The following is a 56,258-nucleotide window of genomic DNA, read 5'->3' on the forward strand; positions in this document are numbered from 1 at the left end:
GAGCCAGGCGGCGGCCCGCTGTGGGCTCCCGTAAGGCGAGCAGAAGTGGGCTGGCCGGCTGCGGCGAGGCGCGTCGGCGGTGACCTGCCGGGCTGCGGCGAGGCGCGCAGGAACTGGCTGCGGTCGGCCTGCCACCGGCCAGCCGGGCACCCGTCACGGCCGGCCGACACCCGGCGTACGGGAACTGGCCGTGACCGGGAGGCCGCGCGGGCGAGCGGAGCTTGCCGAGATACGTCGATCGAGAGACGGACGGAAGTCCGCCGCGGCCGGACGAGAGCGGCACCGGGGGAGATCGCCGTCGTCAGGGGAGATTCCCGTGGCCGGTCACCACCAGGCGGGCGGAGGCGAGCGCCGCGCCGGGGTCGGGCCACGTCGTGAGACGGGTGCGGCCCTCGCCGGCAAGTGAGCGTGACCGCCGGTCCGGCGGGGCCGAGTGGCGGCGTTCCGCTCGAGCCCCGGGCGTCACGGCGCCGCTCTGGCGTTGCGCACTCCCGAAGGGGGGTGGAACGCTGGAGAACGGCACCCCGCGGAAGGCAGCCGGGCCGGCCCGTCCGGCGCATCCCGCAGCCGGCCGGTGCCCCGTGCCACGGTGGTCCACCGCCGACCACGCGGTGAGGACGGGCCCGTCACCCCCTGGAGGTACCCGTGAACAGCGCCGACGGATGGGGAGACGACGTCTACCAGCCCGATGCCTCCGAGATCCAGGACGACGCCGGACTGCTCGACGCGGAGGACACCCTGGAGAACGACGGCGTCGACGAGCCCATGGACCGGGGCTGGTCGCCTCCCGAGCGGCCCTGGGCGGTGGAGCACTCCGGTGTGACGGCCGCGGAGCGCCGACAGGGCGAGACCCTGGACCAGCGGCTCGCGGAAGAACTGCCGGACCTCGTCGCACCGGACGGTGACGGCCTCGGCGACTGCGACGGCACCGACGGGGAACTCCTCGACAACGAGGTCGGCGCCGCGCGCTCAGGCCGGCTCGTCGCGCCGGACGAGGGAGCCCACGAGGACGAGGAGAGTGCCCTGGTCGCCACCGACGTCGGCATCGACGGCGCCGCCGCCTCCGCGGAGGAGGCCGCGATGCACATCGTCGACGAGGACGCTCTGCCCGGCTGAGCCGGCCGGGACGTCCTGTCCGGCCGTCACGGCCCGCGCCGGCCCGTCGGCCTCGCCCCCACACCCGAGGAGCACGTATGCAGCAGGACAAGCACCCCGACTACCACTCGGTCGTCTTCCGTGACCGTGCCGCCGGCTACGCCTTCCTGACGCGGTCCACCGCGAGCAGCGACCAGACGATCGAATGGGACGACGGGGAGACCTACCCGGTCGTGGACGTCGAGATCTCCTCGGAGAGCCACCCGTTCTACACCGGCAAGGCCCGCACCGTGGACACGGAAGGCCGTATCGCCGCCTTCGAGCGGCGTTACGGCGAAGGCACCCCCACCTGACCCGATCCCGCGGCCGACACGGCTCAGATGTAGTTGAGGGCGGCCGCGCCGCCCACCCCTCCGAGCAGCATGAAAACAGGCATCAGCACCTTCAGCTCGACCCAGCTGCCGGCCCGGAACCGCATCACCTTGGGCGGACCGATCGGGTACCACCGCTTGCGCCCGATCGGGATGGGCCACAGGACCGGGCAGCCGGACACGGTCAGCGCGTCCCCGATGTCGTGGACCAGGGCGCCCAGCACGACCGGAAGTCCCAGCCACAGGTACTCCTGGCCGGGATCCGTGAAGAGCCAGTCCGCGCCGTTGCCCGGTTTGTCCAGCACGCCGGCGAGGATCCAGGCGCTGGTCGCCGCCAGCAGCCACACCAGCACATCGCTGCTGGACCCCCGCGTCGCCCGCCACAGCAGTCCCTCGATCGCCAGGACCATGTGGACGAAGAGAAGCGTCAGCACCGCCCAGCGGCCACCGGTGATCGCCAGCGCCGAGGCACCCGCGCCGATCATGACCGCCCAGAGCCAGGTGTGTGTCAATGTGCGGTGCCCGCCGGAGCGGCGCGGGTCGCCCTGCTTGCGGGTGCTCTTGTAGACGGCGTACGAGAGCTTGTCCACGATCTCGCACAGCCAGCGCGAGACGGGTCCGAAGGCCCGGGAGATGGTCGCCGCCTTGTGATCGAGGTCCGGAGCCAGTGCCGCGCCGGCACAGACCAGCGCACCGGCGAGCAGCACCGGCCACGGCATCGAGTGACCGGCCGCGGCTGCCGCCGCGCCGACGCCGAGCCAGGCGGCGGCGCCCGACAGTGAGTGTGCTGGTCCCATCATGGCCGTTGCCCGCCCCATTCCTCATGTGCCGCTGTCCAGTTGACCGGGTGCGACGACGCTCCGTCGGCGACACAGCGTAGCCGCCATGATCGTCGGTCTCGCAGCCGATTCCCGCCTCGGGCACCGGGGCAGGCAAGATGGGGGCGTGACCCTCATCGATCAGTTGCCGCCGACCGCAGATCCCGACGCCCTGTACGAAGCCTTCGAGTCCTGGGCCCAGGAACGCGGTCTCACGCTCTACTCCCATCAGGAGGAGGCGTTGATCGAGGCGGTCTCCGGGGCGAACGTGATCGTGTCGACGCCGACCGGATCCGGCAAGAGCATGATCGCGGCGGGCGCGCACTTCGCGGCTCTCGCCCGCGACGAGGTCACCTTCTACACCGCTCCGATCAAGGCGCTCGTGTCGGAGAAGTTCTTCGAACTGTGCAAGATCTTCGGCACGGAGAACGTCGGCATGCTCACCGGTGACGCGTCCGTCAACGCCGACGCCCCGGTCATCTGCTGCACCGCCGAGGTACTCGCCTCGATCGCGCTGCGCGACGGCAGGCACGCGGACGTCGGCCAGGTCGTCATGGACGAGTTCCACTTCTACGCGGAGGGCGACCGCGGCTGGGCCTGGCAGATCCCGATCCTGGAACTGCCGCAGGCGCAGTTCATCCTCATGTCCGCCACGCTCGGTGACGTGTCCTTCTTCGAGAAGGACCTCGCCCGGCGCACCGGCCGGCCCACCGCGGTGGTCCGCTCGGCGACCCGGCCCGTACCCCTGTCCTACGAGTACCGCTTCACGCCGCTCACCGAGACACTCACCGAGCTGCTGGAGACGAAGCAGGCTCCCGTGTACATCGTGCACTTCACGCAGGCGCAGGCGGTGGAGCGCGCGCAGGCGTTGATGAGCATCAACATGTGCTCGCGCGAGGAGAAGGAGCGCATCGCCGAGTTGATCGGCAATTTCCGTTTCACCACCAAGTTCGGCCGCAACCTGTCGCGTTACGTACGGCACGGCATCGGCGTGCACCACGCCGGCATGCTGCCCAAGTACCGGCGACTGGTGGAGAAGCTCGCCCAGGCCGGTCTGCTGAAGGTGATCTGCGGGACGGACACGCTCGGCGTCGGCGTCAATGTGCCGATCCGGACGGTGCTGTTCACGGCGCTGACGAAGTACGACGGCAGCCGCGTGCGCACACTGCGGGCTCGTGAGTTCCACCAGATCGCGGGCCGGGCCGGCCGGGCCGGCTTCGACACGGCGGGCTTGGTGGTCGCGCAGGCGCCCGAGCACGTGGTCGAGAACGAGAAGGCGCTCGCGAAGGCGGGCGACGACCCGAAGAAGCGTCGCAAGGTGGTCCGCAAGAAGGCGCCCGAAGGCTTCGTCGGCTGGACCGAGAACACCTTCGAGAAGCTCATCGGCTCCGAGCCGGAGCCGCTGGCGTCCCGCTTCCGCGTCACGCACACGATGCTGCTGTCCGTGATCGCCCGCCCGGGCAACGCCTTCCAGGCGATGCGGCACCTGCTGGAGGACAACCACGAGCCACGCAAGCAGCAGTTGCGGCACATCCGGCGCGCGATCGCGATCTACCGTTCGCTCCTGGACGGCGGGGTCGTGGAGAAGCTCGACGAACCGGACGCCACGGGTCGCGTCGTCCGCCTCACGGTGGATCTTCAGCAGGACTTCGCGCTGAACCAGCCGCTGTCCACGTTCGCACTGGCCGCGTTCGAGCTGCTGGACCCGGAGTCGCCGTCGTACGCACTCGACATGGTCTCCGTCGTGGAGTCCACCCTGGACGACCCGCGGCAGATCCTCGCGGCCCAGCAGAACAAGGCGCGTGGCGAGGCGGTCGCCGCGATGAAGTCGGACGGCGTGGAGTACGAGGAGCGCATGGAGCGTCTCCAGGACATCACCTATCCGAAGCCGCTGGAGGAACTGCTCTTCCACGCGTACGACACGTACCGCAAGAGTCACCCGTGGGTGGGTGACCATCCGCTGTCGCCGAAGTCGGTGATCCGCGACATGTACGAGCGGGCGATGTCGTTCACCGAGCTGGTGTCGCACTACGAGCTGGCCCGTACCGAGGGCATCGTGCTGCGCTACCTGGCGAGCGCCTACAAGGCCCTCGATCACACGGTTCCGGACGACCTGAAGTCCGAGGACCTGCAAGATCTGATCGAGTGGCTGGGTGAGATGGTGCGCCAGGTCGACTCCAGTCTGCTGGACGAATGGGAGCAGCTTGCGAACCCGGAGGAGATGACCGCCGAGGAGGCCCAGGAGAAGGCCGACGAGGTCAAGCCCGTCACCGCCAACTCGCGTGCCTTCCGCGTCCTCGTCCGCAACGCGATGTTCCGCCGCGTCGAACTCGCCGCTCTCGATCACGTGGACGAGCTGGGCGAGATGGACGGCGACTCCGGCTGGGACGCCGACGCGTGGGGCGAGGCGATGGACAAGTACTGGGACGAGTACGACGACCTCGGTACCGGCCCGGACGCCCGCGGTCCCAAGCTCCTCGTCATCAAGGAGGAGCCGCAGCACGGGCTGTGGCGGGTCCGCCAGATCTTCGACGACCCGAACGACGATCACGACTGGGGCATCAGCGCGGAGGTGGACCTGGCGGCGTCGGACGCCGAGGGTCGCGCGGTGGTCCGCGTCACCGACGTCGGCCAGCTGTGAGCGCCGGACCAGGCAGACAAGGCACAGGAGAAGCACACACATGACGAATCCGGCCGAGAGGCTCGTCGATCTGCTGGACCTCGAGCAGATCGAGGTCAACATCTTCCGTGGCCGCAGCCCGCAGGAGTCGCTACAGCGGGTCTTCGGTGGACAGGTGGCCGGCCAGGCGCTGGTGGCGGCCGGACGGACGACGGAGGGCGACCGGCCCGTGCACTCGCTGCACGCGTACTTCCTGCGGCCGGGCCGGCCGGGTGTGCCGATCGTGTACCAGGTGGAACGGGTGCGGGACGGGCGGACGTTCACGACCCGCCGGGTCACCGCGGTGCAGCAGGGGCGCACCATCTTCAATCTCACCGCCTCCTTTCACCAGCCTGAGGAAGGTCCTTTCGAGCACCAGCTGCCGCCGGCCCGCGAGGTGCCGGACCCGGAGTCGCTGCCGACGGTCGTGGAGGAGGTCCGGACCCATCTGGGCGCGCTGCCCGAGCAGTTGGAGCGGATGGCGCGTCGCCAGCCCTTTGACATCCGTTACGCGGACCGGTTGCGCTGGAGTCCCGAGGAGATCAAGGACGCCGAACCGCGCAGCGCGGTCTGGATGCGCGCCGTCGGGCCGCTGGGAGACGACCCGCTGGTGCACACCTGCGCGCTGACGTACGCCAGCGACATGACCCTCCTGGACGCCGTCCGTCTCCCGGTCGAACCCTTGTTTGGACCGCGGAACTTCGACATGGCGTCCCTGGATCACGCCATGTGGTTCCACCGGCCGTTCCGCGCGGACGAGTGGTTCCTCTACGACCAGGAGTCGCCCATCGCGACCGGGGGCCGCGGTCTGGCCCGCGGGCGGATCTACGACCTTCAGGGGCGTCTGCTGGTGTCCGTCGTCCAGGAGGGGCTCTTCCGGAAGTTGTAGGGCCGGTGCCTCAGACGCTTCTGCGGCGCAGCCGGCCCAGAAGTCCGGTCCTCAGCCGCTCGTTCCTGGGCCGCTCGGTGCTCGGAGTCTGCCCAGGTTCCCCCGTCGGCCGTGGCGGGGCAGGCTTCGGGGCGGGACGTGGCGCCGACTGGTGGACTCGAGCCTCTTCCAGGGTGTGGGCCAGGTCGGAGCGCAGCCAGGCGATCTCGTCCGGTTCGGCCGCCGTCATGATCCTCTCGACGAGACGCGCGGCCGGTGAACCCGGGGCGTTGTGCGCCGGCGGTCCGGGCCGGAAGCGGTTCAGGTGGGATCGTTCGTAAGGGTCGCTGGCGACTTCGGCGACCTGCACCGGGTCCAGGAACGCGGCCAGGGCTCCTGCCCGTTGCCAGGGTCCTTCGGCCTGGCGGAGCAGGAGTCCGAGGTGCCGCCCGCGCCAGTTCCGGGCCCGTAGGTCCAGGCCGGCGGCCAACTGGTCGCGCATCCCCTCGGGCGCCCGTCCGGTCAGCAGGGGGGTGTGGTCCTTGTCGGCGGCGAACTGCCGTAGCTCGTCGGCGAGATACAGCCATACGACGGCCCGGTAGCGGTTCAGATAGAAGGTCACGGGTACCACGAGCCCCAGCCTCGCCAGGCGGGTGAAACGGCTCGGGGGCACCCGCACGACAGCCGCCGCTTCGGTGGTGCCGACGGCCTCCACGCTCCTGGCCAGGGCGTCGGGGAAGCCGGCCGCCGCGCGAAGGCGGTCGATCTCGGTGCGGGCCACCCGTCGTCCCCCGCCTCCTTCGTCGGGCACGGTCCTGATCCGTCCGAGGTGCACGGCTAGATCGAACTGACCGCGCCTGAGGCCCAGTTCCCGTGCCGCGCGGCTGTAGGTGCAGGAGAGGGCGTGCGGTGGTGCGAATGTGTTGCCTGACATGGCCGGTCTCCCCCGTGGAGTGAAGTGCCCCGCTCCGTCCGCGGTGGCCTCGGGAAAGACCGTATCCGGACTCACGCATCTCGTGGCAGGCCTGTGGATAACTCCACGGGAGAGACAATGACCAGGTCAGAGGCGTGGGTCCGGGCCGCTCTCGGGTCGGCGCGCGTCCACGGTGAGGTGTTCTCCGACGCGGTTGACGAGCAGGGCCATCTCGTAGGCGATCTGCCCCATGTCGGCCTCCGCCGCACTGAGCACGCAGAGACAGCTTCCGGTGCCGGCCGCGGTGACGAACAGCACCGCGTCGTCGAACTCGACCATCGTCTGGCGCACCTGGCCGGCGCCGAAGTGGCGGCCGGAGCCCTTGGCCAGGCTGTGCAGTCCGGATGAGACGGCGGCAAGGTGCTCGGCGTCCTCCCGGCGCAGTCCCGTGCTCGCGCCCGCGACCAGCCCGTCGTTGGACAGGACCAGCGCGTGGTGCACTTGTTCGACGCGCTCGGTCAGGTCGTCCAACAGCCACCCCAGGCTTTGCTTCTGCGCCATGATCCGTCTCCCCGTGACGTTTCCCCGTGTGATGCTCCCGTCCGGCCGACGGGTCCGTCCGCCACCCTTCCCCACCACCGGCCGCCGGGCAAGGAGGATGGGGGCATGGCACAGAAGATGACCGACGAGGAATGGCGGGCGTTCGTCTCGCAGGGCACCCGCACCGCAAAGCTGTCGACGGTACGGGCCGACGGAAGCCCGCATGTGGCACCCGTCTGGTTCCTGCTCGACGGGGACGACGTGGTGTTCAACACCGGGAAGGAAACGGTGAAGGGACGCAATCTGGCGAGGGACGGCCGGGCCGCCCTGTGCGTGGACGACGACCGGCCGCCGTTCGATTTCGCGGTACTTCAGGGGCGCGCCCGGATCTCGGAGGACCTCGATCAGGTGCGACTCTGGGCGACGCGTATCGCGGCGCGTTACATGGGCGAGGACCGCGCCGAGGCGTTCGGCGCCCGCAACGGCGTCCCGGGGGAGCTGCTCGTCCGCGTCGGGATCGAGAAGGTCCTGGCACAGAGGGCCGTGGCGGACTGACGCGGAGGGCGGCTTCCCTCAGCTCACGGAGTCGAGCAGCCGGGCGGTGTGCATCCGCCCGGCGTACTCGACGAGCCTGATCAGCACCTCCTTCCCCGAGTCGCGGTCGCGGGCGTCGCACAGGACGACCGGGGTTCCCCGGTCGAGGTCGAGGGCGCGCGAGACCTCCGGGGCGCCGTAGGAGCGGGCGCCGGTGAAGCAGTTGACGGCCACCACGAAGGGGATGTGGCGATGCTCGAAGTAGTCGACCGCGGGGAAGCTGTCCTCCAGCCGCCGGGTGTCGGCGAGCACCACGGCGCCCAGCGCTCCCTGGGAGAGTTCGTCCCACAGGAACCAGAAGCGGTCCTGGCCCGGGGTGCCGAACAGGTAGAGGGAGAGGCCGGAGCGAATGGTGATCCGGCCGAAGTCCATGGCGACGGTCGTCGTGACCTTATGGTCGACACCGTCGGTGTCGTCGACCAGCCGGCCCGCCTCGCTCAGCAGTTCCTCGGTGCGTAGCGGTTTGATCTCGCTGACCGCGCCCACCAGGGTGGTCTTGCCCACGCCGAACCCGCCGGCGACCAGTACCTTCAACGCCAGCGGGGCACTTTCGCCACCCGCGGTGTCGGAGTGCTCGGAGACCATGGATCACTTCTCTCGGGAGGGTCGGCAACGGTCGGCGTCGGGACGGGGTCGCGCTCCCGCTAGGCGGGCGCGCGGCTGCGGCGTAGGTGCGGCGTAGGGCCGCGAAGGCAGCATCATGACAACGGGAGGCCGTGACGACGGCGCCCAGACCTGCCGTCATGACGATTTTCCGGGCGGTCGGACCGTTGTCTCCACGATGCGACCGCCTCGCACCGGTTCGCTGTTCGAAGAGGCGCGCGTTTCGGTTCGGAGCGGGTCCGCATGCTTCCGGGTCGGTCCGACCAGGCTTCTACAGTGCCTTCAGTCCCTCGATGACCTCCCGCAGGATCCGTTCGTCGGGCAGTTGCGCGGGCGGGACCGGACGGCTGACGGTGACGCAGCCGAGTTCCAGCAGGTCGCCGAGGAGAACGCGGACCACGCCCACGGGCAGGTCCGAGCCCGCCGCGAGTTCCGCGACGGACTGGGTCTCCGTGCGGCACAGGTCGAGGAGGGTGCGGTGTTCGGGGCCGAGTCCCGTGCCGTCGGCACCCGGAGCGGCGGGGTCGGGGGTGACCAGGGCGATGAGGTCGAAGCGCACCCCGGTGGGACCGGGTCTCGTGCGTCCGCCCGTCATGGCGTAGGGGCGGACCAGGGGCCCTGCCTCGTTGTCGTACCACTGACTGCCCTCTGCGTGCGGGGCGCCGGTCGTCATGTGCTCGCTCATCCGGGCTGGTCACCTCTCGCCTCATCCGGCGGTGGGCGGTCGCGCGGCGAGGCGCGGCGGCGTGTGGAGATGCTCTCCGACCCTCTTGACCAGCCGTGCCATCTCGTAGCCCACCAGACCGATGTCGGCGGTCACGGCGGTGAGGACGGCGAGGCAGGAGCCGTCGCCGGCGGCGGCGACGAACAGGAAGCCGTCGTCCATCTCCACCATGGTCTGGCGTACTCCGCCGGCGCCGAAGTGCCGTCCGGCGCCCTTGGCGAGGCTGTGGAAGCCGGAGGCGACGGCGGCGAGGTGTTCGGCGTCCTCACGGCTGAGGCCGGCGGAGGAGCCGACGGCGAGGCCGTCGTTGGACAGCACCACGGCGTGCCGCACCTCGCTCACGCGCGTCACCAGGTCGTCCAGCAGCCAGTCGAGTTCACCGGACCTCTGGGCCGACCTCATGCTCGGGTCCTGGATCATGCGGGGTCTCCTTCGCTGCTTTCGCGGCCCGGTGCGGAACCGCGGCCGGGTTGCCTGCCGCCGCCCCGCGCCCAGCCGTCGCGGTAGGCGGCCATGCGGTCCCGTACCAGTTCGGGGGTATGCCGTTCGTCGTTCCGTGGACCGGCGGCCTGCGCCGCTTCCTCGGGGGCAGACCGGCGCAGCTGGGGGGCGAGGCTGGCTTGCCGGACCCGGCGCGGAAGATCATCCGGCCCATCCCGTCCGTCCGGTCCGTCTGGTCCGTCCCGTCCATCCGGTCCGTCCGATCCGTCTGGTCCGTTCGGCCCGTCCCGTCCGTCCCGTCCGTCTCGTCCGTCTCGTCCATCCGGTCCGTCCGATCCGTCGGGCCCGTCCCGTCCATCCCGTCCATCCCGTCCGTCCCGTCCGTCCCGTCCGTCCCGTCCGTCCGGCCCATCTGACCTGTCCGGCCGCTCCCATCCGTCACAGCCGTCCGACTGCGGGCGGTGCAGGCGCAAGGCGGTGACTCCAGGGGGCGGGGTGTCGGCGGCCGTCGGTTCCGCCGCGGCCCGGACGGGGGCCACCGGCGCCGGTCGCCGGCCGGTCGCTGGCACCCCCTCCGGTGGGCGGCGGTCGGCGGCGGACACCCGCGCGTATCCGCGTTCCCGGGGCTGGTCCTCCCGCGCCACCTCGCGGGCGGAACGCTCCGGCGTGCCGCTGTGCAGGAGGGCGGTGGGCAACAGGACGACCGCGGTGGTGCCGCCGTAGGGCGAGGTGCGCAGGTGCACCTTGACGCCGTGGCGGGCCGCGAGCCTGCTGACCACGAACAGGCCGAGCCGGTCGCTGTCGAACAGGTCGAGGGCCTCGGACTTGGCGATGCGCCGGTTGGCCTCCGCCAGGGTCGCCCTGCCCATGCCCAAGCCACGGTCCTCGACCTCGACGGCGTAGCCGTTGCCGACGGGTTCGCCGGTGACGCGCACCCGCGTGTGCGGCGGTGAGAACTGGGCGGCGTTCTCGACGAGTTCGGCGAGCAGGTGGGTGAGGTCGGCGACGGCGGTTCCCTTGACGGACGCCTCGGGCAGTTGTCGCACCTCCACGCGCGCGTAGTCCTCGACCTCGGAGACGGCGGCGCGCACCACGTCGGTCAGGGAGACCGGCGTGCGCCAGGCCCGTCCGGGAGCGGCTCCGGAGAGGATGATCAGGCTCTCCGCGTGGCGCCGCATGCGCGTGGTGAGGTGGTCGAGTCGGAAGAGGTCGCTCAGCTCGTTCGGGTCGTCGGAGCGGCGTTCCATGCTGTCCAGCAGGCTGAGCTGGCGGTGGACGAGAACCTGGCTGCGACGGGCGAGGTTGACGAAGACCCCGGAGATGCCGCTGGCGAGTTCGGCGCGCTCCACGGCGGCCCGGAGCGCGGCGCGGTGCACGGTGCCCAGGGCCTCGGCGACCTGGCCGGTCTCGTCCTCGGCCCGTGGTCCGGACGGGGCCTCGGCCCGAATGTCGATCTCCTCGCCCGCGCGTAGTCTTCGCATGGCCTCGGGGAGTTTGCGCCGGGCGATCCCCAGCGCGACGTTGCGCAGGCTGACGAGTTCGACGACGAGTCCGCGCCCGATGCGCACGGAGATGACGAGCGAGGCCGCGACGGCGGCGAGGCCGAACAGGACCGCGGCGCCGGCCGGGGTGAGCAGTCCACGGGTGAACGGGTCGGCGCGCTCGGCGACGTCCCGGGCGGCGTCCGCCTCGATGGTCCGCATTCCGTCCTGCACGCGTGCGTGGGCCTTACCCCAGCTCGCCTCCGGTGCGGCGGCGAGGCCCTTCGTGCCCGGCCCGCTGTCGAGCACCCCGGCCTCCAGGGAGTCCACGGCGGCGTAGGAGCTGCCGGCGGCCAGACTCCGCCAGGCGGTGCGCTGGGGACCGCGGAGGTCCTCGACGGCAGACTCCGTGAGCAAGCGGCGCGCTTCGACGGCACCGGTGAACAACCGCATGCGCTCACCGTCGAGACGGCCGGCGAGGCGGGCACTGCCGAGTACGACGTCCTCCTGGGCCAGCGCCTCGCCCGCACGGGAGAACTCGACCAGCACGCGCGCGTCGGAACCGAGTTCGGCGTCCTGGATGCCGGAGAGGGCCCCACCGACGGAGAACGCGGCCGCGATCGTGCGGGTGTAGCGGCCGTAGGTCTGCTCCCAGCCCGCGCTGCCGTCGAGCACCGCGGTCCGCAGCGGGCGCAGTTCCTCTGCGTCGGAGATGAACGTCTTCAGCCGCCGGGCGACTTCCGCGGGCAGGTCCTGGCCGTCGGCGACCGTGCCGTCGTCTCCGAGTCGGAGGTCGGCCACCGCTCGGTCGGTCGCTCCGCCGAGCTTCGTGAGGTCGCCCCGCCCTGCGGCCGGGTCGGTGGCGTGTCGGACGGCGGCCGCCCGTTCGGTCTGCAACGCGGCGACGGCGGCCGCCACGGGGGTACGGACCTGGGAGTCCACCCGCTGCAACTGACGCAGCCGGGTGATGTCCTGGGCGGTCGTGACGGTGGCGTACGCCCACAGGGCCAGCAGGGACACCACCGGCACCATCAGAAGGCAGACGATCTTGGCGCGCACGGTGCGCGGCCGGATCCGCCAGTGTCCCGTGCGCGGGAGCGGCGCGTCCGCCGCCGTGGCCGTCTGTTCGTCCGGCCCCTCGTCTGCGGGTGGTCCGGCGTGGGCGCGACGCCCGCGCGCGGGAGCCGGCGTCTCGGCGCCGTCCGTGGGGGTCCTACGGGGTGTACGCATGGCCTCCTCGCTCGTCAGTGGTCCGCAGGACGCGTGTCCGGTCCCGTCACGCGGTCCGGGCCTGCTGACGGCCGGCGGCGCCGTCCGTCTGCTGGGCGGAGGCGGACGCCTCGCGTTCCCCCGTGCTGGGCGACAGTGCGACGAAGGCCGAGGTCAGGAAGAGGTAGGAGCCGAGGCCGACGGCGAGGGGGAAGATGAACTGCATCGCGGTGGCCCCGGGCAGGGTCTCGCCCGAGGGCGTGACCTGGACACGGACCGCGAACATTCCGGTGTAGTGCATGCTGCTCACCGCCGCGCCCATCACGAGGGAGGCGAGGGTGACCGCGACCGGCGACCTGATGTCGAGTGCCGCCCAGAGCGCCGCGGTCGCCGCGACCACGGCGATGGCGACGGAGAGCGCCACCAGCATCGGATCGTAGGTGACGTCACCGTGCAGTCGCACCGCCGCCATGCCCAGGTAGTGCATGCTCGCCACACCGAGTCCAGTGGTGAGCCCGCCGATCAGCAACGCGCGCATGCGGTCGCGGCTGTAACCGACGGCGAACACACCCGCGCAGACGACGACCATGGCGACCAGGAGGCTCAGCACGGTCAGGGGAACGTCGTAGCGGATGTCGGTGCCGGTGACGCCGAAGCCGAGCATGGCCACGAAGTGCATCGTCCAGATGCCGGTGCCGATCGCCGAGGCCGCCGTGACGAGCCAGTTGCGGCGCGAGCGCCCGGTCGCGCCCAGCGCACGGACGGTGCAGCGCAGCCCGAGGGCGGCGCCGATGCAGGCCATCGCGTACGACAGCACGGGTGTCAGCCAGCCGAAGGTGGCGTGGTCCAGGTGTCCCATGGCTCCGGGACGCTAGCCGGGGCACGGGGGCACAAAGGGGGCGCATTTCGAAAGCTGCCGCAATATGACGCAGAACTGCGCCGGAGCGATCGCCTCCCGCCCGAACATGTGCGCCGGGACGTCCTCCGTGCCGGTGAGGGATCATGCGCAACATGAGCGACGACCACACACATGTCCAGGAGTTCTTCACTTCGCGCGCGGCGGGCTGGGACAGCAGGTTCCCCGACGACAACCCCGCTTACGCCGCCGCGGTCGCGGAACTCCGTCTGCGCCAGGGCGACCGCGTGCTCGACGCGGGCTGCGGCACCGGGAGGGCCCTGCCACCGCTGCGCGGTGCCGTGGGACCCTCCGGGGTGGTCCTCGGGGCGGACCTGACCCCGGCGATGCTGGAGGCCGCCGTTCGGGCGGGACGCGACCGGGACGGGCGGCTGCTGCTCGCCGACGTGGCGGCGCTCCCCCTGCGCTCAGGTTCGCTCGACGCCGTGTTCGCCGCCGGGCTCGTCAGCCATCTGCCCGACCCCGCGCGCAACCTGCGTGAACTGGCACGGGTCGTCCGCCCCGGTGGCGCGCTGGCACTCTTCCATCCGGTCGGCAGGGCGGCTCTTGCGGCACGCCAGGGCCGCGGCACCACCCCGGACGACCTGCGCGCCGAGCCGAACCTGCGCCCGTTGCTGGCCGGTTCGGGGTGGCGCCTGACGTCGTACGTCGACGAGGACGCCCGGTTCCTGGCGCTGGCCGTGCGCGAGGACTGAGGCTCACGCGGCTCCGGCGACGGCCCGCACGAAGGCATCGGGGTTGTCGAACATGACGTTGTGACCGGCGTCCGGCACGGTCACGACCCGCACGCCTGCCGCCTCCAGGGTGTCGGCTCCGTCGAGCGGGCCGCTCAACTCGCCTTGCAGGTAGACGCGCTCCACCTTGTCGAGCCCCATGAGGATGTCGCGCATGACCGGCCGGGATCCGCGTCGCAGTCCGACGGCGGTGCGGTACAGGGCGCGCGGGTCGGCCAGCCGCATGGTCGCCGACCACAGGGGCCCGACCTCGTCCAGCACACGCGCGTGGCCGCCGTCGACGAACTCCTTCTCCGTATAGGCGGCGATGCCGCTGCTGCCCGCGGTCACGGGCGGGAAGGCGTCGAGGTTGGCCTCGGTGACGACCAGCCGTGAGACCAGGCCGGGCCGACGGTCGGCGAGGACGATGGCCACGGAACCGCCCATGCTGTGAGCGACCAGCTCGGCGCCCGTGACGCCCGCCGCGTCCAGCGCCGCGGCCAGCGCGTCGGCGTGCTCCTCGAGGGTGTAACCGAAGTCCTGTGGACGGTCGCTGACGCCGTGTCCGGGGAGGTCCACGAACAGGCTGCGCCGGCCGGCGAGTTCCGGGCGGGCCGCCACATGCGCGTGGTAGACGGCCGAGGCGGCTCCCAGCCCGTGCACGTACACGCGCGCGGGCTCCTCGCCCGGCGTCTCCGTCCAACGGATCCTGCTCCCGCCCTTTCCGAAACAGGCCTGCCGCATCGCTGCCTCCCTGACGCGCCACTGTCGACTCGCATCGAGAATACATCGTCAACGAGGTATTACCGAAGTGCGATATTGCCCATCCTCCATATCACCGCTGCGATGTACTGCGCCGGTGCGGCAGAATGCGGGCATGATCGAGCTGGCCATCCTCGGCTTTCTGCACGACGCCCCGCTCCACGGCTACGAACTGCGCAAGCGCCTCTCGGCACTGACCGGTCACGTACGGCCCGTGGGCGAGAGCACCTTGTATCCGGCGATCAAACGCCTGGAGAAGGCGGGGTTCCTGGTGCGGGCCACCGAGCCCGGCGCCGTGGCCGCCCCACGGCATGTCCTGAGCCTCACCGACGAGGGACGGCTCGAACTGCGCCGCCGGCTCGCCGAGCCCGACGACCGGGACATCACCGACGAGAACCGCTGGTTCACGGTCCTCGCCTTCCTGCGCCACCTGGACGACGCTCCGGCCCAGGCAGCCGTGCTGCGACGCCGGCTGGCCTTCCTCGAGCAGCCGGCCAGCTTCTTCTACGACAACGACCGGGCGCTGCGCGCCGAGGAATTGGACGACCCGTTCCGGCGGGGTGTGCTGACCATCGCGCGGGCGACGTCACAGGCCGAACTCACCTGGTTGCGCGAGACGTTGAAGTCACTGGGCGGCTGAGCCGTCGCCCTGCCGTACGGGGCAGCCTCGCAGGCCGGGCACCGGACGGGTGCCCAACTGATCCAGGCGGTAGCCCTCCGGATAGCTCTTGATCTCCCAGTTCTGGCGCGCGTGGTGCGGGACGCGACGCGGCGGCAGCAGGCGGACCGCACGTCCGCGCGCGCGAACCGCCCGGCGGACCAGCGCGCGCGTGGCGGGCGCCGGCGGGGGGTACCGGAAGGCTCGCAGAAGCGGTTCGTCGAGCAGGGCGAGGGTGGCGGTGCGCAGCACGGGGGCGAATGGCCGCGGGTACCAGGAGGCCATCAGATCGAGCGTGGCGTCCGAGACCGCCCGCGCGCCCTCGTCCCAGCCGAAGTGCGCCTCCTCATAGGCGTCGAGGCAGGCCTCGAACTCCTCGTACGACGCAGGGATGTCCCTGATACCCATCCGGTGCCCGAGAGTGCGGTAGTGGACGGTGGAGGCGACGATCTCGTGGCGTGAGAGCCTGCGCCATCCATACGCGTCGATCCAGCGCTTGGGCATGACGACGAACGTACACAGCACGTAGCGCATGTCGTCGTCGCCGATGTCGTAGCTGCGGTGCATCCGGTTGATGCGGCGGACTGCCGTTCGTCCCTCCTCGCTGTCGAATCCGTGCTCGACGACGGCGTCGAGGAGCAGCGAGGTGTCGTCGTAGCGTTTCTGCGACCGGTGCGTGAGTTCCGCCGTGTGGGCGAGCAGCCTGCCGATGCTCGGCACCGCGTAGGTGCGGTAGAGGGCGAGTTCAAGGGCACGGGTGAAGTCCCAGGGGAACTCGTACGCGACCGTCAGCCGGTAGATCTCGGAGGCCTCCGCCACCGGATCCATGCGCCGGATCCGTCCGAGCCGCTCGTAGCGCTTCACCGCGCCGTCCCCCTTCTGCCTGTGGAGCTTCGACTCTACGTTGAGCTACAGGCGATGAACGCTCGGTTGGCACAACCACGCGGGGAAGGCGGTCGGCGGTGTTCGACTCGGTCGGCGGGCTCTGGGGGCGATTTCTCGATGCCACGCGGAGGTGGCGAGGTGCGGGCGGGGAGCGGTCCGCGGGTGGTCCGCGGGGGTCTGACGCGAAGCGTGCGCACAACCTGTTCGAGGCGGCCGCCGCATACGTCTCGGCATGTGTGGAGGACGATCAGGACACGATCTACGAGGCGGCGGGCTGGGTGTCCCCCGAGGCGCTGTCGTTCGGGGTCAACGAACTGGCGTGCCGGGCGGTGGTGGCTCTCGCGCGTGAGCGCGACGAGTCGCCGCGCGTGGTGGCGCGGGCGCTTCTGGGGCTGCCGTCGGCGTGACACTGTCGGCGGCCGACGGGCGATTCGCCCCCGTCCGGTGGGAAAACTGCAGCTCCGGGCATGTCGGGGAGTCGTGACAAGGCGCTTCTCGCCGCACTAGGGTGCGCGCCGATGGACGAACCGATGGGGAGGCTGGGATGGCCGGGACGGAAGAGGGCGCCGTCGCCGCCGCGGACGAGGCACTCTACGTGCTCACGGCGGTGTTGCTGACGCCGGCGAAGTTCCCGAGCGTGCTGGGCGACGACTATCCGGAGGCCTGCGCCGCGCTCGGCCTCGCGCCGCTCGCCGACGGCTATGGCCTGGTGCTGGGCCAGGACGGCGAGGGCGCTCGGTGGACGGTCGCCATCGACGACGTGTCGCTGGTGGCCGTCGCCATCGCGTCGTGGGACTGCGGCATGGAGTACGACCTGTCGCCCGACGAGCGGACGGTGGTCGCCGCGCTGCCCGGCTGGCCCTTGGCGGTCGCCGTCGCGGCGCCCGGCGTACCGGCCCCGCACGACCCCGACCCGGAGACGGCGGACGGCCCCGTCCTGTGCCCGCCGGACACGACCACCTGGGGCCCCGCGCAGCGACGGCTGGGAGCCGACGAGATCGCGCTCCAGTGGGCCGTGTGGCGCGAGCAGATCGACGACGCCGAGTTCGCGCCCGCGCCGGACGGGTCGGAGGCTGCCGAGTCACCGGAGGGTGCGGGAGAGGTCCGGAAGAACACCACGGCGGGGCGCGGCGGCGTCCGACGTGTCCTCGCGGAGGTCCGTGCCTACGTGGAGACACCGCCGCCACTGGGGCGCGTACGCTCGTCGTTCGCGCCGGGTGACGCGCGCACTCTGCGCGCGGACGGCCCCGGCTGGTCGCTGGTGGCGAGGACCGACGACATCGCTTTCGTCCTGCTGGACGACGAGCCCGGAGAGGTGCTGCCGATCGGTCGGGGGCCCGAGCTGCCCGGACTGCTCGAGGCGCTCGACAAGATGGCCGTACGACCGAGCTGAGCCGGGGCATGCCGGACGGCGGGGCCGCAGGGCGGCCCCCCCGTCTCACCGACCGAGTTCCTTGCGTGTGACACGACGCAGTCTGCGTCGCTGCGAGGGATCCAGCGTGAGGTACGCCACGGCCGGAACACCCAGCACGATCAGCAGAGCCGCCCACCAGGGCAGCCAGATCAGCAGCAGGAGCCCTACGGCCACCCCTCCTGCGGCGATCTTCGCGTTCTTCGACATGTGCGTCGCCTCCTCCGCGGCCACTGCCGCTCTCTGTCTGAGAACGGCTCTGCGCGGCGCGCGGTTCCAGCATCACCCCTGAGGCGTCCCTGACGTCGACCCCGAGCCGCCCCTGAGAACGCCTCAGCCGCCCGTCGTCGCAGGGCCTTTTCGGCGGTGGCGCGCGTTCGGTGGCGGAGTGTTGTACTCTCGGCGGCCGACGTCAGTAGTCAAATTTGAGGAGTAGGCATCTCCGTGCAGTGGGCTTCCGCGGAAACACCGTCCGAGATCGTCGAACTGGCACGTTGGCCGGCCGTGTTCGTGCCCGGGACCCCCGCGCGCACGGGCCGCGTCGCCTTCTGGCGGCCCGACGGCGACGTGCCGCCCGTCGTGACGGCGGGGACGGTGGAGGACCTGTCGGTGGTCCGGCCCACCCGGACGGGTGTGGAACTGGTCCGCGCCCCGGCCCTGCTGCTTCCGGTGCGCGAGGCCCTGGCCGTCCTCACCCGCACGCGTGCCGTCCCCGAGGCGCACCGGGCGGTCGCGTTCTGGGGCGCGGCGGCTCTGACCGCCCTGGAGTTCACCGCGCGCGGACTGCTGCTGCCCGGTCTGTCCCCGGACGAACACGACGCCTGGCGCGCGGGGCCCTTGGGGCCGGACGACGTCGAGCGGGTGCGCCGGCTGGCCGCCGCGATGCCTCCCGAGGCGCACGCCGTCCCGCTGGACGATGTACCTCCCCTGCGACTGCCCGATCAGGAGCGGCTGCTGCGGGCCTTCCTGGACGCGGTCGCGGACATCCTGCCCCGCTCCCCCGCCGCACCGCTTCTGACGGGCGGTCCGGCCTATGCGGCGCTACAGCCCCTGCATGTGCCGCAGCTGCGGTCCTGGGCCGCCGACGTGGCGGCCGGCCACGACGCGGGCGTCCGGGTCTCGCTGCGGATCGAGGTCTCGGGACTCTCCGCCTCGACCCCCGAGGGGGCGGGGCCGACCTTCCGTGCCGTGCCACAGGTGCACAGCGTGAGCGATCCCGCGCTCGTCGCGGACGCCTCCGAGATCTGGCGGGAATCCGGTGCAGGCCACCGGGCGTTCGGCCCGCGCGCGCGGATGGACGCCCTTCTCGCCCTGCGCCGTGCCGCCCGCGCGTGGCCCGTACTCATGCCCCTGCTGTCGGCGGCCGTCCCGGACACCGTCGATCTGCTCGACGAGGAGGTCTCGGAACTCCTCGGGGAGGGATCGCGCGTGCTCGCGGCCGCGGGAGTCGAGGTGCACTGGCCCAGGGAACTGGCTCGCACACTCACCGCCCGCGCGGTGGTGGGCCCGCCGGACGACGTGCGCGGACCGGACCGGACCGGCTCGGACACACCGTCGTTCCTGTCCGCGGACGCGCTCCTCACCTTCAGCTGGTGCTACGCGCTCGGCGACCAGCGCCTCACGCGCGAGGAACTGGACCGCCTGGCCGAGGCGAACCGGCCGCTCGTCCGGCTGCGCGACCAGTGGGTGCTGATCGACCCCCGGGAGCTGCGTCGCGCCCGGGCGCAGCAGGACCGCCGGGTGACACCGATCGACGCGCTCGGCGCCGCTCTGACGGGTTCCACGGAGGTCGACGGCCGGCGGGTCGAGGTGCGGCCCGGCGGATGGCTGGCGGCCCTGCGGGAGCGGCTGACGCGCCCCGCGGACCAGGAGCCGGTGGATCAACCGGCGGCGCTGGACGCGACGCTGCGTGACTACCAGCGGCGTGGCCTCGGCTGGCTGGCCAGGAACACGGCCCTGGGGCTCGGCTGCTGCCTGGCCGACGACATGGGCCTCGGGAAGACCGTCACGCTGATCGCCCTCCATCTGCACCGCCGGACGGACCCGTCGGCCGCCGGTCCCACCCTGGTGGTCTGCCCGACGTCCCTCATGGGCAACTGGCAACGGGAGATCGAGAAATTCGCCCCCGGCACGCCCGTGCGCCGCTTCCACGGGCCGCGACGCGATCTGGAGGACCTGACCGACGGCGAGTTCGTTCTCACCACCTACGGCACGCTGCGGCTGGACGCGGGTCGGCTGAGGGAGGTGTCCTGGGGGCTGGCGGTGGCGGACGAGGCGCAGCACGTGAAAAACCCGTCCTCGGAGACAGCGCGGGCGCTGCGCACCATCGGGGCACGCGCGCGCGTGGCGCTCACGGGCACGCCGGTCGAGAACAACCTGTCGGAGCTGTGGGCGATCCTGGACTGGACGACCCCTGGACTGCTGGGACGGCTCGGCACGTTCCGCACCCGGTACGCCCGAGCCGTCGAGGAAGGCGGGGACCCGGCCGCGGCCGAGCGACTCGCGCGGCTCGTGAGCCCGTTCCTGCTGCGCCGCCGCAAGTCGGACCCCGGCATCGCGCCAGAGCTGCCGCCGAAGACCGAGACCGATCGCCCCGTGTCCCTCACCAGGGAACAGGCGGCTCTGTACGAGGCCGTGGTGCGCGAGACGCTCGCAGCGATCGCCGAGGCCGACGACATGGCACGGCGCGGGCTGGTCGTGAAGCTCCTGACCGGCCTCAAGCAGATCTGCAACCACCCCGCGCAGTACCTCAAGGAGGAGCGGCCGAGGACCGCCGGTCGCTCCGGAAAGCTGGAACTGCTGGACGAGCTGCTCGACACGATCCTCGCCGAGAGGGCCGGCGTCCTGGTGTTCACGCAGTACGTGCGCATGGCACGGATCCTCGAACGTCATCTGGCCGCACGAGGGGTGCCGAACCAGTTCCTGCACGGCGGCACGCCGGTAGCCGAGCGCGACGCGATGGTGGCGCGCTTCCAGGCAGGCGAGGTCCCCGTGTTCCTGCTGTCGCTCAAGGCGGCCGGGACCGGCCTCAACCTCACACGCGCGGAGCACGTCGTGCACTACGACCGTTGGTGGAACCCGGCCGTCGAGGCGCAGGCCACCGACCGGGCCTACCGCATCGGGCAGACCCGCCCGGTGCAGGTGCACCGGCTGATCGCGGAGGGCACGATCGAGGACCGCATCGCCGACATGCTGCGCCGCAAGCGGAGACTCGCGGACGCCGTGCTCGGTTCCGGCGAGGCCGGGTTCACGGAGCTGTCGGACGCCGAGCTGGCCGAACTGGTGGAACTGCGAGGGGGCGCGCGATGAACTCGTACGACAGCGAGCGGGAACATACTTTCGCGACTCTGCCTCCCGCACAGGGGCGGGGGTTCGCGCAGTCCTGGTGGGGACGGGCGTGGCTGGCGGCCCTGGAGGACGGGGCGCTGGACGCGGAGCAGGTGCGGACGGGTCGCAGGCTCGCGCGCGCGGGAGCCGTGGGCGCGGTGTCGGTGCGGCCGGGGCGGATCACGGCCGTCGTCCAGGACCGTGACGGCACGGGGTACCGGGCGGACGTGTTGCTGGACGTCCTGACGGACGCCCAGTGGGACCGGTTCCTGGACCTGACCGTGGAACGGGCCGGACACGTCGCCGCACTGCTCGACCGCGAGATGCCGCCGCATCTGGTCGAGGACGCGGAGACGGCGGGCATCGACCTGTTGCCGGGGCTGGGCGACCTGGAGGCCGAGTGCGGCTGCGGCGCCTGGGACCACTGCGGTCATACGACGGCCCTGTGTTACCAGGTGGCGCGGCTGCTCGACCAGGACCCGTTCGTTCTGCTGCTCCTGCGCGGGCGCGCCGAACAGGTCCTCCTCGCCGACCTCCAGGCCCGCAGCACCGCTACGCCGGCCGAGATCGCGCCCGGCCCGCTGGAGGGCGTCGACGCGGTGGAGGCGTACCTCGCCGGGCATGTCCTGCCTCCGTTGCCGGCCGGTCCCGAGCTGCCCGAACTGCCCGGTGTGCCGCCCTCGTTGGACACCGAGGTTCCGCCTACCGGCGACGTGGAACCGGCGGCCCTGGAGATCCTGGCCGCCCGCACGGCCGCGCAGGCCCGCGCCCTGCTCGCGGAGGCGCTGCGCAATGGATCCGAACGGCGGTCGATGGAAAGGCAGCTGACGGTTCGTGAGGACGCGGTGCGACTGGCGGCGGGCCGTTCTGGAACCGCCGACACCGCGCACCTCGCGTGGGGCCGGCTCGCCGCCGGCTCGGGGCGTAGCCGGGAGCAGCTGGAACTGGCCGTCCTGGCCTGGCGCACCGGGGGCCCGGCCGCCCTGGCGGTGCTCGAGGAGGAGTGGACCGTCGAGGGCGCGGCTCTCGCACGCGCGCGCGCCGCCCTGGCCGCGGCGTGGGAGGAGGACGAGCGGCCGGTGCTACGGGCGCGGGCCAACCGATGGACCGTGGCCGGGTCGGCCGGTCAGCTTCGCCTGGGCCGGGACGGCCGCTGGTGGCCGTATCGCAAGGAACGCGGACGCTGGGTGCCGGCCGGGGACGCGGCCCAGGATCCGGCGACGGCCCTGGCCGCCGTCCGGTCCGGGGAGGATGCGCTTTCCTGAGGGGAGAGCCGCTCCCACGGAGACAAGCGGGCAGGACGGCGGCCTGTCGACACCGTGCCGTGCGGCACACGCGTGTGCGGCACGCGTTCACCACGTGCGTGTGCCGCACAGCGGCGCGGTCACGGCAGCAGTTCCTCCAGCGACGGCAGGAGCGACTCGAGTTCGCTCGGCAGCTCGCTCGGGAACTGGGACGGCAGCTCGCTGGGGATTCCGCTGGGCAGCTCGCTCGGCAGGCTGAGCGAGGGGCGGGGCGGAGGGCCCGTCCCCGCCGGTGGGTCGTCGTCGGACGAGTCGTCGTTCCCGGAGGCCGTGAGCACCACGGCGATGACGGCTGCGGCGGCGACCAGCAACGCGAGGACGGCGAAGAGGATGTTCCCGCGCCTGCTGGGGCCGTGGGGAGGGCCGGGTGGCGCAGGGGGCGGCTGGGACGGCGGCTGGTCGCCGCCTCCCGAGTCGTGACCGGGGCCGAAGTCGGGGTGAGGCGGTCCGAAGCCGTCCGGGGGCGGCGTGTCACCCGGCGGGCCGGGCGGCTTGGGTGGTGGTACGGGCGGCATGGCCATGGCGTCCAGCCTCGCGCGGGACGCGCCGGAACGCGACCCCCGCACGGAAGTTGGTGCCGGCTCATGCGTCGGACGGGATGTCTCAGCACCGGGCACCCAGCCGTACTCCGGGCCGAGGCCACCGACACCGTGTGCTCGGCGGCACACGCGTGTGCGTGGCGGGCGGCGCGCGTGAGGGCACGGACACACGGACAGTGCCGGGTGCACCCACGCGCGCGTGCCGTCAGCCGCGGGCGCCGAGCAGGTGGTCCATGGCGAGCTGGTCGAGGTGCTCAAAGGCCATGCCGCGGGCGGCGGCCGCCTCGGCGTCGAAGTCCTCGAAGGCGCCACGGTCGGCGAGCAGTGCCTGAAGGCCGTCGGCGGCGGTCGGCTGAGCCAGCTCGTCCAGGCGGGAGGCACGCAGGGCCTGCTGGACCTCCGGGTCGTTGCGGAAGGCCGTCGCACGGTCCTTGAGGATCAGGTAGTTGCGCATGCAGCCGGCGGCCGACGCCCACACGCCGTCCAGGTCCTCGGTGCGCGGCGGCTTGAAGTCGAAGTGACGCGGGCCGCTGTAGCCGGCGGTCTCCAGCAGGTCCACCAGCCAGAACGCGGAGCGCAGGTCGCCGGCGCCGAAGCGCAGGTCCTGGTCGTACTTGATGCCGGACTGGCCGTTGAGGTCGATGTGGAAGAGCTTGCCCGCCCACAGCGCCTGAGCGATGCCGTGCGGGAAGTTCAGGCCCGCCATCTGCTCGTGGCCGACCTCGGGGTTGACGCCGTACATCTCCGGGCGCTCCAGGCGCTCGATGAACGCCAGCGCGTGGCCCACGGTGGGCAGCAGGATGTCGCCACGCGGCTCGTTCGGCTTGGGCTCGATGGCGAAGCGCAGGTCGTAGCCCTGCTCGACGACGTACTCACCGAGAAGGTCGAAGGCCTCCTTCATGCGGTCGAGGGCCACGCGCACGTCCTTGGCGGCGCCGGACTCGGCGCCTTCCCGCCCGCCCCAGGCGACGTAGGTCTTCGCACCCAGCTCGGCGGCCAGGTCGATGTTGCGGATCGTCTTGCGCAGGGCGTAACGCCGCACGTCACGGTCGTTCGCGGTGAACGCGCCGTCCTTGAAGACGGGGTGTGTGAAGAGGTTGGTGGTGGCCATCGGCACCGTCATGCCGGTGGTGTCCAGGGCCTGGCGGAAGCGCTTGACGTGCTCCTCGCGCTCGCTGTCGGAGGACCCGAAGGGGATCAGGTCGTCGTCGTGGAAGGTCACGCCGTACGCGCCCAGCTCGGCCAGGCGCTGCACCGTCTCCACCGGGTCCAGGGCGCGGCGCGTGGCGTCACCGAACGGGTCGCGTCCCTGCCAGCCGACGGTCCACAGACCGAAGGTGAACCTGTCCTCGGGGGTGGGCTGGTAGCTCATTGCCGCGGCTCCTTGCTTGCAGACTATTTCGTCATGGCCGTTTACAAATTAGTATGCGAAGGCATCTCTGGGAAGCCAGATCCCGCAGAGCCGCGGAAAAACTTAGGGAGATCCCGATGTCAGCAGCCGAGGGTCCGCTCGTCGTCGGCGTGGACACGTCCACCCAGTCCACCAAGGTGCTGGTCGTCGACGCGGCCACCGGCCGGGTCGTGGCGAGCGGCCAGGCACCGCACACGGTGTCCTCCGGGGCCGGCCGGGAGAGCGACCCCCGCCAGTGGTGGGACGCCCTGCACGAAGCCCTGCGCCAGTGCGGTGACGCGGCCCGCGAAGCGGCGGCCGTGTCCATCGGCGGACAGCAGCACGGGCTCGTGACGCTGGACGAGCGTGGCGAGCCGGTGCGCCCGGCGCTGCTGTGGAACGACGTGCGCTCGGCACCGCAGGCCCGCCGGCTGACGGAGGAACTGGGCGGTGCGAAGTTCTGGGCGGAACGCACCGGCCTGGTGCCGGCCGCCTCCTTCACGGTCACGAAGTGGGCCTGGCTCGCCGAGCACGAGCCGCAGGCCCTGCGCGCGACGAAGGCCGTGCGCCTTCCCCACGACTACCTCACCGAACGCCTCACGGGAGAGGGCACGACCGACCGCGGCGACGTCTCCGGCACCGGCTGGTGGGCGTCCGGGACCGAGGCGTACGACGAGGAGATCCTGGCTCACGTGGGTCTCGACCCGGCACTGCTGCCGCGGGTGGTGCGGCCCGGCGAGGTGGCGGGCACCGTGCGGGACAGCCACGACCTGCCGTTCTCCAAGGGCACCCTGGTCGCCGCGGGCACCGGCGACAACGCGGCGGCCGCGCTCGGCCTCGGGCTGCGCCCCGGCACTCCGGTGCTGAGCCTCGGCACCTCCGGCACGGTGTACGCCGTGTCGAAGCGGCGCCCCACCGACCCGACGGGCACGGTGGCCGGTTTCGCCGACGCGCACGGCGACTGGCTGCCGCTGGCGTGCACGCTGAACTGCACTCTCGCCGTCGACCGCGTCGCCACGCTGCTCGGCCTCGACCGCGAGGCCGTAGAGCCCACCGCCGACCTCACGTTCCTGCCCTATCTGGACGGCGAACGCACCCCGAACCTGCCGAACGCTTCCGGTCTCCTGCACGGCCTGCGCCACGACACCACCGCCGGCCAGCTGCTCCAGGCCGCCTACGACGGTGCCGTGCACTCCCTGCTCGGCGCGCTGGACCTCGTCCTCGACGAGGACGCGGACCGCTCGGCCCCGCTGTTGCTGATCGGCGGCGGCGCCCGCGGCACGGCCTGGCAGCAGACCGTACGCCGGCTCTCCGGGCGGCCCGTGCAGATCCCGGACGCCAGGGAGCTCGTCGCGCTGGGAGCCGCGGCACAGGCGGCGGGCCTGCTGACCGGGGAGGACCCGGCCGCCGTCGCCCGGCGCTGGAACACCGCGCGCGGTCCCGTGCTCGATGCCGTCGAGCGGGACGAGGCTGCCCTGTCCAGGATCGCCGGGGTACTCTCCGACGCGTCCCCGCTGCTGGAGCGGGGCACGGACACCCACTGAGGATCGACGCAGGCATGAGCGCACCGCCGCACGAGGCCCGCCCGACCGGCCCCGGGCGTGCGCTGCCCGACACCCAGCAGGGCATGCGCCGCCGCAACCTGGCCCGGGTGATGCACGCCGTCAGCGCCGAGGGACCGCTGTCACGGGCGGCGGTCGCCTCTCACATCGGCCTGACCCGTGCGGCGGTCTCGACGCTCGTCGACGAACTCATACGCACCGGCCTGATCGAGGAGCTGGGCCCCGAGCGGCCCGGCAGGGTGGGCCGGCCCGGGTCGGCACTCGCGGTCAGCGGGCGTGGCCCGGCGGGAATCGGCGCGGAGGTCGGCGTCGACCACCTCGCGGTCTGCGCCGTCGACCTGCGCGGCGAGGTGCGGGCGCGCGCCGTACGGCACGGCACGAACCGAGGCCGTGCCCCCGAACCGGTACTCCGGGAACTGAATGCGCTCGTACGCCGGGTCGTGGCCGAGGGAGAGCGCGAGGGGCTGTGGCCGGCGGGGCTCGCGGTGGCCGTCCCCGGCCTGGTGGGCCGGGACGCCCGCACCGTCGTCCGCGCCCCGAATCTCGGCTGGCACGACGTCGATCTCGGCGCCCTGCTGCCCGGCGAGTTCCCTCTGACCGTGGACAACGAGGCCAACTTCGGCGGCCTCGCCGAACTGTGGCTCGGCGCGGACACCCCGCGGGACTTCCTGCACGTCTCGGCCGAGATCGGCATCGGCGCCGCCCTCGTCGTCGACGGCAGCCTGCTGCGCGGCACCCGCGGCTTCGCCGGCGAGCTGGGGCACGTACCGGTCCATCCCGACGGGCCGGATTGCGTGTGCGGCGGCCGGGGCTGCCTGGAGCAGTACGCCGGCGAGGAGGCGGTGCTGCGCGCGGCCGGCCTGGAACTGGGCGAGGACCGCGTCGGACTGCTGGCCCGACGCGCGGCGGACGGCGACGAGGAAGTGCGGCGAGCACTGCGCGAGGCGGGGACGGCGCTCGGCGTCGCCCTCACCGGAGCGCTCAACCTGTTGGACCCCGAGGCCGTCGTGCTGGGCGGTGCCCTCTCCGGACTCGCGCCCTGGCTGCTGCCGTCCCTGGAGTCAGAACTCGCCCGCCGCACGGCCGGTCCGCCCTGCCCGGTGTCCGTCTCCCGGCTGGGCCCCGAGGGCCCCCTGCTCGGCGCGGCACACGCCGTGGTGCGGGCGGTGCTGGACGACCCGGCGGGCGTGGCGGCACGGGACTGCGGTCGGGGAGCGAGGGGACCTGGGACAGGAGGGTGACCACTGCGACCGCCGACCGTCGTGTCGACCGCCGACGGGTGTGCGGGCTCGCTCGGGTTGAACCCACTGTCCTCGAACGCCGCTTCCCCCCCGGCCGTTCGCCGGCCGCGACCGGTCCGAAGGCGTGGCAGCTCTGTCGAAAAGGGTTGTTCCTTTTTTCGGTCCGGGATGGACGTCCACGGAGTGGAGCCAGGATTGTCGGCTCCACTCCGTGGTGCGAACGGGTCACTGGAACTGTGCGAGGAACCTCCAGATCTCTGCCTTGGTCCAGGTGGTGACGCCGCTTTCGGCGGGGGAGCCCTCGACCGGACCGGGTAGGTGGCCTCCGTCGAACGCGGCCCATTGGACCGGGTATCCGGCACGGCACTCCGAATAGGTGGTGGTGATGTGCGTTCGGCTGCCCGGCGCGGGCTCGCGCGGGCTCTGCGGGGCGCAGCCGTTGTTGCCGACGAATCTGTCGCGCAGGGACCGTCCCTGCGCGATGTTGAGGACGGAGTCGCTGATGCCGTGGATTCCGAAGTAGGCGATGGGCTGGGTGCCGCCGCTGCACCCGCTGATCTGGGCGCCGGACATGACCGCGACGGCCCTGAAGACGTTCGCCCGGCTGCATGCGAGTGCGTAGCTCATGCCGCCGCCCCAGCTGAAACCCGTGGCGAAACGCTGTGCCGGGTTGACACAGAGGCCGCCCTCGATTCGCCGGATCATGTCGTCGACGAAGGTGATGTCCTCACCGCCCGCATTGGCCCAGCCGTTGCCGAGGCCCTGGGGAGCGACCAGGATCGCGCCGTTGTTCGACTGTTCCTGTTGGCCGTAGTAGGACCAGGCGTTCCCGCTCGTGCCGCCCGAGGCGACGTCCGCGGCCGTTCCGCCCCGCCAGTGGAACGCGAAGATCAGCCGGTAGGGGTGGCTGTGGTCGTAGTTGGCGGGAACCCTGAGGATGAAGCTGCGGCTCTTGCCGCCGCTCTGGATCGTGTGCGTGCCGCTCGCCAGAGTCGGGGCGCTGCCGCATCCGCCGCCGCCACCGGACGACAGCTTGATCATCTGCCATTGCTGGTTGGCGCCGCCCCAGTCGGCGTACTGGACGACGTTGCCGCCGTCGGCGGTGGAGGCGCCCTGCACCTCCACCGCCCTGCCGCTGGTGCGGTTGATCAGCCGGACGTGGCCCGCGTCGGAGTCGGCCAGGCGGAACTGCTGGTTGGCCCCGTTGTGGTCGGCCCACTGCTGGATGGCTGCACCGTCCGCGGTCGAGGAGCCGGCCACGTCGAGGACCTTGCCCGAGTGCCGGGCCTTGAGGCGGTAGAAGCCGTCGCCGGAGGCCACGAACTGCCACTGCTGATGGGCTCCGCCGTGGCGCGTCCACTGACTGACGCGCGCGCCGTCGGCGGTGGACGCGCCGGAGACGTCCAGCGCCTTGCCGCTGTTGCGATTGACCAGGACGTACCAGGCATTGGTCTCCACGGTCGCCGCCTCGGCGGGCGCCGGACTCACCGCGGTGAGCATGCCGATCGCGAGGGTAGCCGCCACCACGGCGGCGACCCTGGACCACCAGCGATGCCATCGTGGAGGGGCGAGGAAAGCCGCACCGTCGGTCTTCATCGATTCACCCTTTCGGCTGTGACAGGTCACATCAGGTGCGGGTCCAGCGTTGGTTGCTGCCGTTCGAGCAGGAGTAGAGCTGGATCAGGGTGCCGTTGGCGGTGCCGCCCGCGACGGCGTCGAGGCAGAGACCGGACTGGACGCCGACGATGGATCCGTCGGAGTCGAGGCGCCACTTCTGGTTGTCGCCGCCCCAGCAGCTGTAGATCTGGACTTTGGTTCCGTTGCCGGTGCCGGCGGCGTCCAGGCACTTGTCGCCGTAGACCCTGAGCTCGCCCGCGGCGGTGTACGTCCACTGCTGGTTTGTGCCGTTGTGGCAGTCCCACAGGTGGAGTTGGGTGCCGTCGGTGGTACTGGTGCCGGGCACGTCCAGGCAGCGGCCCGAACCGACGCCCTTGATCGGTCCGGAACCGGCAGGGGGCGTGGTGGAGCCGCCGTTGAGTGCGTTGAGGACGGCGGTGTAGGCGGACTTCTTGCTGCCGTCGCCGTTGAACAGCAGCGGCGTGTGCTCCGGCCGCCAGGAGTCGGTGTCGCGCACACCCCAGACGGTGATGCCGAGGCAGCGTGGGACGGCCAGGCAGTCGTTGGTCACGTTGGCATAGGTCGTGGCCGGGGCGCCCTGGATGTCGAGTTCGGTGACGGCCACGTCGACGCCGAGGGCGGCGAAGTTCCGCAGGGTGGTGCGGAAGTTGCTGTTGTAGGGGCTGCCGCTGTTGAAGTGCGACTGGAAGCCGACACAGTCGATCGGCACGCCGCGCTGCTTGAAGTCTCGGACCATGGCGTACATGGCCTGGGTTTTTGCCCAGGTCCAGTCCTCGACGTTGTAGTCGTTGTAGCAGAGTTTGGCGGCCGGGTCGGCGGCGCGCGCGGTGCGGAAGGCGACCTCGATCCAGTCGTTGCCGGTGCGTTGCAGGTTGGAGTCGCGCCGGGCTCCCGAACTGCCGTCGGCGAAGGCCTCGTTCACGACGTCCCACTGGGCGATCTTGCCCTTGTAGTGGGCCATCACGCCGTTGATGTGGTTGATCATCGCCTGGCGCAGCGTGCTGCCGCTGAGGCTCTGCATCCAGCCGGGCTGCTGGGAGTGCCAGGCCAGGGTGTGGCCGCGCACCTGCTTGCCGTTCTGCACGGCCCAGTTGTAGACGCGGTCACCGGCGGTGAAGTTGAACTGGCCCCGCTGCGGTTCGGTGGCGTCGATCTTCATCTCGTTCTCGGCCGTCACCGAGTTGAACTCACGGCCCGCGATCGCCGTGTACGTCGAGTCGCCCAGCCTGCCCGAGGCGATGGCGGTGCCGAAGTAGCGGCCGCTCTGCGCCGCGGCGGCGCCGAGCGTGTTCTCGGCGGCGTGTGCCGTCGGTGGAGCGACCAGTGCGGCCGTACCGAGGACGCCGACGACCAGCGCCGGCAGCAGGCCGCGGATCGTGCGGCGGACAAGGGGTCTGGGAAGGGCGTACGAGCCCATGGCTGTGCCTCCAAGGGAGAAATCACGGAAGGACCGAGGCGCAGGGGATGCGTCGTCCCCTCGCACTCGGCGGACGGAAGGGCGGGCCGGCCGGGCAGCACGGAATGACCGGACGCCGCGGTCATGGGACCGGGACGATCTCCACCGGCACGGACGGGACCCGGTCCGCCGACGGGCGACGTACGGCAGGCGGCAGGCGGTGTCTCAACACGGGCATGGGCACTCCAACGCGGCTCAGCCGGGGGCCGCCACGGCGTCGCGTACCTCTCCACCTGCGCGAAGAGCCGGGATGCGGTGGTGCGGACCTCACCGGAACGGAACGGGGTGGCGCAGGTGCTTCTGCGGATCTGTCATGCACCTGTGCGTGCATCTGCCGTGCGGCACAGAGTGCTCAGAGTCGACTCGGTTCGACATTTCGAACTAGGGCCGGTGCCTCAGACACGGATGATTGAGGTATTGACGGTGGATCGTCAATACTCCCGGCAGAAGAAGTTTCGATTCGGTGAGCGAAACTTTCCGGGAGCCCGACGGGCCGGAGGGGCGAACCCCGGCGCAGCCGTCGACACGTGCCGCCGGGCCGGGCAGGCACGGGCGCCGACGCCGCTCGCTCGACCTCCCTCCTGCACGGAGGCGCCTTGCATGGACGAACGACATCCACACTGATAAGTGGTCGCGGTCGGCGCGACGGCTTGTCAAGCGCGGAGGGAAGGCGCTCTTTGTGGACAGATCGGCTTCAGGCCTTGACCGGCGGGCTCCACATTCCTAGCTTGTGGCGTCGAAGCATCCGGGAATTCTTCGAAACTTTCGAGATGCCTCTCGCCCCGGCACGTCCGCCCCGGGGTTCATCGGGGTCACCTCACCCCCGCCCTCCCAAGGAGGCCCTCTGATGTGGTTACGCCATCCTTCCCCGGTCCGTCTGAGACGCTTACTTGCCGTTCTGACGCCCTTGCTGATCGTGGCCGCCTTCCTCGGCGCGCAGCCCGCCGACGCGGCGACCGTGGACCCCAACGCCTCGTACGTGCTGGTCAACCGCAACAGCGGAAAGGCCCTCGACGTCTACAACATGGCGACCGACGACGGCGCCCGCATCACCCAGTGGACCAGGAACGATCAGAACCAGCAGCAGTGGCAGTTCGTCGATTCCGGGGGCGGCTACTACCGCATCAAGTCCCGCCACTCGGGCAAGGTGCTGGACGTCCACAACTGGTCCACCGCGAACGGCGGCCCGATCGTCCAGTGGACCGACCTGAACGCCACCAACCAGCAGTGGCGGCTGGCCGACAGCTCGGACGGCCACGTGAGGTTCATCTCGCGCCACAGCAACAAGGCCCTCGAGGTGCAAGGCGCCTCCACCGCCGACAACGCCAGCATCGTCCAGTACGACGACTGGGGCGGCACCAACCAGCAGTGGCAGCTCGTCAAGGTCGGCGGCGACAATCCCGGCCCGTGCGACCTGCCGTCGACCTACCGCTGGACATCGACGGGCGCGCTGGCGCAGCCCAAGCCGGGGTGGGTCTCGCTCAAGGACTTCACCGTCGTCCCCTACAACGGCAGGCAACTCGTCTACGCGACGACGCACGACACGGGGACGAGTTGGGGTTCGATGAACTTCGGCCTGTTCACCAATTGGTCGGAGATGGCCTCGGCCGGCCAGAACACGATGTCCGCTTCCACCGTCGCGCCCACGCTCTTCTACTTCGCGCCGAAGAACATCTGGGTGCTGGCCTACCAGTGGGGCGGGACCGCCTTCTCCTACCGGACGTCGAGCGACCCCACCAACCCGAACGGCTGGTCACCCCAGCAGGTGCTCTTCTCCGGAAGCATCTCCGGCTCCGGCACCGGACCCATCGACCAGACGCTCATCGGTGACGGGACGAACATGTACCTGTTCTTCGCCGGTGACAACGGCAAGATCTACCGGGCCAGTATGCCGATCGGGAACTTCCCCGGCAGCTTCGGCACGACCTCGACAGTGATCATGAGCGATACGACGAACAACCTGTTCGAAGCCCCGCAGGTCTACAAGCTACAGGGCCAGAACCGCTACCTCATGATCGTCGAGGCGATCGGCTCGCAGGGCCGCTACTTCCGCTCGTTCACGGCCACCAGCCTGAACGGCTCGTGGACACCCCAGGCCGCGACCGAGAGCAATCCCTTCGCCGGCAAGGCCAACAGTGGCGCCACCTGGACCAACGACATCAGCCATGGCGAACTGATCCGCACCAGCCCCGATCAGACCATGACCGTCGATCCCTGCAACCTTCAGTTGCTCTACCAGGGGCGCAGCCCCAACTCCGGTGGCGACTACGGCCTCCTGCCCTACCGTCCGGGCCTGCTGACACGGCAGCGCTGACGGTGTGACTCGAGTCCGGCTCCGGCAGGGAGCCGGCGTGGCGGGCTCGGCGCAAGGCCGAGCCCGCCCGGGTCACGCGACGACGTCAGCGCTCGTACGGCGACGGAGCACGGGCCGGGCGGCGGCCACCGGCCCGATGGCCGTCCCGTGACGCCGTGCCTCCGCCGGTGGCGCTTGCCACCGAGGCTTTCGGGCGTGGCGGGTGGGGTCATGGCCAGGCCGGTGACAGTGGCGCGGCCGTCGATCAGGTGTGGCTGGAGCCGCTTCCCGCGCACCTTCCGGCCGAGCACACGGTCGAGGTGGCTGCGGGCCGGTGGATGAGACGGGCGGGGACCGAGGTCCCGCGGCGGGATCGGAAAGTCCCGTCCGCCCGTCGGGCGGACGGCGCTGCTCTCGGACGGCGCTGGTTTCGAGAACCGCCCTCGGTCGCGGCGTTCGCGCGCCCTCACCGTCGTGCGATCCCTTGACGCTGAACCGTTTCATTGGTTCCCTCGGAAGGGCTGCCCATGGGAGCGCTCCCACCCCTCACGCGAAAGGGATCCCCATGCAGACCACCCCCCGCCCAGCCCCCGCACGCCGCGCCAGACTCATGGCGGCGTGCCTTCTCACCGCCGCACTCGCCGCCTGCCTGCTGTCCTGGGCCGGCGGCTCACCGGCGAAGGCCGCGACGCCGGGCGACGGCTCCGTGTCCGATCCTCGAGCAGCGGCTCCGGGCCAACCCGGCGACCCCAACATCAAGTTCGTCGGCCGGTGGGACACGCAGAGCTCGGCCACCGCCTATACCCCCTACTGGGCGGGCGCGTACTACCGGACCGGCTTCACCGGACGGACCGTCAAGCTCAAGCAACGGGGCACGATCGACCTCTGGGCGAGGATCGACAACGGGCCGGTGAAGTTCTACGACGACGTCAAGGGGACGGTGAACCTCACGCCATCGCCCCTGGCCGCCGGCAATCACACACTCCAGGTCAACTATCAGGTGGTCGCGGGCTCCTACCGCGGTGACGCCGTCTTCCAGGGGCTGGTTCTCGACAGCGGCGCGACGACGTTCGCGCCCTCGGCGCCGGGCAAGCTGATCGAGTTCGTCGGCGACTCGATCACTGTGGGGACGACGACCTCGCAGAATGCCCGTACCGCGTACGGCTGGCTCATCGGGGAACGGCTCGGCGCCGAGCACACCCAGATCGCCCAGGGCGGGGCGTGCCTGGTCGCGGCGGCCGACGGATGCGTAGGACTGGAGCAGCAGTTCGGCAGGCTCAACCCGAACGCGTCCACACCCGGCTGGAACTTCTCCCGCTATCAGGCGGACGCGGTCGTGATCAATCTCGGCACCAACGACGTCGGCCACGGGGTCGGCACGACACAGTTCCAGTCGGCGTACAGCAGCCTGCTGCGCAAGGTCCGGGCCGCGTATCCGCGGGCCTGGATCTTCGCGTTGGAGACCTTCCGCGGCCGGTACGTCCCGCAGACCGAGGCGGCCGTCCGTGCTGCCGTCGGCGGCGGCGACTCCCGGGTGTCCTTCGTCGACACCACCGGCTGGCTGGGGTCGGGCGACCTCTCGGACGCGGTCCACCCCAACGACCGGGGCCACCGCGTCATCGCCGACCGCCTCGCACCGATCATCTCCGCGAGGATCGGCAGTTGAGGGACCGGCGAAGAACGCCCTCTCGTGGGCACGAGGCAACAGCGAGCGACGTGGCCCGCGACGCACTGCCCCACGGAGTGACACCCGTCCGCCCTCCGGGGCCCTGCCCGCAGCCGTACGAAGCATGAGACCGAGCCGGTGTGGCCGCTCCTCCGAGAGTTCCGTGCGGAGGAGCGGCCACGGTCGGCGGCGCGGGTCAGTGCCGGGCGAACTGGACCCGCGTCGGCTGCACGGCTTCCGGCCTCAAGGCGATCCCGTCGATGGTGAGACGTTCGCCGTAGATGTCGGTGATCCTGATCGCGCCGCCGCACCCGCTGCCGTCGGGAGAGAGGAAGTAGTTGTATTCGGTGCGGGTCAGTCGGCGCCAGCCGCCGTCGGCACGCACCTCCAGCCGAGCGAGCGGGTTGCGGTGGCCGATCGCCTGGATGCCGCACCAGTACGGGTTGGATCCGTTCTTGTAGCGGATCGAGATCGGGCCCGACGTGTCGGGGCTCGACAGGCTCCATGTGATCGCGATCCGGCCGGTCGAGACGGGAGCGAGTTCGGCGAAGGCCTGTTCACTGAGGTCGAGTTGCCCCGGCGCGCAGGGCAGTGGACATTCGTTGGTGATCCGGACCGTGACGGAGGCGCCGCTCGCCGCGCGGACGAGCACGTACGCCCCGCAGGCCTTGGAGGTCTCGTAGTCGGTGGTGTTCATCGCCGCGATCATCATGTCGCCGCTCGGGCCGTACGAGCAGGCGCCGTCCCCGACCCCGGCCCGGTAGACGGTGGCGGCCCCCTGGTAGGTGGCCTTGGGGCGGATCCGTCCAGCCAGGGACGACGTGGCGGGAGCCTTCCGCGAGAAGGCCGGTGACGGCCACGCCGACGGGGATGCGGAGGCCTTCGGGGTCTTGGCGCCGGCCGACGGGGACGCGGCGGCGGACGGGGAGGGTGCTGAGGACTTCTTCCCTGGCGCTGTCGGCCGGGGAGTGTCCCGGGAGTTGGCCACGGCGGTGCCCGTGGCCCGTCCGGCTTCCTCCCCACGGTCCGGCTGCACCGTCATGACCAGGCACACGAGCAGACCTGTGCCGGCCAGCCCCGCTGCGGTGCCCACCATCAGCCGGCGTCGTCGCCTGCGCTGCCGCGCGGCCTGGCGTGTCTCTTGCATGTTCGTCCGATCGGAGGAGCGTGTCGGTGTTCCACTGCTCAGTGGCCGCCGGTGGCGTGGAGGTTGCCGCCGATCTCTCGGCCGGGCCGGGTCCCGCGCCCCGGACAGCCGGACGAAGGTGTGGAGCACGGTCTCCTCGACGCCCCTCCCTCGGCCGGCGGCGCGTGGCAGGTGGGTTCGACGCCGGTGACGGGGCCCAGCCACCGACGCAACCCCGGCCAGATGTTCCCGCGCTCCCCGCCCGAGGATCCTCAGGTGGGAGCGCGGCCTGCGTCGGGCTCAGGGCACCGCTCGTGTGGGCTGGCGACGACCCACCGGCACGGGTGCGGCGACGATGGCGTCGGTGCCGTGAACGGGGGTGGTGGCGGGCCCTGAGGCGCGCCACCCCGAACCCGCTCGGTCGACCTTGGTCATGTTCCCCTGCCGCGAGGCGCCGCCCTCGGGCGTCCACGGGACGACGCGCGTCCAGCACGCGTCGGTGTGGTGTCGGCCCCGAGCCTTCGCGCCGGGCCGGTTGCTCGGCCGGAACGCGCCGCCGCCCGGCGCGGTGACGGCCCACTGCTCGGTGTTTCCGGCACGGTCAGGCGCCTCCGCCCGTCGCGCTCGGCCTCCACCACCACGCCACCGTGCCGGTGTCGGCGGACGCGAAGTGGGCGCCGGATCAGGCGACCTGGGCGCCCACGGCGCATCTCGTCGGCCGGCAACACATGGGAGACCTCGCGTTCCTCAGGGCGAAGGTGCCGCCGAAGCCGCGGTGGCACTCGGCTGTGCGCGCGGGATTTCCTGACCGGCCGGCCGTGCGGTGACCGACAGGTCGTAGGTCCGCGCGGCCGTACCGGTCAAGACGTCGTGGCGCTCGGCCGGCGCGAGTCCGGCCGTCAGCTCTCGTGCGACGGCGATCACCTCGGCGTACGTGGCGGCGAGCCGACAGACCGGCCAGTCGGAGCCGAACATCAGCCGCCCGGGTCCGAAGGCGTCGAGCACGGTGTCGGCGTACGGCCTGAGGGCGGCTACGGTCCACGAGCCCCAGTCGGCTTCGGTCACCATGCCGGAGAGTTTGCAGACGGTGTTCGCCTGGGCGGCGAGGCGCCGGACCCGTTGCGCCCAGGGGTTGAGTTCGCCGGAGGCGATGGGCGGCTTGCCGAGGTGGTCGAGGACGAAGGTGAGGCCGGGCAGGCGCTCCGCCGCCTCCACGGCCGCCGCGAGTTGGTGGGGCTTCACCACGAGGTCGTAGACCAGTCCCGCCTCGGCGACGGCGGCAAGTCCGCGCAGTACGTCGGGGCGCAGGAGCCAGCGCGGGTCAGGTTCACCCTGCACCTGGTGGCGGATACCCACCAGGTACTCCCCTCCGGGGCCCGCGCGCAGCTCGGCGAGGGTGTCGGCGACATCGGGGGCGGTCAGGTCGGTCCAGCCGACGACCCCGGCGACCAGGTCGCTGTCCGCGGCCAGGGCCAGGAACTCCGGGGTCTCCTCCGGCACGGTGACCGTCTGCACCACGACGGTGGCGGTGACATTGGCCGCGCGGGCCTCCGGCGTCAGGTCGGCGAGGGTGAAGTCGCGTCGCAGCGGGGCGAGTTCGTCTCCGCTGATCCAGCCCTGGTCGCGGACGGACAGGTCCCACACATGGTGGTGGGCGTCCACGACGCCGGGCACGGTCCCCGCTCCGGTCACAGTTCCCACACCACCGGCAGCGAGGCGCCCGCGCCCTGCGCGGAGTAGTCGTGGACGACGTCGAGCAGGTCGGCCATCCGCGCCTGCCAGGCGATGTTGACGGGCAGCTTGTCGAGTTCGGCGATCATCCCCTGATAGTCCTCGACCTCCAGTACATGGAACAGGTCCGTACCGCTGCGCCAGATCGTCCACTCCCTCACCCCCGCGGCGCGGATCGCGGCGGTGAGTTCCCCGGGCACCTCCCGGTGCGCGGCCTCGTACTGCTCGATGCGGTCCGCACGGACCCTGGTGTGCAGGGCGACCCTCATGACGGCTCCTTCGACGGCACGGCTCCCCCGTTCGGTGCGGCTTCCCCGTCCCGTGCGGCTCCCCCGGTCGGCGCGGCTCCACCGGTCGGCGCGGCTCCCCCGGTCGGCGCGGGGACGGGGGTGTCCGGTCGCAGCAGGCCCTCGGCGCGCAGCTCGTCCCACAGGGCGTCCGGAATCGGGCGCCGCAGCTGCTCCACCGTGTCACGCACCTCCTCGGGGGTGCGTGCGCCGGTCAGGACGCTCGCGACCGCGCGGTGGCCGTACGGGAAGCGCAGCGCGGCGGCACGCAGCGGTACGCCATGGCGTTCGCAGACCGCGAGCAGCCGCAGCGCACGATCGAGGACCGGCCGCGGAGCGGGTGCGTAGTCGTAGGTGGCGCCGGGCCGGGGGGCCGTCAGCAGGCCGGAGTTGAACACCCCGCCGATGACCACGCTCCGCCCGCGGGCGGTCGCCTCCGGAAGCAGTTCGGTGAGCCCGTCCTGTTCGAGGAGGGTGTAGCGGCCGGCCAGCAGCACCACGTCGATGTCGGTCTCGCGCACGAACCGGGCGGGCAGCGCGGACTGGTTCATCCCGATGCCGATGGCGCCGATCACGCCCTCGGTACGCAGCCGCTCCAGTGCCGGGTACGCCTCGTCCAGTGCCTGGTCGGCGTGGTCGTCGGGGTCGTGCAGCAGGACCACGTCGACGTGGTCGAGGCCGAGGCGGTCCAGGCTGGCCTCCAGGGAGCGCAGCACCCCGTCGGCGCTGAAGTCCCAGACTCTGCGGTGGGTGGCCGGGACGGCGAAGCCGTTCGCCAGGTCGTCGTCGGCGCCGCCGTCCGGATCCGGCACGAGAAGCCGGCCCACCTTGGTGCAGAGGGTGTAGGTGTCGCGGGGGCGGTCGCGCAGCGCGGCGCCGAGCCGGCGTTCCGACAGGCCGAGTCCGTAGTGGGGCGCGGTGTCGAAGGTGCGGACGCCGGCCTCCCAGGCCGCCTCCACCGTGGCGTGGGCCGCCTCGTCGGTGACCGGGTGGAAGAGGTTTCCGAGCGCGGCACAGCCCAGGGCCAGTTCCGACACGGGTACGGCACTGCCGCCGAGCCTGGTGGTCCTCACGACCGGTCCACCGGGCGCAGCCGGAGTCCCTGCATGCCGCCGTCCACCGCGAGCGCGGTGCCGGTGACGGAGGCCGCGGCCGGACCGGCCAGGTAGACGATGGCGGCCGCGACCTCGTCCGCGGCCACCAGGCGGCCCATGGGCTGGCGGGCGTTGAGGGCGGCGCGTTCGGCCTCGGGGTCGTCGGCGGCCTCCAGCAGCCGGGCCACCCAGGGCGTGTCGGCGGTGCCGGGGTTCACGCAGTTGACGCGGATGCCCTCGCGGACGTGGTCGGCGGCCATGGCCAGGGTGAGGGACAGCACGGCCCCCTTGCTCGCGGAGTACAGGGCCCGCTGCGGCAGTCCCGCGGTGGCGGCGACGGAACAGGTGTTGACCACCGAGGCGTGCGCGGATCGGCGCAGGTGGGGCAGGGCGGCGCGGGTCGTGCGGACCATGCCGAGGACGTTGACGTCCAGGACCCGGTGCCACTGGTCGTCGGGGTTGTCCTCCACGGTTCCCGCCGCGCCGATGCCCGCGTTGTTGACGAGGATGTCGATGCCGCCGAGGCGCGTGGCCGCGGTGTCGACGGCGGCGCGCACGGAGGCGTCGTCGCTGACGTCGGCCCGGAGTCCGAGCAGCGGTTCGCCGACGCCGCCCGGGTCGAGGTCGAGCACGGCCACCGCCGCGCCCTGTGCCGCCAGTGCGCGGGCGGTGGCGAGTCCGATGCCGGACGCTCCTCCGGTGACGACGGCCCTGAGTCCTGCCAGCGCGGTCATGCCGCCTCCTCCTGAGCAGCGCGGTCGGCCACCCAGAACGTGCCGTCCGGGTAGCGGTACTCGGCGATGGACTCCTGCCGCATGGTGGCGGAGAATCCGGGGGCGAGCGGGGCGGCGTAGTGACCGTCGCGGATCACCACGGGCGCGGTGAAGTGCTGGTGGAGATGGTCGACGTACTCGATCACGCGGTTCTCGGTGGTGCCCGACAGGGCCAGGTAGTCGAACATCGACAGGTGCTGCACCAGCTCGCACAGTCCCACTCCGCCGGCGTGCGGGCACACCGGGACACCGAACTTCGCGGCGAGCAGCAGGATCGCGAGATTCTCGTTGACCCCGCCGACCCGGGCCGCGTCGATCTGGAGGACGTCGATGGCGCCGGCCTGGAGGAGCTGCTTGAAGACGATGCGGTTCTGCACGTGTTCGCCGGTGGCGACCTTCACGGGGGCGACCGCCTGCCGGACGGTCGCGTGCCCGAGGATGTCGTCGGGGCTGGTCGGTTCCTCGATCCAGTAGGGGTCGAACGCGGCGAGCGCCCTGGTCCACTCGACCGCCTCGTCCACGTTCCACCGCTGGTTGGCGTCGATGGCGATCCGGATGCCGTCGCCGACGGCCGCACGTGCGGTGCGCAGCCGCCGGATGTCGTCGCTCACGTCGGCGCCGACCTTGAGCTTGATCTGGGTGAAGCCGTCGGCGACGGCCTGCTCGGCCAGCCGGGTGAGCTTGTCGTCGGAGTAGCCGAGCCAGCCGGGCGAGGTGGTGTAGCCGGGGTATCCGCGCTCCAGCAGGACGGTCTCGCGCTCCGCAAGCCCGGTACGGCCCTCCCGCAGGAGGGTGAGGGCGTCCTCGGGCGTGAGGGCGTCGGCGATGTAGCGGAAGTCGACCTGCGAGACCAGCCATTCCGGGGAGGCGTGGGCGAGCAGCCGCCACAGCGGCGTGCCCTCCCGCTTGGCGGCCAGGTCCCACACGGCGTTGACCACGGCGCCGATCGCCATGTGCATCACGCCTTTCTCGGGCCCGAGCCAGCGCAGCTGACTGTCGCCGACGAGGTCCCGGCTGAGCGAGGCCGGGTCGGCGCACACCTCCTCGACGAAACGGCCCACGACATGGGACCGCAGTGCGTCGATCGCGGCGACCTGGACGTCGTTGCCGCGTCCGATGGTGAAGGTGAAGCCGTGGCCCTCCTGACCGTCGGCGTCGTCGGTGCGCAGCACGACGTAGGCGGCGGAGTAGTCGGGATCCGGGTTCATCGCGTCGGAGCCGTCCAGTTCCCGCGAGGTGGGGAAGCGGACGTCGTAGGTGTCGACGGCGGTGATCCGAGCGGAGGTTGCGGTCAAGGTGATGCTGCCTTTCACGCTTGGGCGAAGGTCTGGCGCTGGCTGCCGAGGCCGTCGACCGAGAGCTCGACGGTGTCGCCGGGGCGTAGGAACGGGGTGCCGGGAAGCCCCAGAGCCACACCCGCGGGCGTACCGGTGTTGATCACGTCGCCCGGTTCCAGGACCATGTACTGGCTCAGGTAGGACACGATGTGGTCGACGGTGAAGATCATGTCGCTGGTGTGGCCGTCCTGCCGCTTCACCCCGTTGACGCTCAGGTGCAGGCCGAGGTTCTGCGGGTCGCCCACCTCGTCGGCGGTGACCAGCCATGGGCCGAGCGGGTTGAACGTCTCGCAGGACTTGCCCAGGTCCCACTGTGGCGAGTACTCGAGCTGGAACTCGCGCTCCGAGACGTCATGGCTGATCGCGTATCCCGCGATCACGTCCCGCGCCGCCCCGGGTCCGTCGAGGTAGCGGGCCCGCCGTCCGATGACGACCGCGAGCTCCACCTCCCAGTCGGTCTTGACCGAGCCGCGCGGGATCAGCACCTCGTCGTACGGACCGACGACCGTGCCCGGGTCCTTCATGAACACCACCGGGCGCTTGGGTGGCGCCGCGCCGGTCTCGGCGGCGTGGTCGCGGTAGTTCAGACCGACGCAGACGACCTTGCCGGGGCGCGTGAGGGGTGCGCCGACCCGCAGGCCGTCCGGATCGAACTCGGGCAGGTCCCCCGCCGTGACGGCCGCGCGGGCCCGGTCCACTCCCCCGCCGGCGAGGAAGACGCCGTCGATGTCCGGGGTGACGGAGGACAGGTCCAGCAGCCGGCCGTCGTCGGTGCGGGCGGCGGGCCGCTCCTCACCGGGGGCACCGACTCGTAGCAGTTTCACTGGGGAGGCTCCCTTGCGAAGCGGGTTGGGTCTGGGGCCGGCCGGCCGCCTGGCCGGCCGTCTGCGGTGCGCCGGGCCGGGCTGTCAGAGGGCCATACTCATCCACCGCGCCAGTCATCGGATGTATGACGGCATGCCGACCCTAGACGCGGAGACCACCCCTGACAATGGATTCCTCGGATGTATTTCCTCCGCGTTGCCGGACCAGTCCTGGTGGGGCCGCGTTCGCCAGGGGCACGCACCGATTTGGTTCACCACACGGCGTCCATCCGATGAATCGGGGTCCGTCATCCGGACCACCCGCTCCTCTGACTCCTGCCGACAAGAGGCCTGACCGGCCCTGTCTTCGATCGTCACCGAGGGGCACTGCTCCTCGGCGCACCCACTGGCATCCGGCGTGTCCGCGGCCCGGACGGCCCCCGTTGCCGAATCGTGAGACTGCCTCAGCGCCGCACCCCACCAGGGCGACGGTCGCGAACGCGCTGGTCATACGGATATCGACGTCGGCCCCCCGGACCGGCACGGCACCCGTGCCTCTCGGGGCGCGATGCCCTTCAAATCTCTCGCCGCGGGCTCTTGTCAACGTCGGCAATGCCGTCGTAACGTCCTCGACGTCCGAGATACATCGGAGGAATAGTGAACACCCGCGTTCGTCCGTTCGGTTCGCACCCCCGCGGCCGCCCGGCCTCCGCGTCTCGGTCCCCGCCGACCCCGCATCCGACCCGTTCGGGCATGATCCGTGCGTTCTCCGCGCCGATCGGCACCTGCCCACCGGCGACCTCGCCCCTCCGCGCAGGCAGGTACGCCCCTCCCACCGTCGCCCTGCGGCCCCGCGCCCCTGGCTAAGGAGAGAACACGGCCATGAATCTCGCTCGCACCCGTTCCACCGCCGCAGCCGCCACCGCCGCCCTCGCGGTACTGGCCCTCGCCACCGCGTGCAACCGCGAGAGCGCGGGCTCGGCCGCCTCGGGCGGAGACAAGCCTGCCATCGGCATCGACCTGCCGCGGTCCGACTCCGACTTCTGGAACTCGTACACGCAGTACGTGAAGAAGGACATCAAGACCGAGGGCATCAACGCCCTGCCCCTGAGCAACTCCCAGAACGACGTCACGAAGCTGGTCGCCAACGTGCAGGTGTTCCAGAACACCGGCGCCAAGGCGGTCGTCATGGCTCCTCAGGACACCGGTGCCATCGCCTCCACCCTCGACACCCTCGCCTCGGAGAAGATCCCCGTGGTCAGCGTGGACACCAGGCCCGACAAGGGCGACGTCTACATGGTGGTCCGCGCCGACAACCGGGCGTACGGCACCAAGGCCTGTGAGTTCCTCGGCAAGCAGCTCGGCGGCAGGGGCAAGGTCGCCGAACTCCAGGGCGCTCTGGACTCGATCAACGGACGCGACCGCTCCGAGGCGTTCGCCGAGTGCATGAAGACGAAGTTCCCGCAGATCAAGGTGTTCGAGCTGCCCACCGACTGGAAGGGCGACGTGGCCTCCGCCAAGCTCCAGTCGCTGCTGGCCCAGAACCCGGACCTGAACGGCGTCTACATGCAGGCCGGAGGCGTTTTCCTGCAACCGACCCTGGCCCTGCTGGAGCAGAAGGGCCTGCTCAAGCCCGCCGGGCAGAAGGGCCACATCAGCATCATCTCCAACGACGGCATCCCGCAGGAGTTCGAGGCCATCCGCAAGGGCCAGATCGACGCCACGATCTCCCAGCCCGCCGACCTGTACGCCAAGTACGCGCTGCATTACGCCAAGGCCGCGGCCGAGGGCAAGACCTTCGAGCCGGGCGCGACCGACCACGGCTCCGTCATCATCAAGCTGCCCAACGGACTGGAGGACCAACTGCCCGCCCCGCTGGTCACCAAGGCCAACGTCGACGACACCTCCCTGTGGGGCAACAACGTCGGCTGACGACGGTCGGTTCCCTGCCCGCCGCGCCCGGGGAGGACGAAACCCGTCCCCGACGCCCAGTCCGCCCCGCCGGCCCGGCGCAAGCCCGCGCCCCTCGGCCCCAGCCTCCGTACACGAAGGACGGTATCCACCATGGCGGAGACCGCGACCGCCCCGGCGACCGGCCCCGGCACTCCGGCCCCGGTGGCCGAGGCGACCGGCATCAGCAAACGATTCGGCGCGACCGTCGCGCTGCGTGACGCCCACATCACCGTCACTCCGGGCGAGTCTCACGCCCTGGTCGGACGCAACGGCGCCGGCAAGTCGACACTCGTGTCCCTCCTCACCGGCCTCCAGCAACCGGACGCCGGGACCCTGCGCTTCTCCGGCGAGCCCGCGCCCGCCTTCGGCGACATCGACGCCTGGCGCTCCCGCGTCGCCTGCGTCTACCAGCGCTCCACCATCATCGGTGACCTGACCGTCGCCGAGAACCTCTTCCTGAACCGGCAGAGTGCGGGGGCGGCGCAGCCCATCCGCTGGAAGCGACTGCGCCGGCGTGCCGAGGAACTGCTCGGCGAGTACGGGGTGGCCGTCGACCCCACCGCGCGGGCCAAGGACCTCACCGTCGAGCAGCGGCAGTTCGTGGAGATCGCACGCGCCCTGTCGTTCGGCGCACGCTTCATCATCCTCGACGAGCCGACAGCGAAACTCGACGCCCGCGGCATCGTCCGGCTGTTCGACAAGCTTCGCGACCTCCAGCGCCAGGGTGTCGCTTTCCTCTTCATCTCCCACCACCTGCAAGAGGTCTACGACCTGTGCACCACCGTCACGGTGTACCGCGACGCGAGCCACGTGCTCACCGCGCCTGTCGCCGAACTCCGCCACCAGGCGCTGGTGGAGGCCATGACCGGCGAGTCCGCCTCCATGGTCACCACCGCCGTCGGCGGGCCCGTGGCCTCCCGGTCCGACTCCACGGAACTGCTGGCCATCGACAGCCTGACACTGCCCGGCGTCTGCGAGGACATCTCCCTCTCGGTCCGCTCCGGCGAGGTCGTCGGACTCGCCGGAGCAACCGCCAGCGGCAACGTGCAGGTGGGTGAGGCGATCGCCGGTCTGCACCGTGCCAAGGACGGCCGGATCACGGTCGGCGACGCGACCGTGCGCACCGGCAGTGTGCCGTCCGCGCTCGCCGCCGGAATCGGTCTGGTCCCCGAGGACCGTCATCTCCAGGGCCTGGTCAGCAACCGCAGCGTGGCGGAGAACGCGACGCTCACCGTCACCGACCAGCTCGGCCCCTTCGGCACGGTGCTCCCGGCACGTACCAAGGCGTTCGCGGGGCGCATGATCCGGGACCTCGACATCAAGACCCCGGGAGCCGCCACTCCCGTCTCCGCGCTCTCCGGCGGCAACCAGCAGAAGGTGGTCGTCGCCCGGGCCCTGGCCACCGACCCTCATGTTCTGGTGGCCATCCGCCCCACCAACGGGGTGGACGTCAAGTCCAAGGAGTTCCTCCTGGGCCGCATCCGCCAGATCGCGGACGGCGGCAAGGCGGCGCTGATCGTCTCCGACGAACTGGACGACCTGAAGGTCTGCGACCGGGTCGTCGTCATGTTCCACGGGCGCGTGGTCGCCGAGTTCGACCGCGGCTGGAAGGACGAGGCCCTCGTCGCCGCGATCGAAGGTGTCGCCGGCGACACGGCCCGCGCCGGCACGTTCCCCCCATCCGCCTCATCCGGCGCAGACGAGCACGGAAGGTAGTCATGTCCGCCACCACCGATCTCACCGAGCCCACCGTGAGCACGGCTGAGCCGAACGCCGCGGACGCCGCGCGCCGCCGGGTCGTCCTCGGGCGCTTCCGTGAACTGTCCCTGGTCCCGGCGATCCTCGTCCTGGGCCTCATCGGGTTCATCGTCTCGCCCGCCTTCCTCACCGCCGACAATCTGATCGGCGTGGCCCAGCAGTCCACCGAACTCAGCCTGCTGGTGCTCGCCACGACCTTCATCCTGATCGCCGGGCGGATGGACCTCTCCCTCGAGTCCACCATCGGCGTGGCCCCCGTCATCGCCGTGTGGCTCGTCCTGCCCACCAGCGGCGGCCGGTTCAACGGGCTCGGCCTCTTTCCCGAGTGGACGGCGGTTCCGCTCTGTCTGCTGGTCGGCGCGCTGATCGGCGCCGTCAACGGCTTCCTCATCCTCAAGCTGCGCCTCAACGGGTTCATCGTCACCCTCGGCGCCCTCACCATGCTCCGCGGCCTCCAGGTCGCCCTCTCCGAGGGCCAGTCCATCGTCGAGTTGCCCTCCTCCTTCACCTACCTGGGCAAGGAGTCCTGGCTGGGCGTACCCGCCGCCATCTGGGTGTGCGCGCTGCTCTTCGCCGTCGGAGGGAGTGCGCTGGCCTGGCTCCGGCACGGCCGGGCGCTGTACGCGATCGGTGGCAACGCGGAGGCGGCCCGTACCGCGGGCATCCGGGTCGACCGCATCGTGTGGATCGTCCTCATCCTCGGCAGCGTTCTCGCCGCGTTCGCCGGCATCCTCTACAGCGGCCACTACGGTTCCATCTCCGCCACCCAGGGCAGCGGCTGGATCTTCCAGGTCTTCGCCGCGACCGTCATCGGCGGGGTCAGCCTCAACGGCGGCAAGGGCTCCGTGTTCGGTGCCCTGACCGGCGTCCTCACCCTTCAGCTGGTCGTGAACGTCATGACGCTGGCAGGCGTACCTCCGCTGTGGAACCAGTTCCTCAACGGCGCTATCATCATCGTCGCCCTGATCATCTCTCGCTTCGCCTCCGGCGAGAAGCAGGAATAACCGCGCCCCGCAGGCGGCTCCGCCGGCCCCGGGTCAGGTCCCGGCGGAGCCGCCGCCCGGCACATCCCTGACGCAGAGAGGCACCTCGTGGCACTCACGGACGACGCGATCGACAAGATCAAGGCGATGATCGTCGACGGCGAACTCGCGCCCGGCTCACGCCTGCCCAAGGAGGAGATCCTCGCCGGACAGCTCGGCCTGTCCCGGAGTTCGCTGCGCGAGGCCGTGCGGGCGCTGACCGCCATGCGCATCCTGATCACCCGGCAGGGCGACGGCACGTACGTCTCCAGTCTGGAGCCCCATCTGCTGCTGGAGAGCCTCTCCTTCGCCGCCGACGTCTCCCAGGGCCAGACGGCCCTACAGTTGCTCCAGGTACGACGCCTGCTCGAGCCGCAGGCGACGGGGCTGGCCGCCGCGCTGCTGAAGCAGGAGGACCTCCGGGAACTGCGCGACATCCTCGACCGGTCCCGGGCCGCCGCCACCGTCGAGGAGTTCGTCGCCCACGACATCGCCTTCCACCTCAGGATCGTCGAAGCGGTCGGCAACCCCGTGCTGTCGATGCTGCTGCAAGTACTCTCCACCCGCACCCAGCGGGTCCGCATCGTCCGCGGCAGCCAGACCAGTCACGCCCTGAACAGCGCCCACGAGGACCACGAGCAGATCCTCAGCGCGCTGCAATCGCACGACGCCCTGCTCGCCGCCTCCGCGGCGACCGTCCACATCGCGGCCGTCGAGCAGTGGCTGGCCACCAGTCTGACCGATGACCCGACACGAGCGATCGACGACTGACCTCCCGCTCCCCTGGTGTCCTCTTCGCGGTCCTGCCAGTGCTGTCCTCTTCGCGGGTCCTGCGAGATGACCGTTGGCCGGGCCGGGCGTGACTGTTCCACCACCGCCGGGGCCCGCGACGCCACCGAGGCCGCCAGGGTCACCGACACCGCCGATGCCGACCGGCCGAACGCGGAACAGGGTCACCGTCACCAAACCCGCCGGGCCGCCGTGACGATTCGGAGGCCACTCGCCGGATCATCGCCCGCGGCGGGCTCGGCCGCGTCCTCGGCGGTCGGCGGCCGCCGGGCGGCGTCAACGATCGGCGGTCGGCGTCAGCGGTCGGCGGTCAGCGGTTGGCGTCGGCGATCGGCGATCGCCGATCGAAAGAGGGCTGCGGCTCCCGCATATCCGGATGTCCCGTTCCCCCTCCGGCCGGCCCGGAGGAGGCGGCGAGCGGGCCGCCGTCGGCCACCCGGAAGACGGCCACGTCGTGCGCGAGGACGCTCGCCGGGATGTCCATCCGCGCTGGACGTGCCGCCGGTCCATCGGTGTGACGACGTGGGCCCCGCAGTTCGTACGGGGCCCCACGTCCTGGTCCGGTCGGTGGGCCGTGGGCGTCCCCAGCAGGTCAGCGCCACGGCCCAGGGTCGGAGCCGGCCGGGGGTTGATGGCCCTTCCATGGGCGTGGCGGCGCACTCCAGGCCGCTCGTGCCCTCCCCGCGGCCGAACGGCGGACGAGCGGTCCTGACGGAGCGGCCACCCGGCACGGTCACACGAAGTCCAACGTGACACGACAGAACCATTGACCCGTCGCCGCCCCACCCCTAGCTTCTGACCGAGCCACCGAACTTCGTCCGCTATATCGGACGAACGCTCCTCGCCTGCCCCCGCACGTCACCTTGGAGAGCAGATGAACTCACGTGCCCGATCTGACTCCCGGCCGTCCCGTCGGCGGTTCCTCGGCATGACCGCCGGCGTCCCCCTGGCCGCGATGACCGCCAACCTGACCGTCGGGGCGGGCGCCGCCCACGCCGCGGACTCGGCGTACGTCATGGCCTACTTCACCGAGTCCACGACCATGCTGGAGGCCAACTACGGCCTGCACCTGGCCGTCAGCCGGGACGGCCTGCAGTGGATGCCGCTGAACCAGAACAACCCCGTGGTCACCCCCACCGAGGGCTCGCTCGGACTGCGCGACCCGTTCATCCTGCGCAAGCAGGACGGCACCTTCGTCGTGCTCGCCACCGACCTCAAGGGCACCGACTGGAACTACGTCAGCCAGTACGTCCACATCTGGAACTCCGCAGACCTGCGCACCTTCACCGGTTACCACCGGCTGAAGCTGCACGACATGAACACCCACAGCTGGGCGCCCGAGGCGTTCTGGGACGCGGGCCGCGGCCAGTACGCGCTCATCTACTCCGCCGTCAACAGCAGCGGCCACAACGTCATCATGGTCAACTACACGACCGACTTCGTCACGGCCTCGGCCCCCCAGGTCTTCTTCGACCCCGGTTACGACGTGATCGACGGCGACGTGGCCGTGGGCGTGAACGGCGTCAACTACCTTTACTTCAAGAAGAACGGGACCCTCGTCGGCGCCAAGTCCACCTCCCTGAACCCCGGCAGCTTCACGCCGTTCAGCACCGCCGTCTCGCACGGCGGCACCGAGGCCCCGACCCTGGTCAAGTCCCTCACCTCCAGCACCTGGTACCTGTGGGGCGACACCTACACCCCCAACGGCGTCTTCTACGCCTGGCAGAGCGGCAACCTCGCGGCCGGCACCTGGAGCGCGCTCGACCAGCGTCTCTACACCCAGCCTCTCAACTCCAAGCACTGCGGCATCCAGCCGATCACCTCGACCGTGTACGACGACATGGTCGCCAAGTGGGGCGCCCCGGCCTGGAACAGGCTCAAGTCGTACAACTTCCCGGGCCGTTACGTCCGGCACGCCGACTACGTCGGCCGCATCGACGCGTACCCCTTCGACCCGTACACCGACTCTCAGTGGAAGATCGTGCCCGGTCTCGCCGACAGCTCCGGAGTGTCCTTCCAGTCCGTCACCCAGCCGACCCGCTACCTGCGGCACTACAGCTACCGACTGAGGCTGGACGCCAACGACGGGACCAGCGCGTTCGCCCAGGACGCCACCTTCCACAAGGAGGCCGGCCTGGCCGACTCCGCCTGGACCTCCTTCCGTTCCCACAACTTCCCGACCCGCTACCTCAGGCACTCGGACTACGTCCTGCGCATCGACCCGATCGCCACCGCCACCGACCGTGAGGACGCGACCTTCTCCATCGTCCACTGACGCGCCACCGCCGGTCAGTACCTGACGCCCCGTCACCGGCCGCAAGCTCGTGCTGTCCTTCTGCGAGTGGGGCACCGGACTGCCCTGGAACTGGGCGACCGGCTACGACGACCTGTGGCGCACCAGCGACGACGTCACCGGTCAGAACAACCAGAAGTGGTCCTCGACTGAGGCCCGCCATCCACAGATGAACACAAAAGGCGAGGGCGCGCAGGCACCCTCACCGCCCACAGGGCACCGCCCGGCCACACGTCCCCGACGGGGGATGCTCCGCGGCAGGGGGGGCCGACATCGTGAACGCTCGGGCCGATGCGCTCGTGGCTCCCGATGCGCGCCCGGCAGGCCGAAGGCTCCGAGTGCCGGACCTTTATCGCGTTGTGGGGTCGGGGGCGCCGCCATAGGGTCTCCGGCATGTCTTTACGTCTTCGTATGCGCCAAGCCCTGCCGGAAGCGATGCGCGCCCGTGACAAGGCCGCGGTGAGTGCCCTGCGCGCAACGCTGGCCGCGCTGGACAACGCCGAGGCGGTGCCCGTGGACGAAGCCGAGCTGCGCGGCCTGGCCCTCGAGCAGCTGCCGGTCGGTGTCGGCGTCACCGAAGCGGCGCGGCGTGAGTTGAGGGAGTGCGAGGTAGTGGAAGTGGTGCGCGCCGAGGCCGCCGAGCGACTGGAGGTCGCCGCGCGGTTGACTTCCCCCGCGCACGCTGACCGAGCCGCGCGGCTCCGCTCGGAGGCCGCCGTGCTGCTCGGTTTCCTCGACGGTCCCGGCACCGCATAGGACAGGGTGTCGCAGCGCACCCGGAGCGCCGCAGCAACCGGGTCCGCCGGGGTGGGTCGGGCGGGCCGCGCCGACACGCAGCGCCTCACGCCGGTGACCGCGGCTGATCACCGGCGCCGGCGAGACAGTCCGGGACGGGGATCCGACCCGCCCCTCCGCCACTGACCGCCCGGCCGTTGCCGAGCCCTGTCCTGCCCGCCTCGCACCCATGGGCCGCTCCCGACTTCCGGGATACCCCCCTGGGGTATATAGTCGAGCCCGTCGGGAGGAGTGGATCAAACTCCTCCGGCAGCGGCCCACGCACCGACAGCCGAGGAGGAACCATGACCGACCTCAAGAACGCCGACTCCTGCTGCTCCACCGACGGCTCGTGCCACTCCGGTTCCGCGGCCGACGCCCAGGGGGCCGCGGTGACCACCGTCTACAAGGTGTCCGGCATGACCTGCGGACACTGCGAGGGCGCGGTCTCACAGGAGATCTCCGCACTCGACGGCGTCACCGCGGTCACGGCGGTCGCCGGGACCGGCGAGGTCACCGTCTCCTCCACCGCCCCGCTCGACGAGACCGCCGTCCGCGCCGCCGTCGACGAGGCGGGTTACGAACTGGTCGGCAGCGCGTGAGCCCGTCCGGGGCCGTCCGGCCCCGGACCACGCGCATTCCCCCCGCCGGGGCGTGCCGCTCCGCTGATACGGACGCCGCATGTCCCGGCCTTCCCCAGGAGTACCTCCATGACCAGCACGGCTCCCGAGAAGACGCTTCCCGACCGGGCGCCCACGCCCGGGTCCCAGGTCGAACTGTCCATCGGCGGCATGACCTGCGCCTCCTGCGCGGCCCGCATCGAGAAGAAGCTCAACCGGATGGACGGCGTCACGGCGACCGTCAACTACGCCACCGAGAAGGCGCGGATCTCCTACCCCGACGGGATCGAGGTCGCCGACCTCATCACCACTGTCGAGAAGACCGGCTACACGGCCGCGGAGCCGCCCCCGCCCACTCCCCCGGGCGGTGACCGCGAGCCTCGGAGGACCGCGTCCGCCGCGGACCACGAGTCGCTCGCCCTGCGGCAGCGTCTGTTGGTCTCGCTCGCTCTCACGGTGCCGGTGGTGCTGACGGCGATGGTCCCGGCCCTCCAGTTCGACAACTGGCAGTGGCTGTCGCTGACACTGGCCGCTCCGGTCGTGATCTGGGGTGCGTTCCCCTTCCACCGTGCCGCCTGGACGAACGCCCGGCACGGTGCGGCGACCATGGACACGCTGGTGTCGATCGGCACGCTCGCCGCCCTCGGCTGGTCGCTGTGGGCACTGTTCTTCGGGGACGCCGGCATGCCGGGCATGCGGCACGGCTTCGAGTTCGCCATCGCCCGCTCCGACGGTTCGTCCTCCGTCTACCTGGAGGCCGCGGCCGGCGTGACGACGTTCATCCTCACCGGGCGATACCTCGAGGCCAGGTCCAAGCGCAAGGCCGGTGCGGCACTGAGGGCGCTGCTGGAGCTGGGTGCGAGGGACGTCTCCGTACTGCGGGGCGGCACCGAAGTGCGCGTCCCGGTGGCCGAGTTGGCCGCGGGCGACCGCTTCGTCGTACGTCCCGGCGAGAAGATCGCGACCGACGGCACCGTGGTCGAGGGGACGTCCGCGGTCGACGCCTCCATGCTGACCGGCGAATCCGTACCGGTGGACGTGGGCGTCGGTGACACCGTGACCGGGGCGACGGTGAACGCAGGCGGCCGGCTCGTCGTCGAGGCCGCCCGGGTCGGCGCGGACACCCAGCTCGCGCGGATGGCGAGGCTCGTCGAGGACGCCCAGAACGGCAAGGCCGAGGTGCAACGCCTCGCCGACCGGATCTCCGGTGTCTTCGTCCCGGCGGTCCTGCTGATCGCCGCCGTCACCCTGGGGGCCTGGCTCGGCCTCACGGGTGACGCGACCGCCGCCTTCACCGCCGCCGTGGCCGTCCTGATCATCGCCTGCCCGTGCGCCCTCGGCCTCGCGACGCCGACCGCCCTCATGGTCGGCACGGGACGCGGCGCCCAGCTCGGCATCCTGATCAAGGGTCCCGAGGTACTGGAGTCCACCCGGCGCGTGGACACGATCGTCCTCGACAAGACCGGCACCGTCACGACCGGCCGGATGCGGCTCCATGACGTGTTCACCGCACCGGGCGTGGACGAAGGCGAACTGCTGCGACTGGCGGGCGCGTTGGAACACGCCTCCGAGCACCCCGTCGCACGGGCGATCGCGGCCGGCGCGGTGGACCGGGCGGGAAGCCTGCCGGTTCCCGAGAACTTCGAGAACGTCGCCGGTGTCGGCGTCCAGGGCGTCGTCGACGGACGCGCCGTGCTCGTCGGCCGCGAACAGCTCCTCAGGGAGTGGGCCGTCGAACTGCCCGGCGCACTGGCCGACGCGAAGGCCGCCGCGGAGGCCGAGGGGCGTACGGCGGTCGCCGTTGCCTGGGACGGCGAGGCGCGTGGTGTCCTGACCGTCGCGGACGCGGTCAAGGAGACCAGCGCCGAGGCGGTGGCCGAGTTGCGCGGGCTGGGGCTCGAGCCGGTCCTGCTGACGGGGGACAACCGGCGGGTCGCCGAGTCGGTCGCCCGAGCCGTCGGCATCGACGAGGTCGTCGCCGAGGTGCTGCCGCAGGACAAGGTGGACGTCGTGAAGCGGCTCCAGGCGGAGGGCCGTACGGTCGCCATGGTCGGCGACGGCGTCAACGACGCGGCCGCCCTCGCCACCGCCGACCTCGGTCTGGCCATGGGCACCGGCACGGACGCGGCGATCGAGGCGGGCGACCTGACCCTGGTGAGCGGTGATCTGCGGGTCGCGGCGGACGCGATCCGCCTCTCCCGCAAGACCCTCGCCACCATCAAGGGCAACCTCGTCTGGGCCTTCGGCTACAACATCGCCGCCCTGCCGCTCGCGGCCTTCGGGATGCTCAACCCGATGATCGCCGGCGCCGCGATGGCCTTCTCGTCGGTCTTCGTCGTCACCAACAGCCTGCGGCTGCGCTCCTTCGGCTAGCCCCCGGCGAACCGAGCCGCTCACCGCCGGCCCGGTCCCGGCCGCGAGAACGGTGACCGGCGGCGAGGACCGTGACCAGGCGACGACGCGGCGCCGGTCAGGGCACCCGTCGCGGGGAACCGGGCCGGCTTCACCGGGGTCGCCGTCGATGTGCGCCCGACGGGCGGCGTCCTGCGCTTGTGCGGCCCGGGGGCTGGGCGACGCTCCGTCAAGGGTCCGTGCTCCATCAGGGACCGGTGGGTGCTTCGTCGGGTCCGATGGCCCGTCAGGGGCCGGGTCGGAACCGGTCGGTGAAACCCGGCCGCCCCCGCGCTCCTGGGACCGGCGGCCCTCCACGATCCGCGGAGGGCCGCCGGTCTCAGTCCGCCACCCGCGCGACCGGGGTCTCACCGCCGGGCGCGGGCACGGGAGCCGGCTCGGGCGACAGCGGTTTGCGGATCAGGATCAGCGCCGCGTCGTCGTGCAGGTGGCCCCCCACATGGGCCAGCAGGTCGTCGTGCAGCGCCGTGAGGGTGCGCGCCGGTTCGTCGGTCAGCGTGCGCACCAGCCCGCTCTGGAGGGGGTAGAACTCCCGGTCGCGGTCGCGGGCCTCGGTGACCCCGTCGGTGTAGAGCAGCAGCTGGTCGCCGTCGGCGAACGGCAGCACATGGAGGTCAGGGGTCTGGTCCGTGAGGGCGCGCAGGCCCAGCGGCGGGGCCGGACGTGGGGGATTCACCGGGACGACCCCTCCTCCGGACGCGCGGACCAGCAGCGGGGGCGCGTGACCGCAGTTCACCACTTCGAGATGGCCGGGGCGCGGGTGTCCGGCGATCACGGCGGTGACGAAGTCGTCGGCGCCGAGATTGCGCGCGAGGCTGCGTTCGATCCGGTCGACGACCGCGAGGAGGTCCGGTTCGTCGTGGGCGGCCTCCCGGAAGACGCCGACCACCAGCGCAGCGGTGCCGACGGCCGGCAGTCCCTTGCCCCGCACGTCGCCCACGATCAGGCGGACGCCGTACGGGGTGGACACCAGGGCGTAGAGGTCGCCGCCGATGCGGGCCTCGGCCGCGGCGGCGCTGTAGCGGACGGCGACCTGGAACGGACCGACCGTCGGCGGCACCGGCACCAGCAGCGCGTGCTGGGCGGTCTCGGCGACCGAGCGGACGGCTGCGAGGACCCGTTCTCGGCGTCCGCGCAGCACGCTGGCCAGGCCGCTCGCCAGGGTGACGGCCACCAGGACGGAGAGTACGGCGGCCAGTTCCCGGCCCGGTGCACCGTGCCGCATGCCGTGGACGACACCGAGCGCCGCGGCCAGCATCCCGACGCACAGCACACCGCGCGGGCCGTTGGTGGTGGCGGCCAGCGCCGGCCCGACCGCGAGAAGCGGCAGCCAGGTCACGCCGTCGACACCGGCGAGGTCCACGGCCAGTACGACGACGGTCACGAGCAGCACGGGCAGGACGGCAGCCCCGGCGGCCAGCGGCGCGGCGGCCCGCCTGACCGCCGGCCCCCCGGGGACGCGCACCCGCTTCTGGCGGGGCCGCACGGTCCGGTGGCCGTCACGACGGTCTCGGGCCTGACTCATGTGTGTCCGCAGTCCTCATCTGTGTAGGGGGATCGCCCCTGAAACGCCTGTTCCATCCAGGAATACGGGTTCGGTGCGCGTGTCACAAGGAGAGGATTTTCAGATAGTGAGCGACAGGCCCCTGGTCACCCGGTTCGCGGTCGGGATGAGCCGCTCCCGGATCTCCCCCAGCCGGGACAACCGGTCCGCCGGCAGGGACACCCCGAGCGAGCCGAGTATGTCCCCGCTGTAGACGGGCACGGCGACACAGACCGTGCCGAGGGTGTACTCCTCCAGGTCCGTGACGGCCGGTGCCATCGGCGCGGAGTCCAGGCGCCGCAGCAGCTCGGGCGAACTCGTGATCGTCCGTGGGGTGAGGTCGGAGAGGTGATGGCGGGAGAGGTAGTCGCGACGGGCCTCGCCGTCCAGCTCGCGCAGCACGGACTTGCCGAGCGCGGTGGCGTGTCCCGCGTCCTCGAATCCCACCCAGAGGTCGGCGCGGGGTGTTCGGGGGCTGTCGACGATCTCGGCGATCCGGATCTCGCCGTCCTCGTAGAAGGTGAGGTAGGCGGCGGTCGCCAGTTCGTCCCGCAGAGCGGCGAGTGTGGGACGCACCCGGCTGAGCAGGGCCTGCCCGCGCCCCGTCGAACGCAGCGTCTGCACCTTGTCCCCCAGGACGAAGCCGCCGTCCTCCAGCTTGAGCACGTATCCGTCGTGGACCAGCGTGCGGAGCAGGTGATAGGCGGTGGCCAGGGGCAGACCCGTCTCGCGGGCCAGTTGCTTCGCCGGGGCGCCGTTCTCGTGCGCGCCCACCGCCTCCAGCAGGCGGAAGGCTCGCTGGACAGAGGTGATCAGCGTCGGGCCTCCCTGCGCACCCATGCGTCCAGCGTGCGTCAGGGACACGAAAGGGGCAAGACGGGCGCAGGACGTGGCGTTCAGGGGCACCCGTCCCCTATGAACGACACGAACGACACGAACGGCGAGGGTGCGCGGCGAGCCTCCCCGCCGGAGGAGCGCGACACCGTGGAGCGGCTGGTCCCGGCGTGGCTGGCGGAGACCGAGCGGCACGATCCGGCCGCGGCCCGCGAGGCCCGGATCGGGTGGGAGGGGGGTTCGCTGTCGGCCCACGCCGCCGAGGACCTCGCCACCTGGGTCACGGCCAGGGTCACCGACACCGGCTTCAACGAGGACGAGGGCCCGCGCGTCGACGGGCCGGTCCGCATCACCCCGGCCGACAAGGAGGCCGTGCACCGCTGGCTCACGGGACAGGGGCACCGGATCTGAGGGGGCGGGCCGGCCGCCCGAGGGCGCCCATCGGACGCTCGTGTCGACGACGTCACGCCGGGTACCCGAAGATTTCGACGTCACGGTCGGGACGCGGCACGCCGGGCGCGGCGGGCGACGGACCGTCCAGGAAAGGGGGCAGTAATGACGCAGCACGCGGACGACGACGCTCTGGATCAGCCCGCGGGCGTCGCGGAACTGCGGCTGGCGGCGGGAATCCCGGATCTCGGCCCGCCCAACGACGTACCCGCGAACGAGCTGCCGCTCGACCGCAACCAGGCGATCCTCCAGGCCGCCAAGCAGGTCGGTTCGATCCTCAAGCGCGAGGGCCACCTGTTCGCCCTGGCGGGCAGCGTGGCCGTGTACGCCCACGGCTGCACGCAGAACCTCCAGCACGACGTCGACTTCGCCATCCGTCCCGAAGACGCGGAAGCCGTCGCCGAGACCCTGCGCAAGGAGGGACTCACGGTGTACGAGCCCCCGGAGGACTGGCTGCTGAAGGCGGACTGCCTCGGCCAGCAGGTCGACCTCATCTTCGAGCTGGCCCGTCAGCCGGTCGGCACGGAACTCCTGGAACGGGCCGAGCGGCTCTCCGTCGATTCGGTCATGATGCCGGTCCTG

Annotated in this window: 49 protein-coding genes (1 of these 49 only partly in view); 25 read left to right on the top strand and 24 right to left on the bottom strand. The window is 71.6% G+C overall.

Annotated features, from left to right (window positions below; translation table 11 throughout):
• Positions 1-645 precede the first annotated feature (645 nt).
• On the top strand, positions 646-1,116 hold the full coding sequence (locus tag ACZ5Y0_RS11025; RefSeq protein ID WP_469128326.1) for a DUF5709 domain-containing protein: 471 nt from the start codon (positions 646-648) through the stop codon (positions 1,114-1,116).
• Positions 1,117-1,193: 77 nt separating this feature from the next.
• Positions 1,194-1,448, top strand: coding sequence for a type B 50S ribosomal protein L31 (locus tag ACZ5Y0_RS11030; protein WP_469128327.1), 255 nt, complete (start codon positions 1,194-1,196; stop codon positions 1,446-1,448).
• A 23-nt stretch (positions 1,449-1,471) separates the two neighbouring features.
• Here the strand turns inward: ACZ5Y0_RS11030 and ACZ5Y0_RS11035 are convergent, their stop codons facing one another.
• Positions 1,472-2,266: a metal-dependent hydrolase gene (locus ACZ5Y0_RS11035; RefSeq protein WP_469128328.1), complete on the bottom strand. Its 795-nt coding sequence runs from the start codon at positions 2,264-2,266 to the stop codon at positions 1,472-1,474.
• A 145-nt stretch (positions 2,267-2,411) separates the two neighbouring features.
• Here ACZ5Y0_RS11035 and ACZ5Y0_RS11040 point away from each other — a divergent pair, with 145 nt between their 5' ends.
• Positions 2,412-4,925: a DEAD/DEAH box helicase gene (locus ACZ5Y0_RS11040; protein WP_469128329.1), complete on the top strand. Its 2,514-nt coding sequence runs from the start codon at positions 2,412-2,414 to the stop codon at positions 4,923-4,925.
• Between the two features lie 40 nt (positions 4,926-4,965).
• Positions 4,966-5,832 (top strand): acyl-CoA thioesterase, encoded by an 867-nt coding sequence (locus tag ACZ5Y0_RS11045; RefSeq protein WP_469128330.1) that lies wholly within the window; start codon positions 4,966-4,968, stop codon positions 5,830-5,832.
• Positions 5,833-5,842: 10 nt separating this feature from the next.
• Here the strand turns inward: ACZ5Y0_RS11045 and ACZ5Y0_RS11050 are convergent, their stop codons facing one another.
• Both ACZ5Y0_RS11050 and ACZ5Y0_RS11055 read right to left on the bottom strand, forming a co-directional pair.
• Positions 5,843-6,745, bottom strand: coding sequence for a DUF6397 family protein (locus ACZ5Y0_RS11050; protein WP_469128331.1), 903 nt, complete (start codon positions 6,743-6,745; stop codon positions 5,843-5,845).
• A 126-nt stretch (positions 6,746-6,871) separates the two neighbouring features.
• The gene (locus tag ACZ5Y0_RS11055) at positions 6,872-7,285 is read right to left on the bottom strand and encodes a roadblock/LC7 domain-containing protein (protein WP_469128332.1); all 414 of its coding nucleotides are present in this window, start codon (positions 7,283-7,285) and stop codon (positions 6,872-6,874) included.
• A 105-nt stretch (positions 7,286-7,390) separates the two neighbouring features.
• Here ACZ5Y0_RS11055 and ACZ5Y0_RS11060 point away from each other — a divergent pair, with 105 nt between their 5' ends.
• Positions 7,391-7,819, top strand: a complete 429-nt coding sequence (locus ACZ5Y0_RS11060; RefSeq protein WP_469128333.1) for a PPOX class F420-dependent oxidoreductase — start codon at positions 7,391-7,393, stop codon at positions 7,817-7,819.
• A gap of 18 nt (positions 7,820-7,837) precedes the next feature.
• Here the strand turns inward: ACZ5Y0_RS11060 and ACZ5Y0_RS11065 are convergent, their stop codons facing one another.
• From ACZ5Y0_RS11065 to ACZ5Y0_RS11085, 5 genes are all read right to left on the bottom strand, one after another.
• Positions 7,838-8,443: a GTP-binding protein gene (locus tag ACZ5Y0_RS11065; RefSeq protein ID WP_469128334.1), complete on the bottom strand. Its 606-nt coding sequence runs from the start codon at positions 8,441-8,443 to the stop codon at positions 7,838-7,840.
• A 289-nt stretch (positions 8,444-8,732) separates the two neighbouring features.
• Positions 8,733-9,146 carry a DUF742 domain-containing protein gene (locus ACZ5Y0_RS11070; protein WP_469128335.1) on the bottom strand — a complete coding sequence of 138 codons (414 nt, stop codon included), beginning with the start codon at positions 9,144-9,146 and terminating at the stop codon, positions 8,733-8,735.
• 21 nt (positions 9,147-9,167) lie between these two features.
• Positions 9,168-9,605 (bottom strand): roadblock/LC7 domain-containing protein, encoded by a 438-nt coding sequence (locus ACZ5Y0_RS11075; protein WP_469128336.1) that lies wholly within the window; start codon positions 9,603-9,605, stop codon positions 9,168-9,170.
• Positions 9,602-12,337, bottom strand: coding sequence for a sensor histidine kinase (locus ACZ5Y0_RS11080; protein WP_469128337.1), 2,736 nt, complete (start codon positions 12,335-12,337; stop codon positions 9,602-9,604). Before ACZ5Y0_RS11080 ends, ACZ5Y0_RS11075 begins: the two co-directional genes overlap by 4 nt.
• Positions 12,338-12,383: 46 nt before the next feature.
• Entirely contained in the window at positions 12,384-13,175 is a 792-nt protein-coding gene (locus ACZ5Y0_RS11085; protein ID WP_469128338.1) for an MHYT domain-containing protein, read from the bottom strand.
• A gap of 152 nt (positions 13,176-13,327) precedes the next feature.
• On the opposite strand from ACZ5Y0_RS11085, the gene ACZ5Y0_RS11090 reads away from it, so the two are divergent.
• Positions 13,328-13,927 (top strand): class I SAM-dependent methyltransferase, encoded by a 600-nt coding sequence (locus ACZ5Y0_RS11090; RefSeq protein WP_469128339.1) that lies wholly within the window; start codon positions 13,328-13,330, stop codon positions 13,925-13,927.
• 3 nt (positions 13,928-13,930) lie between these two features.
• Here ACZ5Y0_RS11090 and ACZ5Y0_RS11095 read toward each other — a convergent pair whose 3' ends face one another.
• The gene (locus ACZ5Y0_RS11095; protein ID WP_469128340.1) at positions 13,931-14,689 is read right to left on the bottom strand and encodes an alpha/beta fold hydrolase; all 759 of its coding nucleotides are present in this window, start codon (positions 14,687-14,689) and stop codon (positions 13,931-13,933) included.
• Positions 14,690-14,822: 133 nt separating this feature from the next.
• On the opposite strand from ACZ5Y0_RS11095, the gene ACZ5Y0_RS11100 reads away from it, so the two are divergent.
• Positions 14,823-15,347, top strand: coding sequence for a PadR family transcriptional regulator (locus tag ACZ5Y0_RS11100; protein WP_469128341.1), 525 nt, complete (start codon positions 14,823-14,825; stop codon positions 15,345-15,347).
• On the opposite strand, the gene ACZ5Y0_RS11105 is transcribed toward ACZ5Y0_RS11100, so the two are convergent.
• Positions 15,333-16,229, bottom strand: coding sequence for an oxygenase MpaB family protein (locus ACZ5Y0_RS11105; protein ID WP_469128342.1), 897 nt, complete (start codon positions 16,227-16,229; stop codon positions 15,333-15,335). The genes ACZ5Y0_RS11100 and ACZ5Y0_RS11105 overlap by 15 nt on opposite strands.
• Positions 16,230-16,327: 98 nt before the next feature.
• Here ACZ5Y0_RS11105 and ACZ5Y0_RS11110 point away from each other — a divergent pair, with 98 nt between their 5' ends.
• Both ACZ5Y0_RS11110 and ACZ5Y0_RS11115 read left to right on the top strand, forming a co-directional pair.
• A complete protein-coding gene (locus tag ACZ5Y0_RS11110) occupies positions 16,328-16,657 on the top strand; it encodes a hypothetical protein (protein ID WP_469128343.1) in 330 nt (109 codons plus the stop codon).
• Between the two features lie 137 nt (positions 16,658-16,794).
• Positions 16,795-17,643 (top strand): hypothetical protein, encoded by an 849-nt coding sequence (locus tag ACZ5Y0_RS11115; RefSeq protein ID WP_469128344.1) that lies wholly within the window; start codon positions 16,795-16,797, stop codon positions 17,641-17,643.
• 45 nt (positions 17,644-17,688) lie between these two features.
• Here ACZ5Y0_RS11115 and ACZ5Y0_RS11120 read toward each other — a convergent pair whose 3' ends face one another.
• Positions 17,689-17,871: a hypothetical protein gene (locus tag ACZ5Y0_RS11120; protein WP_467511271.1), complete on the bottom strand. Its 183-nt coding sequence runs from the start codon at positions 17,869-17,871 to the stop codon at positions 17,689-17,691.
• A 234-nt stretch (positions 17,872-18,105) separates the two neighbouring features.
• Between ACZ5Y0_RS11120 and ACZ5Y0_RS11125 the strand changes: the two genes are divergently transcribed.
• Both ACZ5Y0_RS11125 and ACZ5Y0_RS11130 read left to right on the top strand, forming a co-directional pair.
• A complete protein-coding gene (locus tag ACZ5Y0_RS11125) occupies positions 18,106-20,970 on the top strand; it encodes a DEAD/DEAH box helicase (protein ID WP_469128345.1) in 2,865 nt (954 codons plus the stop codon).
• Positions 20,967-22,253, top strand: coding sequence for an SWIM zinc finger family protein (locus tag ACZ5Y0_RS11130; protein WP_469128346.1), 1,287 nt, complete (start codon positions 20,967-20,969; stop codon positions 22,251-22,253). Before ACZ5Y0_RS11125 ends, ACZ5Y0_RS11130 begins: the two co-directional genes overlap by 4 nt.
• 119 nt (positions 22,254-22,372) lie before the next feature.
• Here ACZ5Y0_RS11130 and ACZ5Y0_RS11135 read toward each other — a convergent pair whose 3' ends face one another.
• Both ACZ5Y0_RS11135 and xylA read right to left on the bottom strand, forming a co-directional pair.
• Positions 22,373-22,813 carry a hypothetical protein gene (locus ACZ5Y0_RS11135; protein ID WP_469128347.1) on the bottom strand — a complete coding sequence of 147 codons (441 nt, stop codon included), beginning with the start codon at positions 22,811-22,813 and terminating at the stop codon, positions 22,373-22,375.
• Positions 22,814-23,036: 223 nt separating this feature from the next.
• Positions 23,037-24,203 carry a xylose isomerase gene (xylA, locus tag ACZ5Y0_RS11140; protein ID WP_469128348.1) on the bottom strand — a complete coding sequence of 389 codons (1,167 nt, stop codon included), beginning with the start codon at positions 24,201-24,203 and terminating at the stop codon, positions 23,037-23,039.
• A gap of 116 nt (positions 24,204-24,319) precedes the next feature.
• Between xylA and xylB the strand changes: the two genes are divergently transcribed.
• On the top strand, positions 24,320-25,765 hold the full coding sequence (gene xylB / locus ACZ5Y0_RS11145; protein WP_469128349.1) for a xylulokinase: 1,446 nt from the start codon (positions 24,320-24,322) through the stop codon (positions 25,763-25,765).
• A gap of 14 nt (positions 25,766-25,779) precedes the next feature.
• Positions 25,780-27,024, top strand: coding sequence for an ROK family protein (locus ACZ5Y0_RS11150; RefSeq protein ID WP_469128350.1), 1,245 nt, complete (start codon positions 25,780-25,782; stop codon positions 27,022-27,024).
• Positions 27,025-27,249: 225 nt separating this feature from the next.
• Here the strand turns inward: ACZ5Y0_RS11150 and ACZ5Y0_RS11155 are convergent, their stop codons facing one another.
• Both ACZ5Y0_RS11155 and ACZ5Y0_RS11160 read right to left on the bottom strand, forming a co-directional pair.
• Complete coding sequence (locus ACZ5Y0_RS11155; RefSeq protein ID WP_469128481.1) at positions 27,250-28,551, bottom strand: RICIN domain-containing protein; 1,302 nt, start codon at positions 28,549-28,551, stop codon at positions 27,250-27,252.
• Positions 28,552-28,651: 100 nt separating this feature from the next.
• Positions 28,652-30,079 (bottom strand): endo-1,4-beta-xylanase, encoded by a 1,428-nt coding sequence (locus ACZ5Y0_RS11160; protein ID WP_469128351.1) that lies wholly within the window; start codon positions 30,077-30,079, stop codon positions 28,652-28,654.
• Positions 30,080-30,965: 886 nt separating this feature from the next.
• Here ACZ5Y0_RS11160 and ACZ5Y0_RS11165 point away from each other — a divergent pair.
• Complete coding sequence (locus ACZ5Y0_RS11165) at positions 30,966-32,432, top strand: non-reducing end alpha-L-arabinofuranosidase family hydrolase (protein WP_469128352.1); 1,467 nt, start codon at positions 30,966-30,968, stop codon at positions 32,430-32,432.
• Between the two features lie 544 nt (positions 32,433-32,976).
• Entirely contained in the window at positions 32,977-34,077 is a 1,101-nt protein-coding gene (locus ACZ5Y0_RS11170; RefSeq protein WP_469128353.1) for an SGNH/GDSL hydrolase family protein, read from the top strand.
• Between the two features lie 196 nt (positions 34,078-34,273).
• Here ACZ5Y0_RS11170 and ACZ5Y0_RS11175 read toward each other — a convergent pair whose 3' ends face one another.
• The 7 genes from ACZ5Y0_RS11175 to ACZ5Y0_RS11205 all read right to left on the bottom strand — a co-directional run bounded on the left by ACZ5Y0_RS11175 (position 34,274) and on the right by ACZ5Y0_RS11205 (position 41,249).
• The gene (locus ACZ5Y0_RS11175; RefSeq protein ID WP_469128354.1) at positions 34,274-35,224 is read right to left on the bottom strand and encodes an expansin EXLX1 family cellulose-binding protein; all 951 of its coding nucleotides are present in this window, start codon (positions 35,222-35,224) and stop codon (positions 34,274-34,276) included.
• Positions 35,225-35,950: 726 nt separating this feature from the next.
• On the bottom strand, positions 35,951-36,895 hold the full coding sequence (locus ACZ5Y0_RS11180) for an amidohydrolase family protein (protein WP_469128355.1): 945 nt from the start codon (positions 36,893-36,895) through the stop codon (positions 35,951-35,953).
• Positions 36,892-37,203, bottom strand: coding sequence for an L-rhamnose mutarotase (locus ACZ5Y0_RS11185; RefSeq protein WP_469128356.1), 312 nt, complete (start codon positions 37,201-37,203; stop codon positions 36,892-36,894). Before ACZ5Y0_RS11185 ends, ACZ5Y0_RS11180 begins: the two co-directional genes overlap by 4 nt.
• Positions 37,200-38,294 carry an aldo/keto reductase gene (locus tag ACZ5Y0_RS11190; RefSeq protein WP_469128357.1) on the bottom strand — a complete coding sequence of 365 codons (1,095 nt, stop codon included), beginning with the start codon at positions 38,292-38,294 and terminating at the stop codon, positions 37,200-37,202. Before ACZ5Y0_RS11190 ends, ACZ5Y0_RS11185 begins: the two co-directional genes overlap by 4 nt.
• Entirely contained in the window at positions 38,291-39,049 is a 759-nt protein-coding gene (locus ACZ5Y0_RS11195) for an SDR family NAD(P)-dependent oxidoreductase (RefSeq protein ID WP_469128358.1), read from the bottom strand. Before ACZ5Y0_RS11195 ends, ACZ5Y0_RS11190 begins: the two co-directional genes overlap by 4 nt.
• The gene (locus ACZ5Y0_RS11200; protein ID WP_469128359.1) at positions 39,046-40,383 is read right to left on the bottom strand and encodes an L-fuconate dehydratase; all 1,338 of its coding nucleotides are present in this window, start codon (positions 40,381-40,383) and stop codon (positions 39,046-39,048) included. The genes ACZ5Y0_RS11195 and ACZ5Y0_RS11200 overlap by 4 nt, the downstream gene beginning before the upstream one ends.
• Before the next feature lie 14 nt (positions 40,384-40,397).
• Entirely contained in the window at positions 40,398-41,249 is an 852-nt protein-coding gene (locus ACZ5Y0_RS11205; RefSeq protein ID WP_469128360.1) for a fumarylacetoacetate hydrolase family protein, read from the bottom strand.
• A gap of 861 nt (positions 41,250-42,110) precedes the next feature.
• On the opposite strand from ACZ5Y0_RS11205, the gene ACZ5Y0_RS11210 reads away from it, so the two are divergent.
• The 8 genes from ACZ5Y0_RS11210 (at position 42,111) to ACZ5Y0_RS11245 (ending at position 52,810) form a co-directional block, all read left to right on the top strand.
• Positions 42,111-43,160: a sugar ABC transporter substrate-binding protein gene (locus ACZ5Y0_RS11210; protein WP_469128361.1), complete on the top strand. Its 1,050-nt coding sequence runs from the start codon at positions 42,111-42,113 to the stop codon at positions 43,158-43,160.
• Positions 43,161-43,292: 132 nt separating this feature from the next.
• Positions 43,293-44,897: a sugar ABC transporter ATP-binding protein gene (locus tag ACZ5Y0_RS11215; protein WP_469128362.1), complete on the top strand. Its 1,605-nt coding sequence runs from the start codon at positions 43,293-43,295 to the stop codon at positions 44,895-44,897.
• A gap of 2 nt (positions 44,898-44,899) precedes the next feature.
• Entirely contained in the window at positions 44,900-45,943 is a 1,044-nt protein-coding gene (locus ACZ5Y0_RS11220; RefSeq protein WP_469128363.1) for an ABC transporter permease, read from the top strand.
• 87 nt (positions 45,944-46,030) lie between these two features.
• Positions 46,031-46,732, top strand: a complete 702-nt coding sequence (locus ACZ5Y0_RS11225) for a FadR/GntR family transcriptional regulator (protein WP_469128364.1) — start codon at positions 46,031-46,033, stop codon at positions 46,730-46,732.
• 892 nt (positions 46,733-47,624) lie between these two features.
• Complete coding sequence (locus ACZ5Y0_RS11230; protein WP_469128365.1) at positions 47,625-49,025, top strand: glycoside hydrolase family 43 protein; 1,401 nt, start codon at positions 47,625-47,627, stop codon at positions 49,023-49,025.
• A gap of 453 nt (positions 49,026-49,478) precedes the next feature.
• Positions 49,479-49,799 (top strand): GatB/YqeY domain-containing protein, encoded by a 321-nt coding sequence (locus tag ACZ5Y0_RS11235; RefSeq protein WP_469128482.1) that lies wholly within the window; start codon positions 49,479-49,481, stop codon positions 49,797-49,799.
• Positions 49,800-50,122: 323 nt separating this feature from the next.
• Positions 50,123-50,419 (top strand): heavy-metal-associated domain-containing protein, encoded by a 297-nt coding sequence (locus tag ACZ5Y0_RS11240; protein ID WP_469128366.1) that lies wholly within the window; start codon positions 50,123-50,125, stop codon positions 50,417-50,419.
• 108 nt (positions 50,420-50,527) lie between these two features.
• On the top strand, positions 50,528-52,810 hold the full coding sequence (locus ACZ5Y0_RS11245) for a heavy metal translocating P-type ATPase (RefSeq protein ID WP_469128367.1): 2,283 nt from the start codon (positions 50,528-50,530) through the stop codon (positions 52,808-52,810).
• A 358-nt stretch (positions 52,811-53,168) separates the two neighbouring features.
• Here ACZ5Y0_RS11245 and ACZ5Y0_RS11250 read toward each other — a convergent pair whose 3' ends face one another.
• On the bottom strand, positions 53,169-54,374 hold the full coding sequence (locus tag ACZ5Y0_RS11250; RefSeq protein WP_469128368.1) for a PP2C family protein-serine/threonine phosphatase: 1,206 nt from the start codon (positions 54,372-54,374) through the stop codon (positions 53,169-53,171).
• Positions 54,375-54,473: 99 nt separating this feature from the next.
• Complete coding sequence (locus tag ACZ5Y0_RS11255; RefSeq protein WP_469128369.1) at positions 54,474-55,232, bottom strand: IclR family transcriptional regulator; 759 nt, start codon at positions 55,230-55,232, stop codon at positions 54,474-54,476.
• Positions 55,233-55,307: 75 nt separating this feature from the next.
• Here ACZ5Y0_RS11255 and ACZ5Y0_RS11260 point away from each other — a divergent pair, with 75 nt between their 5' ends.
• Positions 55,308-55,637, top strand: coding sequence for a hypothetical protein (locus tag ACZ5Y0_RS11260; protein WP_469128370.1), 330 nt, complete (start codon positions 55,308-55,310; stop codon positions 55,635-55,637).
• Positions 55,638-55,781: 144 nt separating this feature from the next.
• Positions 55,782-56,258 carry the 5' portion of a nucleotidyltransferase family protein gene (locus ACZ5Y0_RS11265; protein WP_469128371.1) on the top strand. The gene runs 216 nt beyond the window's last position, so 477 of the gene's 693 nt are visible here — the first part of the coding sequence; its start codon is at positions 55,782-55,784; the stop codon falls past the right edge of the window.

The sequence above is a fragment of the Streptomyces sp. NPDC033216 genome (assembly GCF_055577115.1).

Bases quoted from the DNA above. Each gene is read 5' to 3' on its own strand.
- ACZ5Y0_RS11115 (WP_469128344.1), top strand. From the start codon at position 16,795: ATGGCCGGGACGGAAGAGGGCGCCGTCGCCGCCGCGGACGAGGCACTC.
- xylB (WP_469128349.1), top strand. From the start codon at position 24,320: ATGTCAGCAGCCGAGGGTCCGCTCGTCGTCGGCGTGGACACGTCCACC.
- xylA (WP_469128348.1), bottom strand. From the start codon at position 24,203: ATGAGCTACCAGCCCACCCCCGAGGACAGGTTCACCTTCGGTCTGTGG.
- ACZ5Y0_RS11085 (WP_469128338.1), bottom strand. From the start codon at position 13,175: ATGGGACACCTGGACCACGCCACCTTCGGCTGGCTGACACCCGTGCTG.
- ACZ5Y0_RS11160 (WP_469128351.1), bottom strand. From the start codon at position 30,079: ATGGGCTCGTACGCCCTTCCCAGACCCCTTGTCCGCCGCACGATCCGC.
- ACZ5Y0_RS11035 (WP_469128328.1), bottom strand. From the start codon at position 2,266: ATGATGGGACCAGCACACTCACTGTCGGGCGCCGCCGCCTGGCTCGGC.
- ACZ5Y0_RS11210 (WP_469128361.1), top strand. From the start codon at position 42,111: ATGAATCTCGCTCGCACCCGTTCCACCGCCGCAGCCGCCACCGCCGCC.
- ACZ5Y0_RS11255 (WP_469128369.1), bottom strand. From the start codon at position 55,232: ATGGGTGCGCAGGGAGGCCCGACGCTGATCACCTCTGTCCAGCGAGCC.
- ACZ5Y0_RS11195 (WP_469128358.1), bottom strand. From the start codon at position 39,049: ATGACCGCGCTGGCAGGACTCAGGGCCGTCGTCACCGGAGGAGCGTCC.
- ACZ5Y0_RS11060 (WP_469128333.1), top strand. From the start codon at position 7,391: ATGGCACAGAAGATGACCGACGAGGAATGGCGGGCGTTCGTCTCGCAG.
- ACZ5Y0_RS11120 (WP_467511271.1), bottom strand. From the start codon at position 17,871: ATGTCGAAGAACGCGAAGATCGCCGCAGGAGGGGTGGCCGTAGGGCTC.
- ACZ5Y0_RS11245 (WP_469128367.1), top strand. From the start codon at position 50,528: ATGACCAGCACGGCTCCCGAGAAGACGCTTCCCGACCGGGCGCCCACG.
- ACZ5Y0_RS11170 (WP_469128353.1), top strand. From the start codon at position 32,977: ATGCAGACCACCCCCCGCCCAGCCCCCGCACGCCGCGCCAGACTCATG.
- ACZ5Y0_RS11220 (WP_469128363.1), top strand. From the start codon at position 44,900: ATGTCCGCCACCACCGATCTCACCGAGCCCACCGTGAGCACGGCTGAG.
- ACZ5Y0_RS11095 (WP_469128340.1), bottom strand. From the start codon at position 14,689: ATGCGGCAGGCCTGTTTCGGAAAGGGCGGGAGCAGGATCCGTTGGACG.
- ACZ5Y0_RS11260 (WP_469128370.1), top strand. From the start codon at position 55,308: ATGAACGACACGAACGACACGAACGGCGAGGGTGCGCGGCGAGCCTCC.
- ACZ5Y0_RS11100 (WP_469128341.1), top strand. From the start codon at position 14,823: ATGATCGAGCTGGCCATCCTCGGCTTTCTGCACGACGCCCCGCTCCAC.
- ACZ5Y0_RS11050 (WP_469128331.1), bottom strand. From the start codon at position 6,745: ATGTCAGGCAACACATTCGCACCACCGCACGCCCTCTCCTGCACCTAC.
- ACZ5Y0_RS11240 (WP_469128366.1), top strand. From the start codon at position 50,123: ATGACCGACCTCAAGAACGCCGACTCCTGCTGCTCCACCGACGGCTCG.
- ACZ5Y0_RS11150 (WP_469128350.1), top strand. From the start codon at position 25,780: ATGAGCGCACCGCCGCACGAGGCCCGCCCGACCGGCCCCGGGCGTGCG.
- ACZ5Y0_RS11055 (WP_469128332.1), bottom strand. From the start codon at position 7,285: ATGGCGCAGAAGCAAAGCCTGGGGTGGCTGTTGGACGACCTGACCGAG.
- ACZ5Y0_RS11135 (WP_469128347.1), bottom strand. From the start codon at position 22,813: ATGGCCATGCCGCCCGTACCACCACCCAAGCCGCCCGGCCCGCCGGGT.
- ACZ5Y0_RS11215 (WP_469128362.1), top strand. From the start codon at position 43,293: ATGGCGGAGACCGCGACCGCCCCGGCGACCGGCCCCGGCACTCCGGCC.
- ACZ5Y0_RS11030 (WP_469128327.1), top strand. From the start codon at position 1,194: ATGCAGCAGGACAAGCACCCCGACTACCACTCGGTCGTCTTCCGTGAC.
- ACZ5Y0_RS11235 (WP_469128482.1), top strand. From the start codon at position 49,479: ATGCGCGCCCGTGACAAGGCCGCGGTGAGTGCCCTGCGCGCAACGCTG.
- ACZ5Y0_RS11045 (WP_469128330.1), top strand. From the start codon at position 4,966: ATGACGAATCCGGCCGAGAGGCTCGTCGATCTGCTGGACCTCGAGCAG.
- ACZ5Y0_RS11250 (WP_469128368.1), bottom strand. From the start codon at position 54,374: ATGAGTCAGGCCCGAGACCGTCGTGACGGCCACCGGACCGTGCGGCCC.
- ACZ5Y0_RS11165 (WP_469128352.1), top strand. From the start codon at position 30,966: ATGTGGTTACGCCATCCTTCCCCGGTCCGTCTGAGACGCTTACTTGCC.
- ACZ5Y0_RS11230 (WP_469128365.1), top strand. From the start codon at position 47,625: ATGAACTCACGTGCCCGATCTGACTCCCGGCCGTCCCGTCGGCGGTTC.
- ACZ5Y0_RS11065 (WP_469128334.1), bottom strand. From the start codon at position 8,443: ATGGTCTCCGAGCACTCCGACACCGCGGGTGGCGAAAGTGCCCCGCTG.
- ACZ5Y0_RS11070 (WP_469128335.1), bottom strand. From the start codon at position 9,146: ATGAGCGAGCACATGACGACCGGCGCCCCGCACGCAGAGGGCAGTCAG.
- ACZ5Y0_RS11090 (WP_469128339.1), top strand. From the start codon at position 13,328: ATGAGCGACGACCACACACATGTCCAGGAGTTCTTCACTTCGCGCGCG.
- ACZ5Y0_RS11175 (WP_469128354.1), bottom strand. From the start codon at position 35,224: ATGCAAGAGACACGCCAGGCCGCGCGGCAGCGCAGGCGACGACGCCGG.
- ACZ5Y0_RS11080 (WP_469128337.1), bottom strand. From the start codon at position 12,337: ATGCGTACACCCCGTAGGACCCCCACGGACGGCGCCGAGACGCCGGCT.
- ACZ5Y0_RS11185 (WP_469128356.1), bottom strand. From the start codon at position 37,203: ATGAGGGTCGCCCTGCACACCAGGGTCCGTGCGGACCGCATCGAGCAG.
- ACZ5Y0_RS11130 (WP_469128346.1), top strand. From the start codon at position 20,967: ATGAACTCGTACGACAGCGAGCGGGAACATACTTTCGCGACTCTGCCT.
- ACZ5Y0_RS11075 (WP_469128336.1), bottom strand. From the start codon at position 9,605: ATGATCCAGGACCCGAGCATGAGGTCGGCCCAGAGGTCCGGTGAACTC.